The organism is Mogibacterium pumilum (assembly GCF_002243385.1).
In the GTDB taxonomy this organism is placed as follows: Bacteria; Bacillota; Clostridia; order Peptostreptococcales; family Anaerovoracaceae; genus Mogibacterium; species Mogibacterium pumilum.
Genome location: NZ_CP016199.1, coordinates 1,691,113 through 1,748,783, shown reverse-complemented (window position 1 = coordinate 1,748,783; position 57,671 = coordinate 1,691,113). Strand labels below are relative to the sequence as shown.

Annotated in this window: 54 protein-coding genes and 3 pseudogenes; 53 read left to right on the top strand and 4 right to left on the bottom strand. The window is 38.5% G+C overall.

Features of this window, described 5'->3' with window-relative positions; translation table 11 throughout:
- Nucleotides 1-16: 16 nt before the first annotated feature.
- The 14 genes and pseudogenes from lysS (at nt 17) to AXF17_RS08285 (ending at nt 11,129) form a co-directional block, all read left to right on the top strand.
- Nucleotides 17-1,990: a lysine--tRNA ligase gene (lysS, locus tag AXF17_RS08360; RefSeq protein ID WP_094234780.1), complete on the top strand. Its 1,974-nt coding sequence runs from the start codon at nt 17-19 to the stop codon at nt 1,988-1,990.
- A gap of 63 nt (nt 1,991-2,053) precedes the next feature.
- On the top strand, nt 2,054-2,335 hold the full coding sequence (locus AXF17_RS09630) for a CD1845 family protein (RefSeq protein WP_039880650.1): 282 nt from the start codon (nt 2,054-2,056) through the stop codon (nt 2,333-2,335).
- A gap of 204 nt (nt 2,336-2,539) precedes the next feature.
- Nucleotides 2,540-3,404, top strand: a pseudogene (locus tag AXF17_RS09625) (IS1249 family transposase); the annotation flags it as partial.
- 25 nt (nt 3,405-3,429) lie between these two features.
- Entirely contained in the window at nt 3,430-3,831 is a 402-nt protein-coding gene (locus tag AXF17_RS08340) for an ATP-binding protein (protein ID WP_456299086.1), read from the top strand.
- 254 nt (nt 3,832-4,085) lie between these two features.
- Nucleotides 4,086-4,343: an AbrB/MazE/SpoVT family DNA-binding domain-containing protein gene (locus tag AXF17_RS08335; protein ID WP_044567017.1), complete on the top strand. Its 258-nt coding sequence runs from the start codon at nt 4,086-4,088 to the stop codon at nt 4,341-4,343.
- Complete coding sequence (locus AXF17_RS08330) at nt 4,340-5,467, top strand: alpha/beta fold hydrolase (protein ID WP_207651557.1); 1,128 nt, start codon at nt 4,340-4,342, stop codon at nt 5,465-5,467. Before AXF17_RS08335 ends, AXF17_RS08330 begins: the two co-directional genes overlap by 4 nt.
- A gap of 405 nt (nt 5,468-5,872) precedes the next feature.
- Nucleotides 5,873-6,340: a flavodoxin gene (locus AXF17_RS08325; protein ID WP_094234612.1), complete on the top strand. Its 468-nt coding sequence runs from the start codon at nt 5,873-5,875 to the stop codon at nt 6,338-6,340.
- Nucleotides 6,341-6,352: 12 nt separating this feature from the next.
- A pseudogene (locus AXF17_RS08320) lies at nt 6,353-6,613 on the top strand (lysine--tRNA ligase); the annotation flags it as partial.
- Between the two features lie 397 nt (nt 6,614-7,010).
- A complete protein-coding gene (locus tag AXF17_RS08310; protein ID WP_094234610.1) occupies nt 7,011-7,913 on the top strand; it encodes a DUF6017 domain-containing protein in 903 nt (300 codons plus the stop codon).
- A gap of 12 nt (nt 7,914-7,925) precedes the next feature.
- On the top strand, nt 7,926-8,138 hold the full coding sequence (locus AXF17_RS08305; RefSeq protein WP_094234609.1) for a DUF5348 domain-containing protein: 213 nt from the start codon (nt 7,926-7,928) through the stop codon (nt 8,136-8,138).
- 40 nt (nt 8,139-8,178) lie between these two features.
- Nucleotides 8,179-8,661 (top strand): PcfB family protein, encoded by a 483-nt coding sequence (locus tag AXF17_RS08300; RefSeq protein ID WP_094234608.1) that lies wholly within the window; start codon nt 8,179-8,181, stop codon nt 8,659-8,661.
- A 164-nt stretch (nt 8,662-8,825) separates the two neighbouring features.
- Nucleotides 8,826-10,433, top strand: a pseudogene (locus AXF17_RS08295) (VirD4-like conjugal transfer protein, CD1115 family); the annotation flags it as partial.
- 151 nt (nt 10,434-10,584) lie between these two features.
- A complete protein-coding gene (locus tag AXF17_RS08290; RefSeq protein ID WP_005962738.1) occupies nt 10,585-10,800 on the top strand; it encodes a Maff2 family mobile element protein in 216 nt (71 codons plus the stop codon).
- An 11-nt stretch (nt 10,801-10,811) separates the two neighbouring features.
- The gene (locus AXF17_RS08285; protein WP_169711347.1) at nt 10,812-11,129 is read left to right on the top strand and encodes a VirB6/TrbL-like conjugal transfer protein, CD1112 family; all 318 of its coding nucleotides are present in this window, start codon (nt 10,812-10,814) and stop codon (nt 11,127-11,129) included.
- A 75-nt stretch (nt 11,130-11,204) separates the two neighbouring features.
- Here AXF17_RS08285 and AXF17_RS08280 read toward each other — a convergent pair whose 3' ends face one another.
- Nucleotides 11,205-12,014, bottom strand: coding sequence for a helix-turn-helix domain-containing protein (locus AXF17_RS08280; protein ID WP_094234606.1), 810 nt, complete (start codon nt 12,012-12,014; stop codon nt 11,205-11,207).
- A 390-nt stretch (nt 12,015-12,404) separates the two neighbouring features.
- Here AXF17_RS08280 and AXF17_RS08275 point away from each other — a divergent pair, with 390 nt between their 5' ends.
- From AXF17_RS08275 to AXF17_RS08160, 24 genes are all read left to right on the top strand, one after another.
- Nucleotides 12,405-12,596, top strand: coding sequence for a helix-turn-helix transcriptional regulator (locus AXF17_RS08275; RefSeq protein WP_036380210.1), 192 nt, complete (start codon nt 12,405-12,407; stop codon nt 12,594-12,596).
- A gap of 80 nt (nt 12,597-12,676) precedes the next feature.
- Nucleotides 12,677-13,621 carry a radical SAM/SPASM domain-containing protein gene (locus AXF17_RS08270; RefSeq protein ID WP_169711346.1) on the top strand — a complete coding sequence of 315 codons (945 nt, stop codon included), beginning with the start codon at nt 12,677-12,679 and terminating at the stop codon, nt 13,619-13,621.
- Entirely contained in the window at nt 13,618-14,391 is a 774-nt protein-coding gene (locus AXF17_RS08265; RefSeq protein ID WP_094234604.1) for a zinc metalloprotease, read from the top strand. The genes AXF17_RS08270 and AXF17_RS08265 overlap by 4 nt, the downstream gene beginning before the upstream one ends.
- A gap of 297 nt (nt 14,392-14,688) precedes the next feature.
- Nucleotides 14,689-15,423, top strand: coding sequence for an ABC transporter ATP-binding protein (locus AXF17_RS08260; RefSeq protein WP_051426903.1), 735 nt, complete (start codon nt 14,689-14,691; stop codon nt 15,421-15,423).
- The gene (locus tag AXF17_RS08255; protein WP_036380126.1) at nt 15,416-16,267 is read left to right on the top strand and encodes a hypothetical protein; all 852 of its coding nucleotides are present in this window, start codon (nt 15,416-15,418) and stop codon (nt 16,265-16,267) included. Before AXF17_RS08260 ends, AXF17_RS08255 begins: the two co-directional genes overlap by 8 nt.
- Nucleotides 16,268-16,419: 152 nt before the next feature.
- Complete coding sequence (locus AXF17_RS08250; RefSeq protein WP_094234603.1) at nt 16,420-16,830, top strand: hypothetical protein; 411 nt, start codon at nt 16,420-16,422, stop codon at nt 16,828-16,830.
- Nucleotides 16,831-17,242: 412 nt separating this feature from the next.
- Nucleotides 17,243-18,943, top strand: a complete 1,701-nt coding sequence (gene mobQ / locus AXF17_RS08245; protein WP_094234602.1) for a MobQ family relaxase — start codon at nt 17,243-17,245, stop codon at nt 18,941-18,943.
- 146 nt (nt 18,944-19,089) lie between these two features.
- A complete protein-coding gene (locus tag AXF17_RS08240) occupies nt 19,090-20,076 on the top strand; it encodes an ORF6N domain-containing protein (RefSeq protein ID WP_094234601.1) in 987 nt (328 codons plus the stop codon).
- 88 nt (nt 20,077-20,164) lie between these two features.
- Nucleotides 20,165-20,917, top strand: a complete 753-nt coding sequence (locus AXF17_RS08235; protein WP_094234600.1) for a phage replisome organizer N-terminal domain-containing protein — start codon at nt 20,165-20,167, stop codon at nt 20,915-20,917.
- Between the two features lie 131 nt (nt 20,918-21,048).
- A complete protein-coding gene (locus AXF17_RS08230; RefSeq protein ID WP_094234599.1) occupies nt 21,049-21,900 on the top strand; it encodes an ATP-binding protein in 852 nt (283 codons plus the stop codon).
- Between the two features lie 58 nt (nt 21,901-21,958).
- A complete protein-coding gene (locus AXF17_RS09070) occupies nt 21,959-22,132 on the top strand; it encodes a hypothetical protein (RefSeq protein ID WP_153297310.1) in 174 nt (57 codons plus the stop codon).
- A gap of 14 nt (nt 22,133-22,146) precedes the next feature.
- A complete protein-coding gene (locus AXF17_RS08225) occupies nt 22,147-24,153 on the top strand; it encodes a recombinase family protein (RefSeq protein WP_157682606.1) in 2,007 nt (668 codons plus the stop codon).
- 110 nt (nt 24,154-24,263) lie between these two features.
- Nucleotides 24,264-24,842 (top strand): VirB6/TrbL-like conjugal transfer protein, CD1112 family, encoded by a 579-nt coding sequence (locus AXF17_RS08220; protein WP_456299083.1) that lies wholly within the window; start codon nt 24,264-24,266, stop codon nt 24,840-24,842.
- A 19-nt stretch (nt 24,843-24,861) separates the two neighbouring features.
- Nucleotides 24,862-25,407 carry an MT-A70 family methyltransferase gene (locus tag AXF17_RS08215; protein ID WP_456299091.1) on the top strand — a complete coding sequence of 182 codons (546 nt, stop codon included), beginning with the start codon at nt 24,862-24,864 and terminating at the stop codon, nt 25,405-25,407.
- Between the two features lie 16 nt (nt 25,408-25,423).
- Nucleotides 25,424-25,819 (top strand): PrgI family protein, encoded by a 396-nt coding sequence (locus tag AXF17_RS08210; RefSeq protein ID WP_094234596.1) that lies wholly within the window; start codon nt 25,424-25,426, stop codon nt 25,817-25,819.
- Nucleotides 25,776-28,181 carry a VirB4-like conjugal transfer ATPase, CD1110 family gene (locus tag AXF17_RS08205; RefSeq protein WP_094234595.1) on the top strand — a complete coding sequence of 802 codons (2,406 nt, stop codon included), beginning with the start codon at nt 25,776-25,778 and terminating at the stop codon, nt 28,179-28,181. The genes AXF17_RS08210 and AXF17_RS08205 overlap by 44 nt, the downstream gene beginning before the upstream one ends.
- On the top strand, nt 28,178-29,095 hold the full coding sequence (locus AXF17_RS08200; RefSeq protein ID WP_094234594.1) for a DNA cytosine methyltransferase: 918 nt from the start codon (nt 28,178-28,180) through the stop codon (nt 29,093-29,095). Before AXF17_RS08205 ends, AXF17_RS08200 begins: the two co-directional genes overlap by 4 nt.
- The gene (locus tag AXF17_RS08195; RefSeq protein WP_094234593.1) at nt 29,092-30,996 is read left to right on the top strand and encodes a CHAP domain-containing protein; all 1,905 of its coding nucleotides are present in this window, start codon (nt 29,092-29,094) and stop codon (nt 30,994-30,996) included. The genes AXF17_RS08200 and AXF17_RS08195 overlap by 4 nt, the downstream gene beginning before the upstream one ends.
- Nucleotides 30,997-31,018: 22 nt before the next feature.
- Nucleotides 31,019-31,273, top strand: coding sequence for a DUF4315 family protein (locus tag AXF17_RS08190; RefSeq protein WP_094234592.1), 255 nt, complete (start codon nt 31,019-31,021; stop codon nt 31,271-31,273).
- Nucleotides 31,263-31,931: a DUF4366 domain-containing protein gene (locus AXF17_RS08185; RefSeq protein WP_094234591.1), complete on the top strand. Its 669-nt coding sequence runs from the start codon at nt 31,263-31,265 to the stop codon at nt 31,929-31,931. Before AXF17_RS08190 ends, AXF17_RS08185 begins: the two co-directional genes overlap by 11 nt.
- A 194-nt stretch (nt 31,932-32,125) precedes the next feature.
- Nucleotides 32,126-34,207, top strand: coding sequence for a DNA topoisomerase 3 (locus AXF17_RS08175; protein ID WP_094234589.1), 2,082 nt, complete (start codon nt 32,126-32,128; stop codon nt 34,205-34,207).
- Nucleotides 34,208-34,765: 558 nt separating this feature from the next.
- Nucleotides 34,766-37,834 (top strand): YodL domain-containing protein, encoded by a 3,069-nt coding sequence (locus AXF17_RS08170; protein ID WP_094234778.1) that lies wholly within the window; start codon nt 34,766-34,768, stop codon nt 37,832-37,834.
- A 1-nt stretch (nt 37,835) separates the two neighbouring features.
- Nucleotides 37,836-38,042 (top strand): transposon-transfer assisting family protein, encoded by a 207-nt coding sequence (locus tag AXF17_RS08165; RefSeq protein WP_094234588.1) that lies wholly within the window; start codon nt 37,836-37,838, stop codon nt 38,040-38,042.
- Entirely contained in the window at nt 38,039-38,404 is a 366-nt protein-coding gene (locus AXF17_RS08160) for a cysteine-rich VLP domain-containing protein (RefSeq protein ID WP_094234587.1), read from the top strand. Before AXF17_RS08165 ends, AXF17_RS08160 begins: the two co-directional genes overlap by 4 nt.
- A 188-nt stretch (nt 38,405-38,592) precedes the next feature.
- On the opposite strand, the gene AXF17_RS08155 is transcribed toward AXF17_RS08160, so the two are convergent.
- From AXF17_RS08155 to AXF17_RS08145, 3 genes are all read right to left on the bottom strand, one after another.
- Nucleotides 38,593-38,925: a DUF6050 family protein gene (locus AXF17_RS08155; RefSeq protein ID WP_094234586.1), complete on the bottom strand. Its 333-nt coding sequence runs from the start codon at nt 38,923-38,925 to the stop codon at nt 38,593-38,595.
- Between the two features lie 114 nt (nt 38,926-39,039).
- Nucleotides 39,040-40,383 carry a relaxase/mobilization nuclease domain-containing protein gene (locus tag AXF17_RS08150; protein ID WP_094234585.1) on the bottom strand — a complete coding sequence of 448 codons (1,344 nt, stop codon included), beginning with the start codon at nt 40,381-40,383 and terminating at the stop codon, nt 39,040-39,042.
- Nucleotides 40,344-40,673, bottom strand: a complete 330-nt coding sequence (locus tag AXF17_RS08145) for a plasmid mobilization protein (protein ID WP_094234584.1) — start codon at nt 40,671-40,673, stop codon at nt 40,344-40,346. Before AXF17_RS08145 ends, AXF17_RS08150 begins: the two co-directional genes overlap by 40 nt.
- Before the next feature lie 354 nt (nt 40,674-41,027).
- Between AXF17_RS08145 and AXF17_RS08140 the strand changes: the two genes are divergently transcribed.
- From AXF17_RS08140 to AXF17_RS08065, 15 genes are all read left to right on the top strand, one after another.
- A complete protein-coding gene (locus tag AXF17_RS08140; RefSeq protein WP_094234583.1) occupies nt 41,028-41,609 on the top strand; it encodes an MptD family putative ECF transporter S component in 582 nt (193 codons plus the stop codon).
- Nucleotides 41,609-42,325: an energy-coupling factor transporter transmembrane component T gene (locus tag AXF17_RS08135; RefSeq protein ID WP_094234582.1), complete on the top strand. Its 717-nt coding sequence runs from the start codon at nt 41,609-41,611 to the stop codon at nt 42,323-42,325. The genes AXF17_RS08140 and AXF17_RS08135 overlap by 1 nt, the downstream gene beginning before the upstream one ends.
- Nucleotides 42,326-42,342: 17 nt before the next feature.
- Nucleotides 42,343-43,818: an ABC transporter ATP-binding protein gene (locus AXF17_RS08130; RefSeq protein WP_094234581.1), complete on the top strand. Its 1,476-nt coding sequence runs from the start codon at nt 42,343-42,345 to the stop codon at nt 43,816-43,818.
- Entirely contained in the window at nt 43,811-44,770 is a 960-nt protein-coding gene (locus AXF17_RS08125) for a helix-turn-helix domain-containing protein (protein WP_094234580.1), read from the top strand. Before AXF17_RS08130 ends, AXF17_RS08125 begins: the two co-directional genes overlap by 8 nt.
- A gap of 111 nt (nt 44,771-44,881) precedes the next feature.
- Nucleotides 44,882-46,666, top strand: a complete 1,785-nt coding sequence (locus AXF17_RS08120; RefSeq protein ID WP_094234579.1) for an ABC transporter ATP-binding protein — start codon at nt 44,882-44,884, stop codon at nt 46,664-46,666.
- A complete protein-coding gene (locus AXF17_RS08115) occupies nt 46,651-48,399 on the top strand; it encodes an ABC transporter ATP-binding protein (protein WP_094234578.1) in 1,749 nt (582 codons plus the stop codon). The genes AXF17_RS08120 and AXF17_RS08115 overlap by 16 nt, the downstream gene beginning before the upstream one ends.
- Before the next feature lie 433 nt (nt 48,400-48,832).
- Nucleotides 48,833-49,156, top strand: a complete 324-nt coding sequence (locus AXF17_RS08110) for a hypothetical protein (protein WP_330398491.1) — start codon at nt 48,833-48,835, stop codon at nt 49,154-49,156.
- A 105-nt stretch (nt 49,157-49,261) separates the two neighbouring features.
- The gene (locus AXF17_RS08105; protein ID WP_036381777.1) at nt 49,262-49,513 is read left to right on the top strand and encodes a helix-turn-helix domain-containing protein; all 252 of its coding nucleotides are present in this window, start codon (nt 49,262-49,264) and stop codon (nt 49,511-49,513) included.
- 429 nt (nt 49,514-49,942) lie between these two features.
- The gene (locus AXF17_RS08095; protein ID WP_005962948.1) at nt 49,943-50,146 is read left to right on the top strand and encodes an excisionase; all 204 of its coding nucleotides are present in this window, start codon (nt 49,943-49,945) and stop codon (nt 50,144-50,146) included.
- Nucleotides 50,147-50,221: 75 nt separating this feature from the next.
- Nucleotides 50,222-51,412: a site-specific integrase gene (locus tag AXF17_RS08090; protein ID WP_094234577.1), complete on the top strand. Its 1,191-nt coding sequence runs from the start codon at nt 50,222-50,224 to the stop codon at nt 51,410-51,412.
- A 357-nt stretch (nt 51,413-51,769) separates the two neighbouring features.
- Nucleotides 51,770-52,570 carry a V-type ATP synthase subunit I domain-containing protein gene (locus tag AXF17_RS08085; RefSeq protein ID WP_094234576.1) on the top strand — a complete coding sequence of 267 codons (801 nt, stop codon included), beginning with the start codon at nt 51,770-51,772 and terminating at the stop codon, nt 52,568-52,570.
- Nucleotides 52,571-52,793: 223 nt separating this feature from the next.
- Complete coding sequence (gene msrA, locus AXF17_RS08080; protein ID WP_094234575.1) at nt 52,794-53,777, top strand: peptide-methionine (S)-S-oxide reductase MsrA; 984 nt, start codon at nt 52,794-52,796, stop codon at nt 53,775-53,777.
- A gap of 14 nt (nt 53,778-53,791) precedes the next feature.
- The gene (locus AXF17_RS08075; RefSeq protein ID WP_094234574.1) at nt 53,792-54,151 is read left to right on the top strand and encodes an arsenate reductase family protein; all 360 of its coding nucleotides are present in this window, start codon (nt 53,792-53,794) and stop codon (nt 54,149-54,151) included.
- Nucleotides 54,152-54,431: 280 nt separating this feature from the next.
- A complete protein-coding gene (ade, locus tag AXF17_RS08070) occupies nt 54,432-56,156 on the top strand; it encodes an adenine deaminase (protein WP_094234573.1) in 1,725 nt (574 codons plus the stop codon).
- A gap of 11 nt (nt 56,157-56,167) precedes the next feature.
- Complete coding sequence (locus AXF17_RS08065; protein WP_094234572.1) at nt 56,168-57,580, top strand: CCA tRNA nucleotidyltransferase; 1,413 nt, start codon at nt 56,168-56,170, stop codon at nt 57,578-57,580.
- Nucleotides 57,581-57,671 lie beyond the last annotated feature (91 nt).

The window sequence follows — 57,671 nt, the reverse complement described above, 5'->3', positions numbered from 1 at the left end:
GGATTACGGAATCATAATGAGTAATGACAATGTAAAGACTCCTGAGCAGGAACAGCCGGAGCTTACAGCAGAAGATATAAGTGAACAGCGACAGATTAGAAGAGATAAGCTGCAGGAACTTCGTGCTATGGGTAGAGACCCATTCGTGCAGGAGACATATGATGTAACTGCTCACAGCAAAGATATCAAGGACAACTACGACGCTATGGAAGATCAGGAAGTAGCAGTTGCTGGACGTATCATGAGCAAGAGAATCATGGGCAAAGCTGCATTCTTCGATATCCAGGATAAGCAGGGTAGAATCCAGTGCTACGTTAAGCGTGAAGATATCGGAACTGAAGAATACACAGTTTTCAAGACATACGATATCGGTGACCTCGTAGGTCTAAAGGGCATCGTGTTCAAGACTAAGACAGATGAAATTTCAATTCACGTGCAGGAGCTAACACTTCAGGCTAAATCCCTACAGGTGCTTCCTGACAAGTGGAGTGGTCTCGTAGATACAGATCTTAGATATAGACAGCGTTACGTTGACCTTATCGTAAATTCTGACGTAAGAGACACATTCCTAAAGCGTGCAAAGGTAGTGAGCACCATTCGTAGAGTGCTCGAGGATGACTATGGCTTCCTTGAGGTTGAAACTCCAGTGCTACAGACCATCGCTGGTGGTGCTAATGCTAGACCGTTCAACACACACCACAATGCGCTCGACTTTGATCTTCACCTCAGAATCTCTCTCGAGCTTCCGCTCAAGAGACTAATTGTCGGTGGACTCGATAGAGTGTATGAGCTCGGCAAGGTATTCCGTAACGAGGGTATGGACAAGAATCACAGCCCTGAGTTCACTTCTATGGAATGCTATATGGCGTACGGAAACCAGGAGAGCATGATGGATCTCATGGAGCAGATCGTCTACAAGTGTGCGATGGAGGTAAATGGATCACCGATTATCTCTTATGAAGGCAAGACTTTTGACGTTACACCGCCATGGAACAAGATAGATATGACGGAATCTGTAATCAAGGTTACAGGAATTCCTTTCGATAAGATTGAGGATGATAGAGAGGCGCGTGAGCGTGCAATCGCATACGGAATGGAAACTGAAGAGGTTAATAAGTGGACTCGCGGCAAAATCATCGCTGAGATGTTTGATGAGTACTGCGAAGACATTCCAGGACTTCTCGATGGACCAGTGTTCCTGACAGGACATCCGGTAGAGGTATCACCTCTAGCAAAGAAGGATCCAAAAGACCCACGCATCACTCGTAGATTTGAAGCATATATCAATGGCTGGGAGCTATCCAATGCATTCTCAGAGCTTAACGACCCAATCGATCAGTACGAGAGATTTGTCGAGCAGCAGCGTGAGCTAGACCTCGGACTTGACGATGAAGCTCATCCGATGGATATGGATTTCGTAAATGCTCTCGAGGTTGGAATGCCTCCAACTGGTGGACTTGGAATCGGAGTTGATAGACTGGTTATGCTTCTCACTGATTCTTCAACTATCAGAGACGTGCAGCTATTCCCAGTAATGAAGCCAATAGGCTTAGAAAAGGCAGAAAATGGGGATTTGTCAAAAGAAACTTACGACAAACTTACGACAGAAAAAATTGACTTTTCAAAAGTGAAAGTAGAACCAATATTTGAAGATATGGTTGATTTTGATACATTCTCAAAATCTGATTTTAGAGTTGTAAAAGTTAAGAACTGCGAAGAAGTTCCAAAGTCAAAAAAACTATTGAAATTTACATTAGATGATGGTTCTGAAAAAGAAAGAGTTATTTTATCTGGTATTAAGGAATATTACAGCGCAGAGAGCTTAATTGGAAAGACACTGCTTGCGATTTGTAATCTTCCTCCTCGTAAGATGATGGGAATCAACTCAGAAGGTATGATTATATCTGCAATTTGTGAGTACGACGGAGAAGAAAAACTTAATTTAATAATGTTGGATGATAATATTCCAGCAGGATCAAAATTATATTAAAGGACACGCTAATTATGAAACTGGGGTTTGTTATGAATCCCAGTTTAATTTTTAGGGGTATGTATGAGATGGATAATTAGAATAATTTTATTACCGATAAGATTAGTGTTGAGTTTGCTCATAGCTTTTTTAACCTTCATATTAAGTTTGAGTACTGCGTTGTTAAGCGTAGTTTCTACTTTGATTTTTATAATTGGATTAGCTAGCATTTTTCAAGGAGACAAGCAAATTGTAATTGAAGCACTAATATTAGCATTTTTATTTAGTCCATTTGGATTACCTAAATTAGGTATATATGTTATTGGATTATTAGAATTATTAAACTATACAATAAAATCAATTTAAAGAAAAATAGGGTTATAGGACAAAACGTGTTGGTAAAAACCGCTGTAGTCGTTGAAATTTCAACGACTACAGCGGTTATATCTTTTTTGAAAGAAGATACAGAGTGGACAAAACGTGTTGGTAAAATTGTCTGAAACCCTTGAAATCTCAAGGTGAATTAGGGTTATATCTTCCTTAGAAATAGTATTCTAGGAGGATAGTAAAATGAAACGTGTTATTTGCCCTGTTTGTAATAGTTGTTGCTCGAAATATGGTAAGACAAATGCAGGAACACAGAGGTGGTTTTGTGGTAATTGCAAGATGGCGTTTTCCCCTAAAATAGATAATCTAACTAAGCAGCTTAATATATTTCTTAAGTGGCTTTTTAGCAAAGATATTCAAAAAGATATGCCTGGAGGCGGTCGTACATTTAGGCGAAAAACCTCCAAATTTTGGGATATATGGACATTACCGCCAGTTGTAGAAGAACAGCATTCAGTAGTGTTCGTAGATGGAATTTACCTGTGCCGTAATGCTTGTGTTTTAATTTGCTGTGACAGAAGGCATGTGCTTGGTTGGTACTTATGCCGCTATGAGCATGCAAATGCATGGACCTCATTAATGTCCAGGATTACTGAGCCTGCACTTGTAGTTTCAGATGGAGGAAAAGGATTTAATAAAGCCCTGAAAAAGGTATGGCCTCATGCAAAGCACCAGAGATGCCTTTTTCATGTGTTTTCTCAAGTAAGAAGATTATACTACAACAAAACCTAAAACCCTTGCAGGGGCTGAATTATATGCTCTTACTAAAAGACTGCTACACCTAGAAACTAGAGCTGAAGCAGATAAATGGGTAGATAAATTCTTAGATTGGATGAGAAGACACAACAAGTTTCTGAGTCAAAGGTCACTAGATGAAAACGGCAACTGGAGAGCAACGCATGAAAGACTTTTAAAGGCACAGAGATCTCTTTCTAGATTGGTAAAAGAAGGCACTTTGTTCACTTACTTGGATGAAGATTTAATAGCTGAGATAGATAAGGTCCCATCTACAAATAACCAGATAGAGGGTGGCATAAATGCAATGCTATAATTATGCCAAAAGCTTTGAACAAATGAAGAAAGACAATGTTGGACTTTTATTTTATGGAGATGTTGGTAGTGGAAAGACTTATCTTGCTTGTTCAATTGCAAATGAATTAATCGAAAGAAAACAAGTTAAAGTTAAAATTATGAATTTATCTCAGGTTATAAATCAAATACAAAAATCAGCATTTAAGCTAGATTCAAATGAAATTATCAATAACTTATCTAATATTCCTTTGTTAATCCTAGATGATCTTGGAATTGAAAGGGATACATCTTATGCAAGAGAACAGGTATATAACATTATAAACTCAAGATACTTAAAAGGTAGGCCGACAATTTTTACTACAAACTTATCATTGGAAATTATTCAAAATCCTAATATAGACAGATCAGATATGAATATGATAAAAGATTACGGTTTACGATGAGAAATAGGCTGTGGAATTCAAATCAGGCCTTGCGATAAAAGGAGATGAATGAAAAGAATATATTAAAATAGGGCACCTCGTCAGGAAATGGCGGGGTGATTTTTTGTAGGAATACTTTAAACATAAAAAGCATATGAAATTGCTACGGCATTGTCGAGTGGTATTAACATATTTTTACTTGACAAGGCAATAATTTATGATATAAATAGTATGAAATGTATAACAAAGAATACTAATCCTCAAGGAGATAAAATATGAAAAAAAGCAAGCAATATCATAGTAACTTGGAATATGAGAATAAAACTGAGAAAAACGAACAGGGGCTTTATGCTTGGACTGCAAAAGTTGGCTCAAAAGGACAGATTGTAATTCCAAAAGAGGCAAGAAATTTGTTCCATATAGAAAGTGGTGACACAATTCTCCTGCTGGGTGACCAAAATCAGGGAATAGCATTGATAAGTGGTGATAAAATGGCTGAGATGCTACAGGCAATTAAAGGAAAGATATTATGAAACGTATGAAACGATTAAAAATTATTATGGTTATTTTGATTGTAATAGTTGTGATTCTAGTGGGTTTTGCATATCGAACGCTTCACTTTGATTATGGAAATGATCGGTTTATGAAGAAAAAGGGGAAGCAATTAGGATTTACAGAAAAAGTGTACAAGACGACTGATGGCAGTGAAATAGCATACTTAGAAGGACCTGATAATGGGGAGCCGCTTTTACTAATTCACGGTCAGATGGTATCAAAAGAAGATTATGCGAAGGTTTTACCGAAACTATCGAATCATTTTCACATCTTTGCAATAGACTGCTACGGACATGGAAAATCGTCTAAACATCCTGATAAGTATCAGCTAATTCCTATTCGTGATGATTTGATCGACTTCATGCGTGATGTGATTGGTGAGAAAACATATCTTTCAGGCCATTCCTCAGGTGCTTTGATATCAGCGGCAATAGCTGCAAAGGAAAAGGAACAGGTAAAAGGGCTTCTCCTTGAAGATGGACCTTTCTTCTCTACAGAGCCTGCTAGAGCAGAAAATACTTTTTCTTATCTTGAGTTCAAGACAATCCATGATTTTCTGTCGCAGCAAGCGGAGAAGAATTATACGAGATATTATCTTGATCATACTTACATGAAATCACTTTTTAATAAAGATGGAAAAGATAATTGGGACTTTATAGTTAAAAATCCTTTTTCCAAGAGAATCAGAGAAAATAGTAGCAAAATGCCAATTGTTTGGTATTATCCTCCTGAAATCGGTTTGAATGGAATGATATTCTTAACGAATAATATGCAGGACGGAACAGGGAACTATGATCTTCGATTCGGGGAGGCTTTTTACGATTTTTCCTGGTTTTATGGAGTTGACCAGAAAAAGATGTTGAGCGAAATAGAATGTCCGACAATCATTCTTCATGTTGCGCCTTCAAAGGAAACCGCACCGAGCTATTATGATCATAATGGAATACTGCTATCTGCCATGGACGAAAAAGATGCAGAAGAAGTGCATGCGTTAATTAAAAACAGTACTCTTAAATCAGGTTATGAATCAAGCCACAATATTCATGCTGACTTACCGGAACAGTTTGTTCATGAAATGATGGAGATGAAGCAGCAGAAGTAGTGTATATTCTAATTGAACGGGCTTTGATATGTACCCGAATATATCATTTCTTTTGCAACTTCCACCGTGCAACGAGTGTGAAGGCTCTCTTCCTGATGTATTGCTATCGTCAGAGTGGTCTTGATACATGTTATGACTAATTATAGTATTGATGTCAAGAAATTAGGATAATGGTAAATAAAACTCTTGAAACAGTTGGCTTTTAAGATCTCTAGAAGAAATCTTAAAAGCCATTTTTCTATTTGGAAAACACCTTTTGGAAACAGTTCAAGTGTAGATTATTTCAGGGTGTGTAGACACTATGGATATTTTAGGTGGAGTGAACAGGATGGATAAGTTTAGGATACTCATTATATAATAAAAATGATATAATAATAATTGGGTTGAATTAAGGAGATAATTATAATGAGTCCTTTAGTTGTATATTATTCATATTCAGGAATAACAAGAAGATTAGCAGAAGATATTGCGTTGATTACTGATGGAGATTTGAGAGAGCTGAAGCCACAAAAGCCTTATTCATTCTCATATAATACAGCTGTAAAAGAAGCGAGAGAAGAAATGGAAAAAGGATATTGCCCACCTCTTATTCAAGGGGCGGAAACTATTGAAAATGCAGAGGTGGTTTTCATTGGTTCTCCTAATTGGTTTAAAACTTTTGCCCCACCCGTGCTATCGTTTTTAAGAACGGTTGATTTAAGTGGAAAGACAATTATTCCGTTTTGCACGCATGGCGGAGGTGGTTTTGGGAGAATGATTGAAGATTACAAAAAGGAATGTAAGAATTCAATTATTAAAGATGGAATAGCGTTAAAAGGAGATTACAGTTTTGATGAACTAAAAACATGGTTAGATAAGGTTCTAGCTTGTTAGGAAGTTCCAAAGAGCAAGAAGCTACTCAACTTCACTCTCAATGATGGCTCAGGTGAAACTAGAACAATCCTATCTGGCATCAAGGAGACATACTCTGCAGAGGAGCTAGTTGGAAAGACTCTAGTAGCAATCACTAATCTTCCACCACGCAAGATGATGGGAATAGAATCATGTGGCATGCTTCTATCTGCTATCTGTGACTATGATGGTGAGGAAATCCTCAACCTAGTTATGCTTGATGATTCGATTCCGGCAGGAGCGAAGCTTTACTAATATAATAAACTTTAATAACTAACCCTCAAATCGTTTGAAATACAAGGGTATTTGCAAGAGAACAGATTGAATTTACTACCAATTTACTACTTTTGAGGAAAAAGCCTTGATGTGCTGTAAAAACTCTTGCGAATAAAGGTATTTTACCACAGATGCCGTAAGGTATGTTGCAGGGATCAAAATTAAATAGGAAATCGTAAAAGCGGTGATCTTTCGCTTCTGTAAAGGAAGTATAAGAACACCGCTTTTTTATGCCCATGTTACGAAGTAGAAGCCAATCAGGGCTTGAAATACAAGGCTTTCAGAGGACGGTTTTGACAAAGTAAAGGGAATATACCTTTTCCCTCAAAATCGACCTTTAACTGCGTAACAAATAAAAATAAAAGGAGCAGAGATTATGGCAGTTTTCAGAGTAGAGAAAAACAAGGGCTATACCGTCATGAGCAATCACCACCTGCGAAATAAGGAACTGACCCTAAAGGCGAAAGGCTTGCTTTCTCAAATGCTTTCACTTCCGGAAAACTGGGACTACACCCTTGCGGGACTATCCCATATCAACAAGGAAAGCATCGATGCCATTCGTACAGCCGTCTTGGAGCTTGAAAAGGCAGGATATATCGAAAGAGTGCAAGGCAGAGATGAGAAAGGAAAAATGACAGCCATTACCTACACCATTTATGAGCAGCCGATTAGTCCGGTACCCAAAAATCCAACATCGGATAAGCCGATATTGGAAAAACCGAAAGCGGATAATCCGACATCGGAAAATCCAATGCAATTAAATAAAGATATACAAAATACTGATCTATCAAAAAAAGAAGAAATAAATAAAGATGGATTAAATACCGATTCCATTCCTATCCTTTCCCCTGACCCCTCTCCTTTGAGTGAGCAGAACACCTTACCTGAAAAGAACGGAAAGGAACAGAAAGACGCATACAAAATCTATGAAGAAATTATCAAGGACAATATCGAGTATGAACACCTCATAAACGCAAAACGCCTTGACCGTGATCGTATTGATGAAATCCTTGACCTCATTCTTGAAACCGTATGCAGCAAAAGAAAGAAAATCATAATTGCAGGCGATGAATACCCTGCGGAGCTTGTAAAGGCAAAATTCATGAAGCTTGACAGCAGCCATATTGAGTTTGTCCTTGATTGTATGCAGGAAAATACCACAAAGGTACGAAACATCAAGCAGTATCTAAAGGCGGTGCTTTTTAATGCCCCGTCCACCATCGGAAACTATTACACCGCACTTGTCAATCACGATATGTACGGAAGAAATGACTTCTAAAGGAGAAAATGTATGAAACAGGGAACCCTTATCTTTGATGAATACCGCGATCGCTACGACATCCGTTTTGACTTATCCGAATATTACGGAGGGCTACACTGCGGGGACTGTCTTGAGGTATTTACCCGCGGCAAGTGGAAGCACGCACGAATGGAGTACGGCAATAACTGGTACCTTACGGGCATACGCACCGAGGACTTAAACGGGCTTTTGGTACGAATTTAATTGATATAACCGCGTAGGAAGCGGAGAAAGGAGGAGAAAATTGCAGGAAGAAATAAACGAAAAAGTAATTGCCCTGTATATCAAGGGCGGAAAAATCACGGCAAGGCTATTACAAAAGGCAATGAAGATATTTCTTGCTGAAATAAAAAAGCAGGCGGAAAAGCAAAGGCTTCCGCACGGAAAGCAAAGCCTAAAGCAGCTTATGAAGCAGAACGCCGGCGTTTCCAATATTGAAATCACAGATGAGAATATCAAAGCCTTTGAAGCGACCGCAAAGAAATACGGGATCGACTTTGCCTTAAAAAAAGACAGAAGCACTTTGCCGCCACGCCACCTTGTATTTTTCAAGGGACGGGATGCGGATGTTCTAAAGGCGGCCTTTGACGAGTTTTCAAAAAAGAAGCTCACAAAAGAAAAGCTCCCCTCTGTAAGAAAAGTGCTTTCCGCCTTTAAGGAGCAGGCAAAGGCAATCAATAAAGGACGGGAGGTCGTGAAAAATAAAGACAGGGGGATTGAGAGATGACGGAAGAAACAAAGAAACAAATTTTACTGCATCTGCCTTATTTGGTCTTTGTCTATCTCTTTGACAAGATAGCGCAGGGCTTTCGCTTATCCTACGGGATGGATTTTGGAACAAAGCTTCTACATTTTCCAAAAGGAATGACGGAAGCCTTTTCTTCTCCCCTTATCAGCTTTCACTTATCCGATCTTTTTATCGGAATCATAGCTGCGGCACTCATTCGCCTTGCCGTCTATGTAAAAGGGAAAAATGCAAAGAAGTACAGGAAAGGAACAGAGTACGGATCCGCCCGTTTTGGAAATAAAAAGGATATTAAACCATACATCGATCCGGTCTTTAGAAATAACATTCCCCTTACAAAAACGGAGTGCATTACCATGAGCAGCCGTCCGAAAAATCCGAAATACGCAAGAAATAAAAATATCCTTGTGGTCGGAGGATCAGGCAGCGGAAAGACGCGGTTTTTTGTAAAGCCGTCCCTTATGCAGATGCACAGCTCTTATGTGGTTACCGATCCGAAAGGCGAGCTGCTTCTCTCCTGCGGGAAGCTTCTGCAGCGAGGCGGATATAGAATTAAGGTTCTGAATACCATCAATTTCAAAAAATCCATGCGGTATAACCCTTTCTCATATATCCGAAGCGAAAAGGATATTTTGAAGCTGGTAAATACAATCATTATGAACACCAAAGGCGACGGTGAAAAATCCGGAGAGGACTTCTGGACAAAATCGGAACGCCTTTTCTACTCTGCCCTGATCGGATATATCTTCTATGAAGCAACAGAGGAAGAAAAGAATTTCACCACGCTTCTTGAAATGATAAACGCATCGGAGGCAAGGGAGGACGATCCGGAATTTCAAAGCCCGGTTGACCTAATGTTTCAGAGATTAGAGGAAAAAGACCCGGAGCATTTTGCGGTAAGGCAGTATAAGAAGTTTCTGCTTTCCGCAGGAAAAACAAGATCCTCAATCTTAATTTCCTGCGGCGCCCGTCTTGCTCCATTTGACATCAGAGAGCTTAGAGAGCTACTTGAAAAGGACGAAATGGAGCTTGATACCATAGGAGATCGAAAAACCGCACTCTTTGTTATCATAAGCGATACCGATGATACTTTTAACTTTGTTGTAAGTATTCTATACACCCAGCTATTTAATCTTCTCTGCGACAAAGCCGATGATGTGTACGGCGGAAGGCTGCCTGTTCATGTGCGCTGCCTACTGGATGAGTTTGCAAATATCGGGCAGATTCCAAAGTTTGAAAAGCTCATTGCCACCATCCGAAGCCGTGAAATATCGGCTTCTATTATTTTGCAGTCCCAATCCCAGCTTAAAGCCATATATAAGGAAAATGCGGACACCATCACAGGAAATTGCGACAGCTTCCTCTTTCTTGGAGGAAAGGAAAAGACAACGCTAAAGGATGTATCTGAAATACTCGGCAAGGAAACCATCGACAGCTTTAATACCTCTGAAACAAGAGGACGGGAATTATCTCACGGACTGAACTATCAAAAGCTCGGTAAGGAGCTTATGACGCAGGATGAGATTGCAGTAATGGATGGCGGAAAATGCATCCTGCAAATAAGAGGGGTAAGACCGTTCTTTTCGGATAAGTACGATATTACAGCACACCCCAATTACAAATACCTTTCCGACTATGACAAGAAAAACTCTTTTGATGCGGAAAGGTATATCAAACGCCGCCCCGCTGTCGTAAGGCAAAATGAAGTCTTTGACTACTATGAAATCGATGCGGAGAAATTAACGGAAGAATAAAAGAAGGAGGAAAAACTTGATCTATAAGACAGCAGTATATAGAGCGCGGGCGCCTGATGCCTGAATGCTTATCCGCCAATCCGGCGGTTTTTTTATGAGGAAAACAGCAAAATTTATGTTTAGCCGAGGTATCGGCAGAAAGGATGAATCTATGGGATTTTTTAATTCAGCAGTCGGAGTATTACAGACACTTGTTATCGCACTTGGCGCAGGTCTTGGAATCTGGGGCATCGTAAACCTGTTGGAAGGATATGGAAACGACAATCCCGGCGCGAAGAGTCAGGGCATCAAGCAGCTTATGGCAGGAGGAGGCGTTGCCCTTATCGGTACAACCCTTGTTCCGCTTCTTCGCGGATTATTCGGATAAGGAGGTAAAAGGTGCAGAGCATACTTGATGCAATCAATGAATGGATCAAGGAAATTTTAATCGGCTCCATTCAGGGAAATCTTGAAGCTCTGCTTGGCGATGTCAACGAAAAGGTAGGAACCATAGCGGCAGAGGTAGGCAAGACCCCGCAGGGCTGGAACGGCAGCGTATTTTCCATGATAAAAACCTTGTCGGAAAATGTGATCGTTCCCATCGCGGGACTTGTCATTACCTATGTTCTTTGCTATGAGCTTATAAGCATGATTATTGATAAAAATAATCTGCATGATGTTGTATTCTATAAGAGAAGTTATTCCAATATAGAATAACCTCAAATATAAAATACAAATTATCAAGCCTACTTACGATTATTAAAACTTAATGGATTAAAGAGTTTTTGCAAACTATTTTTTTCTTTTTCTAAAATTGATACCGGAGTTTTTAATGATAGGAGATTTTTTGAATAATTTTCTTAATAACTCCTTTTCATCTTCAGATAACCTTTTATATTTTAGCTGAAAGGAATTACAGAAAATCTCAATGAATTTGTCCATGTTATTTCCGGAAGAAATCATAATCTGACGAATTTTCTGTAATGATAAGGCAGTATCATCTTCAGGAATACTGTCAATATCCTGTTCATGATTTTTACGAATATCTTTTATAATACTATCCCATGTTTTATGGGTAATATGACAAAAGAAGTCCTCTTCACCGACTTGAGCAGCCGATAGAGTTCTTAAAGTATGGTCATTAGATACATTAGGATTTTGGTTTATGATTTCAGCCCTTACAGTTTCAAGAGAAGAATTTAAGTCATTAAATCGTTTAGTAGCAACACCGTCAACAAAAATCTCCGTATCAGCCATAAGCTCCTTAAACTTATCATGTGTAGCAATTTCACAAAGTAAACGGTTATTGATAGAACCACTTAGTAATAAATCAATCATATTATCACTCAAGTGTAGATTAGTTAAATCTGTATTTGAGTGATTTTTGTTTTCTGTAAGACAAAGCAAGTAATCAGTGGATACCTTATAAAATTGTGCAAGTGTAACTAAATTCCCATGATTTATTTCTTTATAATCATCATTTTCATAGTTACCTAAAGCAGATTTTGAAATGCCTGTTAGTTTAGCCAATTCCTCTAAATTTAGATTATGTGCAACTCTTAAATCTTTTAAGCGTTCCTGTAAGGTTATTTTACACTTCATAATAGATAACCTCCTTGATACAAAATATTCTTATAAATATTATACCATACCATTTCCACAATTATGGAAAAGTGGGAACAAAATGAAATATTCCAAGATTTAGGACATACGGGAAGAATAGCAAAAATACAATATCATACAGACACAAAGAAAATTGTTCTTTGACAATTGAATGAGCGGTCTGTAAGGATATGTATCTATGGGGAAGTAGGCGATGACTTTCTAAACTTTAGAAGAGAGCCTGCCAATTAGAAGAAAACGTCGCTATGAGATTCGGGGATAGGAACTATATCAGGTGTAACCGACAATTATTTAATGTTATACAAGTATTACTTGTATATTGTCAAACTATATGGTATAATTCAAATAAAAAAAGGGGTTTTAATTATAATGGCAAATAGAATTGCAGAATTAAGGATAGCTAAAGGTATAAGTCAAAAATGTTTGGCGGAGATGATTGGGGTATCTCAACAATTCATTAGTAGTGTAGAGAGAGGGGGAGCAACACCCTCCTTGAAGTTAGCGTGTAAAATAAAGAAACTTTTAGAAGTTAGTTTGGATGATCTTTTTATATGCGAATAACTTAAATGACTTCTGAATAGTTATTATTGCTTGCATTATTTATATAAGAGTTTGGTAATTACACCATGGGAGGGTTTATTATGTATGACACACTTGCATTTGCATTAACAAAGAGATGTACTGCTGCATGTGAAATTTGTTGTTTTTCTTCATGTCCAACAGATAAAGAAACTTTAAATTTAGATAGGGTTAAACAATATATAGAAGAGTCTAAAGACATAGAAGAAGTAAAAACGATAGCATTTACTGGTGGAGAACCATTTTTGTTGTATGATGATTTGCTTGAACTTGTATCAAAAGCAAGAAATGCGGGCAAAAGGGTAAATGCAATAACTAATGCATTTTGGGCAAACACAGAGAGTGTTGCATTGGAGAAATTAGGTGCATTGAAATCACAGGGATTGAATTTTTTGAGTTTAAGCTTCGATTCATACCATGAAAAATATGTTGATGTTAACAATGTTCGTAATGTCTTACGTGCGGCAACTGATTTGAATATACCAACGGCAATTTCAATAGTAAAAGTGAAAAATGAGAATATTGGTCATATTGTTGATAGGCTTGGAGATGCTATATATACATCGGATATTAAAGTAGCTCCTTGCTTGCCTTCAGGTAGGGCTGCCGTTAACTTTTCGATTGACGATTTTGATAGAACAATTAATGTAGATACGTGCAAGTGTGAATATGGTGGTAATCTGGTTGTTTTATATGACGGTAAAGTCTACCCATGTTGCTCGCAAGCAGTTGTAGATATGGATTTGTCTGTTGGTAATTTTAATGAACTTAATTTACACGAAGTTATGAAACTATTAAAAAATAATGCTTTATTGTACTTTTTAAGAAATGCAAATTTCTCTTTCTATGTAGACTATGCAAGAGAAAAATTAAAAATGGATGTTCCAAATAAAGTTGTTAGTCCTTGTGAGTTATGTTCAATATTATTTAAAGATAATAAGGTTGATTTATACTATGAGCATGTAGAAGGAATGATAAGAGAGTTGAAGGAAACTGTTGCGAAATGAGAAAATTACCGTTATATATGAGTAGTGAGTATTATGAGGTAATTGAGGAAAGTAATGGGGACTGTTTCATAAAAGATATAGAGCAAAATCGGTATTATTTTAAGAAGAATTTCTATGCTTCGCAAAATATAAACTTTAGGAAAATTGAAGAAATAAAATGGAATTTATGGGATTCTATTTTTGTTATATTGATATTAGCATCTATTTTCTTAGGAATATACGTGGCGTTGAATTATTCGAACATATATCGTGCTGAAAGTTTTAATACTAGTATGTATGTATACTCTGCTATGTATGTTGTTATGAGCATAGTTACGCACGAATTAGGTCATGCGATGACAATGAAAATTTATAAAAGAAAATACGGAAAGATACGATTAAAAATATATTATTATCTTTTCCCCGCTATTGTAACAGATACCACAGATTCATATATATTGCCACGATATAGAAGAGCTTTTGTGTATTATGCGGGGGTGATGGTTAATCTAATAACATTTGGATTAACCTTGCTATTAGTACCAAATTCTGAATATCTTCTGCGTATAGTTATATGGGGCCCGGTATACAATCTAATACCATTTGGCGGAATGAAGACGGATGGATACCATATCTTTATAAATACTTTAATGAATGTGAAAGACTTTAAATTAAAACACAATTTGATTTCAGATATTGCCAAGTATATATTCTTCATATTTATGGGAATTACGATACTAGACTCCATATTGCGTTGCATGGGATATGAGGGAGTTTTTGCGATTTTGTAACTGTTGGCGACTTCTTATTATATAACTAAAAATTTTAAGGAAAGGAGGATAGATATCATGAAAAAGTTTTTTATGGATTTAAGCGATCTTGAAGAAATGGAAACATTAGAAAGCCCTACTTGTATTATAGGACGTTGGTTCTTTGTTCACAAATAGTATATTCAAGTAAACACTGAATAAATTTAATGCATCCGGCACATTTGTTTTGCTAGTCGCCAACAGTGTTAAATTAAAATGTGCCGGATGTTATTTGTAAAATGAAATGAATCAAAAATCTATGAGAGGGGCGACTTGAAAATGAGTGAATATATATTACGTACTGAGGGATTATCAAAAGAATATGATGGGCATTTAGCCGTTAATGATTTAGATTTAAATTTATGTAAAGGAGATATTTACGGTCTAATAGGTAAAAATGGAGCGGGGAAAAGCACCTTGCTTAAAATGATTTCCGGGTTATCGAAACCAACTTGTGGGACGATTACTTTAAATGGCGATTTATTGCAGGGAAATAATATCAATGCTCGAATTGGAACTTTAATAGAAAGACCGGGTTTAATCTCTAATATGAGTGCCTATGACAATTTAAAAATGAAAAAAATTTTTGTAAATGAAAAAAATTTTAATGATATAAATGAATTACTTAAATTGGTTGGTTTATATAGTGAAAGAAATAAATTGGTAAAGTCTTTTTCAGTTGGAATGAAACAACGTTTAGGAATAGCAATGGCATTGGTTGGAAAGCCAAATTTAATGATATTAGATGAACCTATAAATGGGTTAGATCCTCAAGGAATTGTTGACATAAGAAATTTAATTATCAAACTCAATGTTGAAATGGGAATAAGTATGATTATTTCTAGTCATATGCTGAGTGAGTTATCAAAAGTGGCTACGAAATATGGAATAATAAACAGTGGAAAACTTATTAAAGAATTTACAAATGAAGAATTGCAAAATGAGTGTAAGAGATTAGATGTAGATATTGAGAGTTATTTTTTGAAGATTACAGGAGGACAGGATAATGTTTAATTTTATAAAAATGGATTTTTATAGAATGACTAAAAACCGTATGTTTTGGGTATGTCTTCTTGCGACTATAGTTATAATGTTCTCCTCTGTGTTATTAACTAAATCTGATATAAATTACTATGAACAGAATCCAAAATTATTAGAAGCTGTTGAGGAACAAATGTCAGGTACTGAGGATTGGGGTGTTTATATCGGTAGCACATTGCCAGAATGGTGTAAAGGGGAACGTGTTGCTACAGATATTTTAATAGTTAATAATATACAGAGCAAGTTGCTATTGATATTTTTGGTTGTTTTCTTGGTAGGTTATATAACTGCTGAGACTAAGTCGGGATTTTTGCAGCATATTGCAACAACGAAAGAAAATCGTAGAAAAATAATGCTTTCAAGTATGATTATGGCTTTGATTTTTACAGTTTTACAGTTTATATGTGCAGTAGCAAGTATAGTAATCACATCGAATTTTGCATTTGGATATTTAAATATTATTAATTTTGATAAGCTAATTGCATTTTTAGTCATGGAAATTTTATTGCAAGTTTCATTTGCAAGTTTTATCCTTATGTTGATAATTGTAACAAGAAATAGAATAGTCAGTGTTGTAATAGGGCTTTTATCTAGTGCAGGTTTGTTACAAGTTATAGACCCTCTTGTTCAGACTATTATAAGCAGAACAAGAGACTTCAGCATTATGCCATATTCAATTGTTGGAAATATAGGGACAGTTTCTATAAACAGCACAACGGAAGTTTTTATTAGGGCTATAGTTATTATGTTAATGTCATTATGCATCTATTTGTTGATTAGTGTCTATTGGTTTGAAAAGAAGGATATTGAAACGTAGAAGTGAAAATTATAAATTTTAGTTAGCGATACTTATAATTTTCATCAGAATATTATATAAAAGAATAAGAGTGGTAAGAAAGTAACGGGGACGAAGGTTGTCTCCGTTTTTATATATTATATTTGAATGATGAAAGAAAGGAGACTTTAAAAGTGAAGAAATTAGAAAAAGTAATGGAACAAATAGAGAAAGAAGCAGATAGAATTGAAAAAGCACAAAACAGAAAGAAACTTCTTACTCAAAAGAAAAACCAATTAAAAAGAAAAGCTGAGACGCAAAGAAAAATTCAAAAGGGTGGAGTATTTGAAGCCTTTGAAAGAGAAATTACGGGTAGGCAAGAAGATACAAATAATGATTTAATCTATGCCTTTTTAGACTATGTTTTATCAGATAACAGAAACAGAGAAAAGTTAAAGAAACTTACGGAAATTCATCTTAAAGATAAAGAGATTGATGTAGAAGAAATTAATAATTCTGATGATAAAAATGACAGTGTAGATAATCTAAAAGAAGAAAACTTAAATGAAGATATGGAAGCTGATTTTTTAGAAAGTGAAGATTAAAAATAAGGATTAGACAGGCGGCTTTTATGAAAAGCAAATATGAGAATTGATGGTGCAAAGTGGAGAGAAATTTTAACACTTTGCATTTTTGTTGATTATCATAATCTACAAAAAACAAAGTCCACAGGGGTTTAAGGGGGAGTAGCCCCCTTGAATAACAAAAATGCTTTAGCGTTTTCGTTTCCTTAGCGGAGCGTATAGCTTTCTGCAAGAACGCAAAGCACCGAATGTAGTCGGTGTATCTTTGCGCCCTTTGAAAAAGGGAGCGAAGATACCTATCATCATAAAGATACTAAAATATGAAAATTAAATATTAAATAAAGAAAAGCAGATAGAAAAATTTTAAGAAAAATCTATCTGCTTTTCTTATGCCTAAAAATATAAAAATCATAAATGGAAAGGAGCGAAAAGAATGGAAATCAAAAGTTTACATACCCATGTAGATATAGTTTCAAGGTCAAAAGGGCATAGCGTAATTGCAAAGGCTGCATATAATGCAAGAGATAAATTAAGAGATGAATACTATGTAAAAGTCCATGATTACTCTAAAAAAGATGACCTTTTTTTTAAAAAAATATTCTTGCCGGAACATATCCCAAAAGAGTTTTCCAATAGAGAGTATCTATGGAATAGCGTGGAGAAAATAGAAAAAAGTAAAAACTCACAGCTTGCAAGAAACTTACTCTTTGCACTTCCAAGAGAATTAAACGAAGAAGATAGGATAAAACTCATCAGTGAGTTCATAGAAGAAAACTTTACCTCTAAAGGGATGATAGCAGATTGTAATATTCATAATCCTACAGCCAGTGATAATGAAGAACAGCCACACGCCCATATCCTACTTACCCTTAGAGAAATTGACGAACAAGGAAAATGGAAACCTAAAAGCAGAAAAGAATATATCCTTGATGAAAATGGAGAAAAGATAAAGCTAAAAAGTGGAAACTATAAATCAAGAAAAGTAAATCTAAATGATTGGAACGAACCTGACAAAGCAAAAGAATGGAGAGAGAATTTTTCAAAGAAAGCAAATGAGTATTTAGAAAAAAATAACATAGATAAAAGAATAGATCCACGCACCTTTGAAGAACAAGGAAGAGAAGAACTACCACAAATTCATTTAGGAACAAAGAGCTTTCAGATGGAGAAAAAAGGCATACAGACAGAAAGAGGAAATCATAACCGAAAAATCATAGCCTTAAATACTGAGTTCAAAAAATTAAAAGAAGAAATTGCAGAAATAGGCAGTTGGATTTTAAGTTTGGTAAATATGGTAAAGGGACTGTTGAAAGGATTTTCTAAAGAAAAACAAGAAGAATATAACCTGACTCCGGACCTTTTTGATGTCTATTCCTATCTTGAAACCTACTATAAAATTCAAAAAGAACTGTCTAAAAATCTAAGTTATGACAGCAGAATGAGAAAGGAACATTTTGACTCTAAAAAGTATGTCAATGCCCTATCCTATATGAGCAGTAACAACTTAAAAACAATCATAGATATACAGTGTAAAAAAGATGAAGTATTGACAAAGTTAAAAGAAAATAAAGAAAGAATAGCAGACTATAATAAGCAAATTAAGAACATAGAAACCTTAATCAAACAAGCTGAAATAATGAGAGAACATAAAACTGTCTATGATAGATACAAAGGAGCTGATAATTCTATCTTCAGTAAAATAGCCGGAGCAAGCAAAGAAGAATATTACAACTCCCATAAAGAAGAAATTGATAAATATATTAGAGCAAAATCTATTCTAAAAAAATTAAGTGGAAGTGAAAAGATAGAAACAAAAAAATGGGAGAAAGAAAAAAGAGAGTTACAGACTGATATAAATCATCTCACTTTCAACCAAAAATTTATAAAAGAGGAAATCTCTCAAATAAACCATATCAAATATGTAGTAGGTGAAGTAAATAAAGACTTTGGAATAGATATAAATATTGAGATAGAAATAGCCTATAAAAAAGCTATTGCAAGAGGAGAAAAACCAAGCGTAAAAATGGCACTTGAGGAATTTCAAAGACAGATTAAAAAAGAGGATAGGCAAAAAGCATGGGCTAAGGAGCATTATAAAAAGAAAGACCATATCCATAAGGAAACTGAGAGATAGAAAATAAGTGATATTTTTGGTATAATTATATCAATTAAACTAAATTTGTAATGATAAAATGGGTTTATAGGCTGTAAGCTGAAGATAATGATAAATACATGATCAACGGGCTGTTGACTTAAAAGAATATATTGGAGGTGCATTTTGTGGCAGAACAAAATAAAGAAATTGTAGTTATAGATGAAACTACAATTAAAAGTAAGATTTACTATATAAGAAATCAAAAGGTTATGCTCGATTTTGAACTTGCTGAAATTTATGGGTATACGACGACAAGATTTAACGAACAAGTAAAAAATAATTCGGAGAAATTTGATGATGATTTTATGTTTCAGTTGACGAAGTCAGAGTTTGAAAACTTGATATCGAAAAAATCGACATCAAGTTGGGGCGGGCGTAGAAAACTACCTTATGCTTTTACAGAACAGGGAATATATATGCTTATGACTGTATTAAGGGGAGAGCTTGCAGTTAAACAGAGCAAGGCTTTAATACGAATGTTTAAGCAGATGAAAGACTTTATTATTGAAAATCAGGATTTTATCGGTTCAAAGGAATTAGTACAAATTGCTATTCAAACCAACCAAAACACAAATGATATTGCAGAAATAAAATCTCAAATGGCTACCAAAGAAGATTTGAAAAAGGTAATGGATAATTTTATAGACCCGGAAACATATAAACATTTCCTTTTGATGAACGGAGATAAGATAGAAGCTGATGTTGCCCATACGAAAATATATAAATCAGCAAAGAAAAGTATTTATGTTATAGATAACTATATAGGGCTTAAAACACTTGAACTTTTAAGAGCTGCAAGAGATAAAACTCAAATTATAGTCTTTAGTGATAATGTTAAAAATAAGGATATGCTTACAAAAAATATTTTAGATGATTTTAGAAAAGATTATCCTAATATAGACCTGAAGCTAAAGATAGCCGGTAAAAAGTATCACGATAGATACATTGCCATAGACTATGGAACAGAAAATGAAGCCTTTTATCTTTGCGGAGCTTCATCAAAGGATGCGGGAAATAAGGTATCAAGCATTACCAAGATAGAAGAATCTTCTAAAGATATGTACCATGATATGTTTAGCAAGATGTTGAATAATAAAGACTTAAAAATTTAATATATAATTATGAAAAAATCATAACAATATGCAAGGCGGTAGAAGTGAAAATCTATCGTCTTTTTTAATTGAAGAAAGGTAGGAATAAATGGCAGAAAACCGAAGATATTATTGGTTAAAATTGAAAGAAGATTTTTTTACAGATAAGAGGATAAAAAGATTAAGGAGAATATCCGGAGGAGATACTTATACAATTATCTATCTTAAATTATTGTTATTAAGCCTAAAAGATAGTGGAAAGCTATATTATGACGGAGTGGAAACAGACTTTATAAAGGAACTTGCCTTAACCATTGATGAAAAGGAAGATGATGTAATGGTTACAGTAAATTACCTTATAGCACAGAATTTAATGGAAATAATTGTAGAAAATGATGAATATTTTCTAACAGAAATTCCAAGTCTTATAGGTTCAGAAACAGCTTCTACAAGGCGTTCAAGAAAATCAAGGGAACAAAAAATGTTGCAATGCAACACTACTGCAACGCTTATGCAACAAAACTGCAACACAGAGATAGAGAAAGAGATAGATATAGAGTTAGAGAAAGAGGGAGAGAGGAAAAAGCGACCCCTACCCCATAGTTTTTATGGAGAATATAAAAATATCCGATTAACCGATGAAGAATATAAAAAGCTACAAGATAAGCTGCAAGCTCATACCGATATAATGATTGAAAAACTGTCAAGGTATATCAAGAGTAAAGGGACAGACTATAAAGACCATTATGTAACAATCCTTAATTGGTATGAACAGGATAAGGAGAAACTAACACAGAAAAATATTCAAAATGGTAGTTCTAAAACCTATTCATCCAACTATGAGGATAGCGACAGCCTGTAAATATCATATAACAAGGTGGAAAGGTGTTTTTAGAGCGTTAAAACTAAAAGAGATATCAGAATATACCTAAGCCAAAAACAAGCCTTAAAACGCATTCCACCACTTAACAGGAAAAAAGGAGAATAAAAGTTATGAATAACAAAGAAACTCAAAATATGGTAACTATAAAAATTCAAGGTACGGATTTTACCTACAATAAAGTTACTTACTATGAAAAAGGCGGACATATCTATTGCAAGACTTGTAATGAAAGGATAGACGGCAAAGCAATTCCAATGTTAGATAAGCCTATGATTATTAGAACAGCTTGTAAATGTGATAGAGACAGACAGGAGCAAGAAAAACAAAGAGAAAAGCGGATAGAACAGGATAGGTTAAGACAAAACTGCTTTATATCCAAAAATCAAAAAGCATATACCTTTGAAAATGCTGATGAAGATACCGATAAAGAAATCATCAAAAAAGCTAAAAACTATGTAAAGCATTTTGAAGAAATGAGAAAAGATAATGTAGGCTTACTTTTATATGGGAATGTAGGAAGTGGCAAGACATATATAGCTTGTAGTATTGCCAATGCCATAATTACAGAGTATTCCTATACGGTTAAAATGAGAAACTTTGCTCAGATACTAAACGACCTACAAAAAGGTGGCTTTAACCTTGATAGAAACGAATATATAGAGCAGATAACAAACGCTACTCTACTAATCCTTGATGATTTTGGAATAGAGAGAAATACAGAATATGCCTTAGAGCAGATTTACAATGTAATCAATGCAAGATACCTAAAGGCAAGACCGACCATTATAACGACAAACCTTAATTTTAAGGATATAGAGAAAGAACAGGAAGACATAATGCTTGGCAGGATTTATTCAAGGATAATAGAGATGTGTTTACCCCTTAGAGTAACAGGATTTGATAGAAGAAAAATACAAAGCAAAGAAAAGCTGAAGAAAGCACAAAACTTAATAGATGAGTAAAGGCGATTGGAAAAGTAAAAATTCTAATCGCTTTTTTATTACAAGGAAAGGAGAATTTATGAATACTATACAGACAGAAAGCACAGATAATAAAAAGACTAAAGTAATTCAGAAAGAAATTGGAAACACAAAATACACCGTTAATATCTTCTGTAAGAAAAATGGAAAAGAGCTGAAAGATAAGATGAAATCAATCATCAAGCAGGAAGTTATAAAAAATAACGACAATTAGCGGTGGAAAAAATCATGAAAAAGGAGTATAATACAAGTATCGTAGGTAGGCTTGATAGACAGGAGGAAAATATGTCTATTCAAGCTAACAGAAAAACAGCTCTTTATTGTCGTTTATCAAGAGATGACGAACTTCAAGGAGAAAGCAATTCCATTACAAACCAAAAGAAGATTTTAAGCCAGTTTGCTAAGCAGAGTGGCTTTTTTCGGTGTGAATTTTTTATTGATGACGGATATTCCGGAACAAATTTTGATAGACCTGAGTTTCAAAATATGATAACAAGGGTTGCAAACGGAGAAATAGGAACAGTAATTGTAAAAGATTTATCCAGATTTGGAAGAAATCATCTTCATGTAGGTATATATACAACGGAATTTTTTCCGAAGCATAATGTAAGATTTATTGCCATAAATGATAATGTAGATACCTTTACTACCGACATGGAAACAGATATAAGTATTCCAATTAAAAATATTATCAATGAAATCTATGCAGTAGATACCAGTAGGAAGATTAAGGCGGTATATAGGACGAAAGGACTTGAGGGAAAGCATACAGGAAGCCATGCCATTTACGGATATAAAAAAGATCCGGACAACAAAGACAAGTGGATTATTGATGAAGAAGCTGCAAAGGTTGTAAAGAGAATTTACTCTTTAGTAGTAAGCGGACTTGGACCTTATCAGATAGCAGATTTATTGTATAAAGAAAAGGTGTATTCTCCGTCATACTATATGGCTATGAACGGTTATGGGAATCGTATAAATAAGGAATTTGACACTCCTTATCGTTGGTGGGGAACTAGCATACAATGTATTGTAAGGCGTGAAGAATACTTAGGTCATACTGTAAATTTTAAGACCATAAAGCCAAGTTTTAAGGATAAGAGAAGATATACCAATAAAAAAGAGAATTGGGCTATTTTTGAGAATACTCATGAAGCCATTATAGATAAAGAAACATGGGATATTGCCAATTCCCTTTTGAAAACGACAAGAAGGCAGTCAAGAGAGGGGACGGTAAATCCACTCACAGGTAAGCTGTTTTGTGGAGATTGTGGAGAAAAATTATACAATTCAAGAGGGATAAATCGCAAGGGGACAGGACATTACAAAGAAGATGTCAGGTATGATAATTATATATGCTCAACCTATCAGAAACATAGAAATGAATGCTCTGCACATTACATCAGAACAAAAGTCGTCAGGGAGCTTATTTTAGAAGCCTTAAAAGATATTAGTAAATATATTGAAAACAATGAGGAAGAATTCAAAAATATCGTTATATCAGCAAGACTTGAAGAAAGGGAGAAAAGTCAGAAGGAAAATATAAAGAAATTAAAGGCGGATAAAAATAGGCTTGCTGTGATAGACAGGCTGTTTGTAAAACTGTATGAAGATAATGCAAGTGGGAGAATAAACGATGAAACCTTTAATAAGATAGCTGTTCAATATACAAAGGAGCAAAAGACACTAAATACTGAAATAGTTGAACTTGAGGAAGTAACGGAGAAACTACAGTATGTTAGTGATAACACAGAACAGTTTATTAAAACCATTAAGAGTTTTACTGATTTTTCCATACTCACAACCTCGATGATAAATCAACTGATAGATAAAATAATAATCTACCAAAAGCAAAAACTTAAAAGATATAAGTTTACCCAAAGAATAGATATTTACTTTAACTTTATCGGTAAGTTTGAAATAGAAAAAGATGATGAAATAAAGGAAGATACTTATATAGAAAAAACAGATGATAAAAAGTATATTCATAAAGACAGCAGATTTTTACCAATAACAGAATATCTGAAAGGGCAAGATAGAGAAATAGAGCTTGATTTTTCAAAGGTGGAAGAACTTATAGGCAGAAAACTTTGTAAATCAGCAAGGAAATATCCAAGCTATTGGTATGCAAGTGAAGATAGACCTATGGGAAATTCTATTTATAATGCGGGATATGATATTGTAAAGGTAGATGTAAAAAAAGAAACAATAAGGCTGATAAACTATGATAAATAAAATATAGATGAGATTAGAGGTAACTACTACAAAATGGTGGTTATCTCTTTTTTTATTTGTAAATATTTGAAAAACTTTGTTGACAAATATCAACCGAGCTGGACACCTTTATGTTTTTTAAGTGGTTTTTCAAGGCATGGGTAGCGGTATTTATCGTTACCCATACCTTTGATATTACTATGGCGGTATTCGATGTGGCGCAGCATGTCGTATCCGGTGCCGCCGGTGTAATCAGTTCAGACACCAGCATGGATATTTCTTCAACTATAAGCTCTATGGGAGATAAATTAAAGGATATGGAGATACCGGAGCTTCTGCTCCTGTCCATAGAAACCGGACTTGTGAGCATTTCTATGAAAATCATGTCCATTTTTATTACCGTTGTCATCTACGGCAGAATGATAGAGATCTATTTAGTCTGCTCCGTCGCCCCGATTCCTTTTGCCACCATGACAAATAAGGAATGGGGATCGATCGGAAACAATTACCTTAAAAGTTTATTCGCACTTGGTTTTCAGGGCTTTTTAATCATGGTATGCGTCGGAATTTATGCCGTCTTGGTAAAGGGCATGACTATATCGGATAACCTGCATACCGCGATATTTTCCCTTGCGGCATATACCGTGCTGCTTTGCTTTATGCTTCTAAAATCAAGTGCTATTTCAAAATCAATTTTCGGGGCACATTAGCCCTTAATGGAAAGGAGGAATCAGAACAATCAGTAAAAAATACAGCATTATCTATGCCGATCCGCCGTGGAAGTACGAAAGAAGTAAGGTACAGGGCGCAGCAGAAAATCACTACCCCACCATGAGCATAGAGGAACTTTGTGTGCTTCCCGTTTCTGAAATTGCGGAAAAGGACTGCGTACTTTTTTTATGGGCTACTTTCCCGCAGCTAAAAGAAGCCCTGCAGCTTATCAAGGCATGGGGCTTTCAGTATAAGACGGTTGCTTTCGTATGGCTGAAAACGAACAGGAAAGCAGGCACATGGTTTTACGGGCTTGGCTTTTGGACAAGAGGAAACGCGGAAATCTGCCTGCTTGCAACGAAAGGTCATCCCAAAAGGAAGGCTGCAAATATCCACCAGCTTATCATAAGCCCCGTTGAAGCACACAGCAAAAAGCCGGATGCGGCAAGAGAAAAAATCACAGCCCTTATGGGAGATCTTCCTAAAATAGAGCTTTTTGCAAGGAAAGAAAGTCCCGGCTGGGATATATGGGGAAATGAAGTAAAAAGCAGTATAACGCTTTAGCGGAAAGGAGGTTTTTATGGCGTATGTACCCGTACCGAAGGACTTAACAAAGGTTAAGACAAAGGTTGCCTTTAACCTGACAAAAAGGCAGATCATTTGCTTTACGGCAGCCTTAATTTTAGGGCTGCCTGTTTTCTTTCTCCTAAAGGGAAGCACAGGAACAAGCCTTGCGGCTTTTTTCATGATTTTAGTGATGCTTCCCTTTTTTCTATTTGCCATGTACGAAAAGCACGGACAGCCCCTTGAGGTCATCCTGAAACACATCGTGCAGACAAAGTTTATCAGAAAGAAAGAGCGTCCATACAGGACGAGAAACTATTATGCCCTGTTAATAAAGCAGAGAAAACTTGAAAAGGAGGTATTTCATATTGTTAAAGGACAAAACAAAGGGAAAAAACAGCGTAAAAAATGAAAGAAAGCTCACAAGAAGCGAGAAAAAGCAGATTGCGGAGCTTATCCGAAAGACAAAGCCGGATAAAAAGGCATCTTCTGCGCAGGAGAGTATACCCTACCTTTCCATGCATCCGGACGGGATATGCAGAGTAACGGAAAACCGCTACAGCAAGTGCATTTCCTTTTCCGACATCAATTACCAGCTTGCAGGAGCAGACGATAAAACCGCTATCTTTGAAAACTGGTGCGATTTTCTAAACTATTTTGATTCCTCTGTGGATGTGCAGCTTTCCTTTATCAATCAGGGAAGCCGCGGCGAAGCAAAGGCCGCAATCGAAATTCCAATGCGTGAGGATGGCTTTCAGTCCATAAGAAGCGAGTATCAGGCCATGCTTTCTAATCAGCTTTCCAAAGGAAACAACGGTCTTGTAAAGCTGAAATTCGTAACATTCAGCGTGGAAGCGGAAAATATGAACGCGGCAAAGGCAAGGCTTAACCGCATTGAAACGGATATGTTAAACAATTTTAAGGTGCTTGGAGTAAGTGCTCATTCCATGAACGGATATGAAAGGCTGAAAACCATGCACGGCATCTTTCACCCGGAGGGAGAACCCTTTTTCTTCTCTTGGAACTATCTTGTGCCGTCAGGACTATCGACAAAGGACTTTATCGCACCGTCCTCTTTTTACTTCGGAGAAGGCAGAACCTTTCGCATAGGAAAAAAGCTTGGCGCGGTAAGCTTTCTTGAAATCTTAGCCCCGGAATTAAACGACCGCATCCTGTCCGACCTTTTGGATTTGGAAACGGGAATGATTGTAAACCTGCATATCAAAAGCATCGATCAGGCGGAGGCGATTAAAACCATAAAGAGAAAAATCACCGACCTTGACAAGATGAAGATTGACGAGCAGAAAAAGGCGGTACGCTCCGGCTATGACATGGACATCATCCCGTCCGACCTTGCCACCTACGGAGGCGAAGCAAAAAATCTCTTGCAGGATTTACAGAGCAGAAACGAAAGAATGTTTCTTGTTACTTTTCTTGTGGTGAATATGGCGGGCAGCAAAAGAAAGCTGGATAACGATATTTTTGCCGCCGCAGGAATCGCACAGAAATATAACTGTGCTTTAACCCGCCTTGACTTTCAGCAGGAGGAAGGCCTGATGTCAAGCATCCCTCTTGGAAGAAATGAAATTGAAATTCAAAGAGGACTTACCACCTCAAGCACCGCAGTATTCATTCCCTTTATCACGCAGGAGCTTTTTCAGGGCGGCGAAGCCCTTTACTACGGGCTTAACGCTCTTAGTAACAACATGATTTTATGCGACAGAAAGCAACTGAAAAATCCGAACGGCTTGATACTGGGAACGCCCGGTTCCGGTAAATCCTTTGCGGCAAAGCGTGAAATTACAAACGCCTTTTTAATCACGGACGATGACATCTATATATCCGATCCCGAAGCCGAGTACGCCCCTTTGGTAAACAGCCTTTTGGGTCAGGTTATCCGTATTTCTCCCACAAGCAAAGAATATATCAATCCGATGGATATAAACCTTAATTACAGTGATGATGATAATCCCCTTGCGCTAAAATCGGATTTTATCCTTTCCCTTTGCGAGCTTGTAGTCGGAGGAAAGGAAGGACTTGCGCCGGTGGAAAAAACGGTCATCGATCGTGCTGTCAGAAATATTTACAGGGAGTTTCTTGCAGACCCTGTGCCTGAAAGGATGCCGATTTTAGGAAATCTTTATGAGGAGCTTTTAAGACAGCCGGAACCGGAAGCGGAAAGAGTTGCGGCAGCCCTTGAGCTTTATGTAACGGGTTCTCTTAATGTATTTAATCACCAAACCAATGTAGAGCTTAATAACCGCCTTGTGTGCTTTGATATAAAGAGCCTTGGAAAGCAGTTAAAAAAGCTTGGAATGTTAATCGTGCAGGATCAGATATGGAACCGCGTTACCATAAACAGAGCAAAAAAGAAAGCAACCCGCTACTACATGGACGAATTTCACCTTTTGCTTCGTGAGGAACAGACAGCGGCATACAGCGTTGAAATCTGGAAGCGTTTCAGAAAATGGTCGGGAATCCCCACAGGTATTACTCAAAATATAAAGGATCTTTTATCCAGCAGAGAGGTGGAAAACATCTTTGAAAACAGCGACTTTGTACTGATGCTGAATCAAGCGGTAAGCGACAGAAATATCCTTGCAAAGCAGCTTAATATTTCTCCACAGCAGATGAAATATGTAACCCATACGGAATCCGGCGAAGGACTTCTCTTTTACGGAAATGTGATTCTGCCCTTTGTAGATCACTTCCCGAAAGATACGAAGCTTTACAAGGTCATGACGACAAAGCCGGAGGAAGTGAGTATTGAATGAAGAAACTGACCCATTTCAGCCTGTTTACCGGAATCGGAGGAATCGATCTTGCGGCGGAAGCCGCAGGCTTTTCCACCCTTTGTCAATGCGAATGGGCGGACTTTCCGACTGCCGTACTGAAAAAGCATTGGCCGGATGTGCCGCGTTTTCAGGATATTACCACAGTTACAAAGGAGGCATTTATTGAAAAAACAGGACAAGACAGCGTCACCCTCATATCGGGAGGCTTCCCGTGCCAGCCCTTTTCCGCCATCGGAGCAAAAAAGGGCTTTACAGACCCCCGTTATCTCTGGCCGGAAATGTGCAGAGTTATTAAAGAGCTGCACCCTCGTTTCGTGCTTGGCGAAAATGTTGCTAACTTCATCAATATGGGGCTCAACAAAACGATCATTGACTTGGAGAAGGCGGGATATGCCGTTTGGACATTCGTACTTCCTGCTTGCAGCGTCGGCGCATGGCATGAACGCAAGCGAACTTTTATCGTGGGGGCAGATGTTTCCTACGCCCCTTGCTTCCGACACCGGAACGCGTCCGAGAGTGCCGCAGGTAATCCTATCTCCTGCGGGCTCCTTTCGCAGAAAGAAGAAAATGGGGCACTGGTCGGCGAATCTTTCAGAAGCAATCTATTATCTGGAAAAGGATGCAGCTCCCAATCTTCGCTTCAATCCGGAGTGGGCGGAGTGGCTGATGGGATTCCCGCGAGCATGGACGGAAATCTCCTCTGGATAACAGAGCCTACGGATATTCCGAGGCTTACAGAAGATAAGAAAGACAGGGTAAAGCGCTTAAAGGCACTGGGTAATGCCGTCGTTCCCGCGCAGGTTTACCCGATACTTAAATACATTGCGGATATTGAGCTTGGATGCTGCAAGAGCGCTTGCGTCTTTTCAGGAAAGGAAGGTGATGCACTTTGAAAGAACCGCTAAAGCCACGTGACAAATTCAGGCAAAAGATGAGCCAGGACGGGCTTATAAGAGAAAATATGACAACCGGAGAAACAGAAAATATATCAAAAAGGATGCAGGAAAATCCCAAAAATGATATTCCCAAAAGTCCTATATCGGATAAGGAAATCCTGAAAAGAAAATCCTCAAGGCTTACCTTTACCGAGGAAGAAAGAGCTATCCCGGAGCTTCAAAGATATATCAAAAAATCCGATCAGGCGGCGGACCGTCTTGATAAAGCAAGAGATAAAATCCCAAAGAAAAAGAGCCTTTCCTTTGAGCGTGAGTTTGATGAAAGATCCGGCAAAGGAAAAACGAGGCTTCACTTTGAAGAAAAGGAAAAGCCCATAGGCTCCGGTAAGTCTGCAAATCCTCTTTCTCCTGCCCTTGATGAAGCAGGCGCCTTTGTGCATAAGAAAATTCATGAAACGGAGCATGACAATGCAGGAATTGAAGCAGCCCACAAAACCGAAAAAGCCGCAGAAACACTTGGTCGTTACAGCGTAAGAAAGGCAAGAGAAAATTACAGAAATCAGAAGCTAAAGCCCTACCGCAAGGCAAGAAAAGCAAAGAAAGCCGCAGAGAAAGCAAATGCAAAATACTTTTACAAAAAAGCCATGTATGAAAATCCAAATCTGTCATCTGCAAATCCTATCAACCGTATGCTGCAAAAGAAAAGATTAAAAAAGCAGTATGCCGCAGAGCTTCGTAAAAAAGGACAGAAAGCGGCAAAGGCGGCAAGGAAATCCGCAGAGAAAACAAAACAGGCAGGTTCCTTTCTCATACGCCACAGACGAGGGCTTGCCCTTATTATTTCCCTGCTTTTAATCTTCATTCTGATTTTTACCGGCTTATCGTCCTGCTCCTCTCTTTTATCGGGTGGCTTAAACGGAATTTTAGGCACAAGCTATACATCCGAGGACAGCGATCTTGTGGCGGTGGAAAATGCCTATGCCGCTATGGAAAGTGAGCTTCAGGGGAAAATAGATAGTGTAGAAAAAGATCATCCCGGCTATGACGAGTACAAATATGAGCTTGACGGCATCGGGCACAATCCCCATGAGCTTGCGTCTATCCTTACAGCAAAACACCAAAGCTACACTCTTTCCAAAGTGCAGGCGGACTTACAGCAAATTTTCGGAAAGCAGTATTCTTTGACCCTGCAGGAAGAAATAGAGGTACGCTACCGAACGGAAACCCATACCGATCCTGACACCGGAGAAACCACAAAGGAAGAAGTCCCGTATAACTATTACATTCTTCATGTAAAGCTGAAAACGACACCGCTTTCTGATATTGCAAGAGAAATCTTAAATGAAGAACAGCTTAAAATGTACCGCGTCTATCTTGAAACCAGCGGAAACAAACCCCTTGTATTCGGCGGAGGCTCCCCTGACGGCAGCGCGTCGGAGGATTTAAGCGGCGTTCACTTTGTAAACGGCACACGTCCCGGAAATCCGGAGCTTGTAAATCTTGCAAAGAAGCAGGTCGGAAATGTGGGCGGCTATCCTTACTGGAGTTGGTACGGCTTTAACGGACGCGTGGAATGGTGCGCCTGCTTTGTATCTTGGTGCTATAACAAGGCTGGAAAAAGCGAGCCACGTTTTGCAGGCTGTCAGTCGCAAGGCGTTCCTTGGTTTACCTCACGCGGACAATGGGGAGCAAGAGGCTATAAAAATATTGCACCGGGTGATGCCATCTTCTTTGACTGGGACGGTGACGGCGGAGCCGATCACGTGGGAATCGTTATCGGAACGGACGGCAGTCGCGTCTATACCGTTGAGGGAAATTCAGGCGATGCCTGCAAGATAAAAAGCTATGACTTAAATTCCGGCTACATTAAGGGCTACGGTCTGATGAACTGGGATTAAAAAACGAAAGGAGAACACATTTATGGCAAATAAAAAAATCCTGAAAATCGAAAAGGAAATTCAAAAGACCCGTGAGAAAATCACGGAGCAGCAAGGCAGGCTAAAAGAGCTTGAAATGCAGAAAACGGAGGCGGAAAATCTTGAGATCGTGCAGATGGTAAGATCGCTTCACATGACTCCTGCCGAGCTTTCCGTATTTTTAGCAAAGGGCGTAATCCCTGACAATGAATCTGTTACAAAAAATGAGTATATGGAGGATATGGAAAATGAAGAATAAAATCATGATGAGAATAACGACAACTCTCTTTGCCGCACTGATCTTTATGTGCGGCTTTTCAATTCCCGCTTATGCAAACGGCGGCGGCGAAGCTACCGATGACAGCAATGTAAAGACGGAGGAAAAGAAAGAAGAAAAAACGCCCCTTACCCCTGACGGCAATATGAGCCTTGTGGATAATGTCAAGGGCGATGCTGCAAAGGATAAGGAATTTATCATTGTAAAAAGCAAGGGCGGAAATTACTTCTATATCGTGATCGACCATGCGGCGCAGGGAGAAAATACGGTTCATTTCTTAAATCAGGTGGATGAAAAAGACTTGCTCTCCATCATTGATGAAAAAGATAAGCTGACCGCAAAGCCGGAGCTTCCAAAAGAGGAGGAAAAGAAAGAGCCGGAGGCGGAAAAACCGAAGGCAGAGGAAAAGCAGGAAAAAAAGAACCCTGCCGGAATGATTGCCTTATCCCTCATCTTAATTCTCGGACTTGCAGGCGGCGCTTTCTACTATTTCAAAATATTAAAACCGAAGCAGGATGTAAAGGGTACAACCGATCTTGACGAGTTCGACTTTGAGGATTACGAGGACGATTTTACAGAGGAAGATAGCGAGGACGGCGAGGAAGCTTTAGAAGAAACAGAGCCGGATGGAACAGTATGACGTGGTTTACAGACAGTATCTATGAACGACTGATGACGGAAAAACCGAAATGCGGGCGGTCCGAAAAAGAGCCGCCTGCTTCTTTTTCCTCAAAATGTGAGGGCTGCCCTTACAGGGGAAAGTCCCCCTGCATCGGTTACTGTATCAGGAAAATAAAAGAAAAAAGCGAACCGGAGCTTTAGAAAGGATCAGATATGAAGCTAATTATATGCGAGAAACCGAGTGTCGGAATGACAATCGCATCCGCACTTGGAATAGAAACGAAAAAGGACGGATATATGGAAGGTACAGACTTTCTTGTATCTTGGTGCATCGGACACCTTGCAGAGCTTTCCGAACCGGCCTGCTATGGAAAGTGCTATGAAAAGTGGAGCCTTGAAGCCTTACCTGTCCTGCCTGAAACATGGCAGCTTACCGTATCAAAGGATAAGGAAAAGCAGTTTTCCGTATTAAAGGCACTTCTTTTTAGAAATGATGTTACCGAGGTTATAAACGCCTGCGACAGCGGGCGCGAGGGGGAACTCATTTTCCGCTTTGTTATGGAAAAAGCGGGATGTAAAAAGCCTGTAAAAAGACTTTGGATTTCCTCAATGGAAGAAAGTGCCATCCGAAAAGGCTTTGAAAGCCTGAAGGACGGAAAAGAGTATGACAGCCTTTATCAGTCCGCCCTGTGCAGAGCAAAGGCGGACTGGCTTATCGGAATCAATGCAACCCGCCTCTTTTCCCTTTTATATAATCATACCTTAAATGTGGGACGCGTGCAGAGCCCGACCCTAAAAATGCTTGCGGATCGAAGCGAGGCGATTACCAATTTCAAGAAAGAAAAGTATTACCATGTCCGCCTTGCTTTAGACGGTACGGAAGCTATAAGCGATAGATTTTCAAGTAAGGAAGAAGCGGAAAAAATCGCAGCAGCCTGCAAAGGAAAAAGTACAGTCTGCACTTCTGTTACCTCTGAAAAAAAGGAAGTACTGCCGCCGAAACTCTTTGACCTTACCGCACTTCAAAAGGAAGCAAACCACATTTTCGGGTATACCGCAAAGCAGACACTTGACCTTGCGCAGAGCCTTTATGAAAAGAAGCTTCTGACCTATCCGAGAACGGACAGCAATTACCTGACGGACGATATGAAAGAAACAGCGGATAAGGTTATTCTAATGCTCTTTTCAAAGCTTTCCTTTATGCAAAGCATAGAATTTACACCGGAGATTGACGGACTTCTTAACAGCAAAAAGGTATCGGATCACCATGCCGTGATTCCTACAATGGAGCTTGAAAAAACGGAACTTTCCCTGCTTCCCGAAAGTGAGCGAAACATTCTCTTTCTTGCATCCGCAAGACTTCTTATGGCTTGTGCTTCTTCCCATATCTATGAAACGGTTACGGCTACATTTAACTGCGAGGAGCACACCTTTACGGCAAAGGGAAAGACTGTGTTATCTTTCGGCTGGAAAGATATAGAAAGACGCTTTCTTATGAGCGTAAAAGAAAAACAGGAAAAAGAAAACGAAAAAGAGCTTCCGGCATTTTGTGAGGGAGAACGCTTTGACAGCTTCCCAATAAAAGTTACGGAGCATGATACACTTCCGCCGAAGGCATACACGGAAAGCACGCTTCTATCTTCTATGGAGCGTGCAGGAAACAAGGAAACAACAGAGGATGCGGAGCGGAAAGGCTTAGGTACTCCTGCAACCCGTGCAGGCGTAATTGAAAAAATCATTAAGGCAGGCTTTGTTACAAGAAAAGGAAAACAGCTTATCCCGACCAAAGACGGAATGAATCTTATCTCCGTACTTCCCGAAGCCCTGACCTCTCCGCTTCTTACAGCCCAGTGGGAAAACGAGCTTTCAAGGATTGCAAAAGGCGAAGCGGATGCAGACAGCTTTATGGAAAAGATTGAAGCTCTCACAAAGGAGCTTATAGAAAATGAGGACGCTGAAAAAGCAAAACCGGAACTTTTCAAACAGGAAAAAACCGTGATCGGCTTATGCCCGCGCTGTCAAAATCCCGTTTATGAGGGAAAGAAGAACTACTATTGCAGTGATAAGGATTGCCGCTTTTCCATGTGGAAGAATGACCGCTTCTTTACAGACAGGAAAATTACCTTTACGCCAAAGATAGCAAAAGAGCTTCTGAAAGATAAGACGGCAAAGGTAAAAAACATCTACTCTTACAAAACAGGCAAAACCTATTACGGAAATGTGGTTCTTTGTGATACCGGGGATAAATATGTGAACTATCGTATTGAGATTGAGAGAAAGAAAAAAGAAGAATAGCAAGCATAGGAAAGGGGTACCCTTTCCGTAAAAAACCTCCGTTTTCCGCGTTTGTGGCGGCGGAGGTTTTTGCTTGCTGGGATAGTCCCAGACCCTTAACCATTTGGACAAAGGAGGCTTGCCGATTTAATGCAAAAAATTACATTTGAAAATCACTTGTGCATGATTGATACAAAGACAAATTCCTTTGATATGCAGGAGATTGAAAATCGTCGCTTTATGTATTCTCCCGATTCCTGCGAGCTTATTATAGGGAAACAGTACAAAGGGAATCAGCTTATCGCAAGCCACGCAGAAGAACATGGAAAAGCCGGTGTAAAAGCACCCTTTGACAGCTTCATTAGAGGCTGGATAGGTACAGGAAAAGGCTACAAGGATGGCGTAATACATTTTGCACCGCCTATCAATACGCACAATATCGATCACTTTAATCGCGGATTTTCCACGCTGGAAATGTTCGCTGCAAACGGAGCAAACAGCCGGACAATAATTCGAGGTTTCGGTGATCGGTGGGAACAACCACTATCTGATTTAATTTCACAGAAAGGAGAAAAATTTATGCCATATATGGAAAAAGCAGAAGAAATAAAAGAAGTTTCGCCCATTGTCCTGACCTCTGAAAATCAAAAGGACAGACTAAAGGAAATCACGGATCGTTTGGAGCAAGGTATTTTAGAAGTTTTTGAAAGCGAAAGGTACAAGGAGTATCTTCGCGTTATGTCAAGGTTTCATCATTACAGCTTTAACAATACCATGCTGATTACCCTACAAAAGCCCGATGCTTCTCTGATTGCAGGCTTTAGTGCATGGAAAAACAGCCACGGAAGAACGGTCAAAAAAGGAGAAAAAGGAATCCGTATTATCGCCCCTGCACCCTTTAAGGTAAGGCAGGAAATGGAAAAGCTTGATCCGAAAACAAATATGCCCCTTGTCGGAGCAGACGGAAAGGCAGTTACCGAAGAAAAGGAAATTACCATTCCTGCCTACAAGGTGGTATCCGTCTTTGATGTATCGCAGACGGAAGGAAAAGAGCTTCCCTCTATCGGAGTAAATGAGCTGACCGGCGATGTGTCGCAGTATGAGGACTTTTTTACGGCACTGAAAAAGGCTTCTCCCGTTCCGATTGCCCTTGAGCATATCGAGGGAAGTGTCCACGGCTACTATCACCTTGCAGAAAAAAGAATCGCCGTTGACGATAACATGAGTGAGCTGCAAACACTAAAGACCGCCATTCACGAAATCGCCCATGCAAAGCTGCATGACATTGACCTGAACGCACCGAAAGAGGAAAAAGAAAATCGTCCGAACCAGCGTACCCGCGAGGTTGAGGCGGAAAGCGTTGCCTATACCGTATGCCAGCATTACGGACTTGATACTTCCGACTATTCTTTCGGATATGTTGCAGGCTGGAGTAGCGGCAAGGAATTATCCGAATTAAAAGGCTCTCTTGAAACCATCCGCCTTGCCGCATCAGAGCTGATTGACAGCATAGACGGGCATTTCAAGGAGCTTCAAAGGGCAAAAGAAAATGAGCTTTCGGAAAAAGAAACGGAACCAGCTTTACAGAAAGAAAAACAGGAAGCGGCTTACCTGCTTGAAAGCGGAAATTATCTCTATATTCAGACCTGCGAAACAGGCTATGATTATACTCTGTATCAGCCGGACTTTACAGACCTTGACGGCGGACAGCTTGATAATCCGGAAATCTCTATTGAAAAAGCCCGTGATGAAATCCTAAAAATGCACGAGCTTTCAGGGCAAGACTTAAAGGAAATCTCCATAGATGATTTTGAAAAGATGCAGGAAGAAGCTTCACAGGAAAAGGAAGCCGGAATACAGGTAAGGTATTATCCCATCAATGAAGCTGCGGCAAAAAGGGCAAAGGAAATGAACAGCTTTTCGGACTATACGCCGGGAAGTGCAACTCATGAATACAAAAGCCTTGTGGATCAGGCGGCGGAAATTGCTGAAAATCAAAAAAAGAGAGTGGATCCGTCCTTTCATACCAAAATCGACGCCCTGCTTGATACCTACTCTAAAAAACTTGCGGCAAATATGAATAACGGTTTTGCGATTGATTCACGTGTTCCCTCTGTACTGATTGCAGGAGGCTCTAATTTCCCCACGCGAAAAAAGGAAAAGCAAAACGCCGCCCGTGATAAAAACTACGGAGAATGGAAAGAGATTCAGGGACTTCTTGAAAAAATCAGAAGCACCGGAATGGGCGGAATCAGCGCAGATGATCCGGATGCCGTAAAGAAATTAAATGCAAAACTTGAGAAGCTGATAAGGGCGCAGGAAACCATGAAAGCGGTTAATGCCTACTACCGAAAGCATAAAAGCCTTGAGGGCTGTCCGGAGCTTGACAGTGAGGCAATCGAAAAGCTAAAGGCGAGAATGGAAATCAGAGGCATGCAGGACAAACCCTATCCGTCATGGGCACTTTCCAATAACAATGCGGAAATCAGAAGAATTAAAGAGCGTATTCAAAGCCTTTCCGTAAATAAGGAAGAGCTTTACACCGGCTGGGAGTTTGCCGGAGGCAGAGCCGAAATCAATGTAAAGGATAACCGCCTGCAGCTTTTCTTTGATGATAAACCGGACGGCAAAATCAGAGATGAATTAAAGGCAAACGGCTTTCGCTGGTCGCCGAAAGCTTTAGCGTGGCAAAGGCAGCTTAATTCCAATGCAATCTATGCGGCGGATGCCATCAGCAGCATAAAGCCCCTTACGGGAGAACGCGTAATAGAGCTTCAAAGAAAATTCAGAAAGAAAGGCAGCATTGAAGCTGCCCCGGAATATATCTACAAGATACTTGAAGAACCCTCTGAAAAAGTCAGCATAAAAAACTTTCGCCTTGAAGCCTATCTTGTCAAAGAAAACGGCAAGGCACAGTCCGAGCTTTTATATACCGGGACAAAAGAGCAATGCAAGAAGATTTTAGATAAGGTGCAGTCCGGGAAGCTCACAAACGGACAGATTAAAGAGCTTTATGCGAAAGCGGAAAATACCGGACTTGAAAAAGATACCTTTCAGATTTATCAGCTAAAGCGAGGCGAAAAAACAAGAGAGCTTCAATTTGAATCCTATGACCGCTTAAAAGCATCGGGACAGACACTTAACCCGGATCATTATGTAAAGGTATATGAGGCGGAGCTTACAGAGGGGCTTTCCCTTGAAGATATTTACACCCGCTTTAATATCGATCATCCAAAGGATTTTTACGGGCACAGCCTGTCCGTTTCCGATGTGGTTGTACTTCATAAGGACGGAAAGGACAGTGCCCACTATGTTGATCGCTTCGGTTATAAGGAAGCACCGGAATTTCTGAAACCGCAAAATTACTTAAAGCACGTGGAAGATATAGTAGAGCAAAACGACAATAACTTTGACGGGATTATCAACAATACCCCGAATACACCTACTGTAAGCGAGCTTGAGCAGAAAGTAAAGGCGGGAGAAGCTATTTCTCTTACCGAGCTTGCAAAGGCGGTTAAGGCGGAAAACTGCAGCAGCAAAGAACCGGAGAAAAAGCCGTCTATTATGGAGCAGCTAAAGGAAGCAAAGAAACAGTCTGAACAGAAAAAACATAACACGAAAACAAAACATCATGAATTGGAGGTATAGCATGAATCCTTTTACAGTTGAAGAAATGAATTTGTTAAGCATTTACAAGGGCAAAAGCAAGGAGGAAGTAACGGAGAAGATTGCATTTGCACTTTCCTTTATGGATAGTGATATGCGGGAGCTTGCAAAGCGTACGGTAAAAAAGGTAAACAGCCTGTCAGATGAGGAATTTGCCGCGCTTTCCATTGATCCCGCCGATGAAATATGAGGAAAGCAAAGCCGCTTTCACCGAAACAGGTAAAGCGTGTCAATCGCCTTGTAAAAAAAGAATGCTGCAACTTTGATAGTGGAAACTGCATTTTACTTGATGATGGGGAGCCTTGTCATTGCCCGCAGCTTATTTCCTGTTCGCTTCTTTGCCGTTGGTTTTCAGATGCGGTGCTTCCTCTTGACAAAGAGCTTTTTGCAGAGCTTTACGCACTGGAGGAAAAACGACGCTGCACCGTATGCGGAGCGCCCTTTGCGTCAAAATCCAACAATGCGAAATATTGCCCCGATTGCAGAAAGAAAATCACAAGAAAGCAAGCGGCAGAGCGTATGAGAAAAAAGCGAAGCCTTGTTACGAAATAGAGGGTGCAAATGCCTTGTATAACCTTACTTTTTAGAAGCATTTCAGCTTATGACAGGGATTCATACCTAAATCCTTAAAAACGAGGTTTAACTGCGTAACACAAGGAAAACTCTCAAGAGAAAAACGGACGCGGCAGCCATGAATTTGTGGCCGCTGCGTCCGTTGTTTTTTTGTGTCTGAAATTCCGTTATTCCTTGACAAGCTTGTATATTGTAAGCGGAATGTACCATGCCGCAACGAGAAGCTGCCAGATAATCACAATGCAGCCGATCAGTCCGCCGGCTATGATATTTACGGCAAATATTCCCACCGTTGCGGTAAAGTCGTGATTTATCGGAATCAGCCACAGGAACATTCTTCGGATACCGAAAGGAACTCCGCAAAACAGCCATACATAGAAATAGTTGGTTTCTCCGTTTTGCGTAAATATTTTCGTTCCCCAGTAAAAGAGAAATCCCGTCAGTAAAACAGGGATAATTACTTTCTTAAAAAAATCTTTCCATATTTCTTTGCGCGTCATTCTATCAGCTCCTTTTCTTCCGGGAACTGTTTTCTGCCCTTAATATTGTGTATTTCCCGTTTCTTTAGTTAGCCATATCATACCATGAATTTTAGTCATCATCCACAAGAGGAATTATTCAAGGTTTTTTGTATGCTCCCTGCCTGTGTTTTTTCTTTGTAAAATCATATCAACATTCTGTTTGATTTTTTGATATTCCTTGACTTTCTTTTTTAATTTTCCATAGTCGGAATATATGGCATCTTTCTTCTTTTGCAGATCAGAATATTCTTTCTGCAAAGTGGTAAGATTCGGAAGCTTTTTAATGCCTGCATCCTTTAACGCCTTTGTCGCAGCTTCATAAAGAATCAGGCTGCTTTCATGCTTATGCTTGTATGCTTCCTTATTCTTTGCCTTGATATATCCTCTGTAAATATCCTTTGTCTTTTGATAGGTTGAGATATTTTTTATCAGAACAGCCATATCGGACAGCTTCTTTTCCGCCTGCTTCAAGTTAGTTGCCGTCTGTTCGCTGTCGAGGACGATTTCATCTATTCGACTGATTAAATCCTCATACTGCTTAATGTTATTTTCCGTAAGGAAATTCATTGTCTTTGCAGCCTGTTTCAGATTATGGATTTTTGCCCAATGCTCATAGCTTGCCGATTGCTGTGCCTTGATATTATTTTCAATATCAATCAGTAGAGATATTCCTTGTTCCTGCTTCAGTGTCTTGACATTATGGCTTCTTATTCCTGCAATGCGTTTTTTGATTGCTTCTTCCGTATAATCAATACCGAGAGTTTTCAGCCTTGTAAATCGCTCCTGTCCGGGTGCACAGCAGGATGTATATTTCCCGCGTTTGATTTCATAACCGGAAGCTTGAAGCTTCTCTAAAAGCTCTTCAAAATCCTTTACCTGAGGAATCAGAAGATCAACCGTTTCTTTCAGTTTTCCTTTCCAGCTTGTACCTTTCTTTGCTGTCTGATACTCAATATAGCTTTTTCCTTTTCGTCCTTTTTCCGGAGTGATAACCGACAATCCGTTTTCATAGCATAAACGGTCGCTGACATTTCTAATCCCGTAATAACTTCTTTTGTTGGAATTATATTTGTGATAATCTACGAAATTGACAGCACAAAAAATAATGTGATTATGGACGTGCCCTTTATCAATATGGGTAGTTAGGACATATTCATACTGTCCTTTTGTTACGGCGTCCGCAAGCTGCTTTCCAATTTCATGGGCTTTTTCAAAACTGACCTCTCCCGGCTCAAAGGACTGTATGAGGTGATGGGCTAAATTGTTTCCTTTATCAAGTGCCTGTGAAAGTGTGAAGGCAAACTCTATATCTGCGGTTTCATAGCTGCATCCGAAAGAGGAAACGAGCATTTTGTCATCGGTTTTATCGGGATTTTGGATATATTCAAGAGCTTTTTTCAGTGTGCTTTTAATAGGCTTAATCTTTGTAACCGCCATATCTCTTTTAATGCTCCTTTGATTTCTTCTATATCTTCCTGATACACATTTCCTGTCGCGTTCGCTCTTTTTGCAATCTGATTGATGTTGACTCCGATTTTTTGAAGCTCTGCCGTCATTTTCTTTATATCGCTGTGATCGACCTGAATGATATATCCGTCTATCGCCATTTTCCGAAGGTACGCTTCCATATTTCTTGTAGGCACCTGTTTCATTTTTTCTTCAATCAAGCTGCGTTCTTCTTCCGTAACACGAAATTTAATCTGCACATTTCTTTTTCTGTTATTCATAGGTGAATTTCCTTTCTGTTTTCATAGAGGGTTTGGGACACTTCCCAACAAGCAATTTTCAGCCTATAGCGTAAGCATACATAGGTTGAAATACGGAAAGGGTACCCCTTTCCTATGCTTGCTATTCTTCTTATCCCTTAATCTCTACAACAACGGAAATTCACTTTTTGCCAATAAATACATCTGATAAAAAATATATAGAAAGGATTTTACTCTGACAATAGTCGTCAATATCTTAAATAAAAATAAACTAATTGGAGCTTTTTTACCTATATAGAGTAGTTAGCTTTTTTAGAGCATGGTATAGTAAAATATATGTGTTAGATAGCACTAACTGATACAGGAGGTAATATTATGAACAACAAATTACAAGCAAAAGATTTAATTAACATTGGTATCTTTACAACCATCTATTTTGTCATTTATTTTGCGACAATGATGCTGGGATATATTCCTATTCTTGATGTATTGTTAGGACTGATATGCCCTATTACATGTGGAATTCCGTTTATGCTTTATGTTACAAAAGTACGGAGCTTTGGGATGATTTCAATAACAGGAATAATTTTAGCAATACTCTTTACAGTTATGGGTAGTGGGCTATTAGTAGCATCCTTTTGTGTTGCCTGCGGTTTTTTAGCGGACGTAATTATGAAAATGGGCAAATACCAGAGCATGAAGTATACAATAATTGGATATGCCGTTTTTTCTATTCTGACAATGGGCTTTTTTAGCAGGCTGTTTTTTATGAGAAATGAGTTCTTTATGACTATGGAAAAGGGTTATGGAAAGGAATACGCAGATGCACTTGCATCACTTACACCAAATTGGATGTATCCTGTTCTTGTTTTATCTTGTCTTATTGGTGGAATTTTAGGTGCGATGTTGGGCAAAACTGTTCTAAAAAAACATTTCAAAAAAGCAGGTATTGCTTAATGGAAAATCTCAAGCAATTACCATTTGAACAAAAATCCATTTTTCATATTGACCCACGCACTAAAATTTTCTTAACTATTACAGTAACTACTATTATGTGTGCAGGAAAATTTGATGGGGCGATGATTTATATTCGCCCTATAGCCGCTGTATTTCCCATTCTTATGTTGCTTTTTTCTATGCGATTAAAAGCAGCATTAAAGTTTTTTTTATTTTACACGATACTTTTTTGTTTAAGTATATTTCTGTTTCCAACATTAAAAGGTGCATTTAGCTTTATGTTAGGTGCGATATTAGGAATATATACTCAAATATTACCGGGAATAGTGATGGGATATTATCTTATTGATACAACAACAGTTAGTGAATTTATCGCCTCAATGGAAAAGATGCATATCCCGGAAAAAATAATCATTCCAATGTCTGTGGTATTTCGATTTTTCCCAACAGTAAAAGAAGAATATAGAGCTATTCAGGATGCTATGAAAATGCGAGGTATTACAACTTTTAGAAGCCCTATCAAGATGTTGGAATATCGCATTGTTCCACTAATGATTTCTATTACGAAAATCGGTGAAGAACTATCAGCAGCTGCACTTACGCGTGGATTAGGGAGTCCAACAAAACGAACAAATATATGCAAAATAGGATTTAATATGATTGATGCTATTTTTATTATAGCAGCACTCATATGTTGGATTGGTTTTCTGGTTTGATGAAATAGGGTGAAAAAATGATAGAGTTAAAAAATGTCAACTTCCGATATAATATGGAAGGAGCGTCTGGAGGTTTGCATGAAATAAATCTTGTAATTCCAAACGGAGAAGTTGTCCTATTATGTGGAAAATCAGGGTGTGGAAAAACCACATTAACAAGGTTGATAAATGGGCTTATTCCAAATTATTATAATGGCCGTTTATCAGGTGATGTAATTATTGATAGCCATAATCTTAGTAAACTTTCACTTTATGAAATTCCAAAATTTGTTGGAAGCGTGTTCCAAAATCCAAGAACTCAATTCTTCAATGTGGATTCAACAAGTGAATTGGCTTTTGCGTGTGAAAATCAAGGATTACCTGAAAATAAAATCGTCAGCAGTATATTTGAAACAGCTGCCATGTTCAATATAAATCATCTCCTTGGTAAAAATATTTTTAATTTATCTGGAGGGGAAAAACAGAAAATAGCATGTGCTTCAGTATCAGTCAGTTCCCCTTCCATTATTGTATTAGACGAACCTTCTTCCAATTTAGATACACATTCAACCGATGATCTTCGGAAAATGATTTCAATATGGAAAAATCAAGGCAAAACCATTGTGATAGCTGAACATCGTCTTTATTATTTGAGAGGTCTCTTTGATCGTGTAATATATATGGAGGATGGGCAAATACAAAAAGAATATACCAGTGCCGATATTGAAAAATTATCTATATCCGAGCAAATAGATATGGGGCTTCGTCCTTTTGAACTAAATTTATTTCCATTGTCTGTAAAGAACATGAAGAGAGAGGATGAAATATTTTTTTCAAATTTTTTCTTTTCATACACAAAGAAAGATAGAGCTTTACAAGTGCCCTCTCTCACTTTACCAGCAGCAAATGTAATTGCAATAATAGGAAATAACGGTGCTGGAAAATCAACTTTTGCAAGATGCATTTGTGGACTTGAAAAAAGATGTAAGGGTATAATAACAATAAATAATAAAGCATTAAATAGAAAGCAGCGTCTTTCCTATTGTTATATGGTAATGCAGGATGTGAATCATCAACTTTTTGCCGAAAGCATATATGAAGAATTGATATTAAGCATGAAAAACCCGAATGAACCGGAGATTGACTTGATATTAAAAAAACTTGAATTACTTCAATTTAAGGAAAAGCATCCCGCTTCACTTTCAGGAGGTCAAAAACAAAGAGTAGCAATAGCAAGTGCTTTGGCATCTCAACGTGAAATTATGATTTTTGATGAACCCACAAGTGGACTGGATCTTCTTCACATGCGAGATGTTGCAAAAGAACTTACCGATTTATCACAGATAGGAAAAACTGTACTTGTTGTTACTCATGATTATGAGCTTATAGCAAGTTGTTGCACTTATATACTTCATTTAGAAAATGGAATGGTGAAAGAACAATATCCTTTAGATTTAAGTGGAACGGAACGCTTAAAGAAATTTTTCTTACAGCGAGGTGATAGTAGTGTTTGATATTGATAAAATTTTCAAAGAGCAAAAATTTGAATTGCTCTGTAAAGATGATTTATGTTCTGTATATCAGCTTAACGGTGGAAATGCAGATGGTACGGTTATATATTACCCTCTTTATCCGGGAATATCATTGATGTATAACAGTTTTCATTCCGAAGAAGGAACAGGAAGAAAAATAGACCCCGGTCATTATATTAGTATTCATCATTGCAGTGAAGGGAGAATGGAATCAGAAACTTCCTCAAATGAATATTTGTATTTAGAACCGGGAGATATTTTAATTGAAAATTTGCATGTTGCAGAATACCGTTATTGTAGTTTCCCCTTGAGCCATTATCATGGTATTACAATCAATTTGTCTGTTACAGATATTATGGAAAGCAGCGTTAAGGAGCAATTACAACTTTTTTCCATAGATTTATTTGATTTGGAGAAAAAATTTTCTTTGAATGAGAAACCTTGCATTATACATGGGGATTCTTTAACAGATCATATTTTTTCCGAGATTTATAATGTGCCAGATTCAATTAAATCAGAATATCTTAAAATCAAAATTTTGGAACTTCTTGTTTCATTAAAAATTGCGGATGTTTCTGCCATTCGTAAAGAACGACCATATTTTTATAAAACTAAAGTTGAAAAAGTAAAAGCTATAAAAAACTTTATAACGGCTGCTCCGGAACACCATTACACGATTGAAGAACTTGCAAGGCAATTTGATATTTCAGAATCATCCTTAAAAGAATGTTTCAAAGGAATCTATGGATCAGCAATATACTCATACATGAAAAAATACAGAATAAACATGGCTGCAACACTCCTTACAGAAACCGATAAAACTGTTTCAACCATTGCAGGAGAAGTGGGATATTCAAACAGTAGTAAATTTGCAGAGGCGTTTAAGAACATAAAAGGTGTAACCCCATTAGAATATAGGAAAATTAAAATCTAAATGGAGTTAAGCATACCTATGTAGAGTAGATGAAAAATTTAATATTGGTAGAATAGAGAGTGTCGAATAATATACGATACTCTCTATTTTTTATTGAAGGAGGAACAAATAATGAAAAAGAGAAGCTGGATTTCCATTGTCTTCTCCTTTGCATCACAATGTAAAGGCAAAATTATATTATCTGTTATATGTGCTTTGGTTAGTGTAGCCTCAGGTCTTATACCTTATTGGAGTGTGTATCATATTATTACTTCATTTATAAACGGTTCGGCTACAATTCCTAATGTTTGGGTATGGGGTTTGATCGCTGTATGCGGATATACTTTTAGGTATATTTTTCATGGTATTTCTACAAGTCTGTCCCATGCATCTGCGTATAGTATTTTGGAGAACATACGACTTGCTCTTGCCGAGCGGCTGATGAGGGCTCCTCTTGGAACAGTAGTTGAAGAATCTGTTGGAAAATTAAAAAGCGTAATTGTAGATAGAGTTGAAACCATCGAATTACCTTTAGCACATATGATTCCTGAAGGAATTTCTAATTTATGCCTACCGATTGCTGTTTTTATATATTTAATAAGCATAGATTGGCGTATGGCTCTTGCGATGTTAATAACTGTGCCGATTGCTTCTGTTGCATATTTTAGTATGATGAAAAATTTTAATAAACAGTATGCAGATTATATGGAATCCAGCAATTATGTAAATGGAGTGATTGTTGAATATGTTGAAGGAATAGAAGTAATCAAAGCTTTCAATCAATCTTCTACATCCTATGAAAAATTTTCAAAAGCTGTAAAATCATTTAAGGATTACACTTTGAACTGGTATAAAAGTGTGTGGAAACTAATGAACTTTGGAAATTCGGTGCTTCCATCCACCTTTTTAGGAACTTTACCTGTAGGAATGATTTTATATGCCACCGGTACATTATCGCCTGAAAACATGGTAATGTGCTTTATTCTGTCAATGGGCATCGTTGATCCTTTAATGAATTACACATTACACGTCAGTAATGTTAAGGCGGTAGAATATGCAATTCATGATGTAGATAAGCTACTACATGTAACAGAGCTTCCTGATTCTAAAAATTCACTTTCCATAGAGAACCACAATATAGAGCTTAAAAATGTTTCTTTTGCATATAGCAAAAATAAAGATAATAAAGTTCTTTCTAATATTACATTTTCGGTTCCTGAGGATTCTTTTACAGCTCTGGTAGGGCCTTCAGGAAGTGGCAAATCTACGATTGCACGACTTATAGCCCGGTTTTGGGATGTAGACGAAGGCTCTATATCTATTGGTGGTATAGATATACGTCAGATTCCTATATCACAGTTATCTGACATAATAAGTTTTGTTACTCAAGATAACTTTCTCTTCCACTGCTCCATAAAAGAAAATATCCGAATGGGCAAACCGTCTGCTACTGATGAAGAAGTTTATGCTGCTGCAAAGGCTGCTTGCTGTGATGACTTTATACAAAAGCTTGAGCATGGATATGATACGCAAGCAGGTGATGCTGGAAATAGATTGTCCGGCGGTGAAAAACAAAGGATTTCTATTGCAAGAATGATATTAAAAAATGCTCCTATAGTTATTCTTGATGAAGCTACTGCTTTTGCAGATCAAGAAAATGAAGAAAAAATGCAACGATCAATATCGGCTTTAACCAAAGGAAAAATACTTTTTGTTATTGCACACAGACTATCCACTATAACAAACGCTAATCAAATTATTGTCTTAAAAAATGGAGAAATTCATTCGATCGGTACACATAAATTGCTATTAGATTCCGATTCCCTCTATCGTAATATGTGGGAAGCTCATATAGGAGCAAGAAATTGGTCTGCAAATTCTAAACAGGAGGTGGAAAGCATATGTTCAGAACTGTAAAAAGGTTGATTGATTGGACTGGAAACTATAAAAAACGAGTATATATAGGGTTTATTTTTGCTTTTTTGAATGGAATATTTACTGCTTTGCCGATTATGTTGGCATCTTATGGATTAAATGCCATTTTGAATGACTTTAGCGGAAAAGAACCATTAGATCATACAATGATATGGAAACTCCTTTTTTCTGTTATTGTATGTGTATTATTACGATTTATTTCATCATATCTGCGTGCAATTACTCAAGAAAGTGTGGGATATGAGGCGACAGCAGAGCAACGTATCAAATTGGGAAACCTTTTTAAGAAAGTATCACTTGGATTCTTCAATCACAATAATATAGGAGAATTATCTTCTGCTGCTACAACTGATCTTTCATTTATAGAAATGTACTGCATGCATATGATAGATATTGTCGTTAATGGTCATATAACAGTTGTTGTGATGATAATATCTTTGACAATATTCTGTCCGATAGCAGGAGTTATATCCTTAACAGGGCTACTTGTTTCTACATGCATTATGTATGCACTTGAAAAAATATCACACCGTAACGCAGTATTACATCAAAAAGCCCAAGATGAAATTGTAGAAAACACAATAGAATATTTGAGAGGAATGCAAGTTGTAAAAGCCTTCAAACAGGAAGGTGCAGCCGTAGAAGGAATAAGGAACGCATTTCAAAACCATAAAAAAGTAAACGTAAAATTAGAGTTGGAATATTGTCCATATAATTGCCTGCATCAGTTAATTCTTAAAACTACTTCCATTGGCGTAGTCATTGCTTCAGCATATCTCACCTTGAATGGAAGTATGCCTATTTTCGTCATGCTTATGCTTGATATGTTTTCGTTTGTTTTGTTCAATCATTTGGAAAAAGTGAATAGTGCTATCCATGTAATTGAGGTTATCAATGCGACATTGGACAAACTTGATTCTATTCAGAAAGCAGAAGAAATTGACAAGAATGGAAAAGATATATCTTTAGATGCATATAATATAGAATTTCAAAATGTTTCTTTTGCTTATGACAAAAAAACAGTTTTATCAGATGTTAGCTTCATATTGCCACAAGGTGCTACAACAGCGATTGTAGGTCCATCCGGAAGCGGAAAAACAACTATATGTAATTTAATTGCAAGATTTTATGATGTGAACAAGGGAACTATACGAATAGATGGACACAATATAAAAGATATGACATGTGAAAGTATTCTTCGCAATATTTCTATGGTATTTCAAAAAGTTTATCTATTCAATGATACAATCGCAAACAATATAAAATTTGGTAATCCTAATGCAACCTATGAAGATATTGTAGCAGCAGCGAAAAAAGCAAGGTGTCATGAGTTTATTACATCATTTCCAAATGGATATGAAACGATTGTTGAAGAAGGCGGAGCAAATTTATCAGGTGGTGAAAAGCAAAGAATTTCTATTGCACGTGCTATTCTAAAAAATTCTCCTATTATAATTCTTGACGAAGCAACTGCAAGTATTGATCCGGAAAATGAACATATGATTCAACAAGCTATTACGGAATTAACGAAAGGAAAAACGGTAATTGTTATTGCACATAGGTTAGCGACCATAGAAAACGCAGATCAAATACTTGTAATTGATAACGGAAAAGTTGTTCAAAAAGGAACTCATCAAGAGCTGATAAAACAAGAGGGCCTTTATCAACGTTTCATAAGTATAAGAGAAAAAGCAGAAGGATGGTCTTTCGCTTAAAGTGTTCTTAAAAATAAAATCGAAAGGTTTGTGATAAGGAGATAAATTTTATGCAAGTAATAACATCACATCCAAAATAAGGCCGCTGTAAATAACGGAGAAGGTTGAATTTAATAATATCATACGAAAATGCGGCGGTATCAAAGGAGGTATCGTCGTGTTTATTTTTCGCTATATTAAAATCTTGTTAAAGGGGATATATTCTATTTCCGGGTTTCCGTGCCTTTACGGATAACCTGTTACATCCTATCCATATAGCTATCTTTTCATGTCCGATCCCGGCTGCCCTGTGCAGTCGGGATTTTTTGTGTTCACAAAAACTTTTTTCTAAAAATATTCGCTTTTCTTTGGCAGTTTTCATCTCTCCGTTGTTGAGGGTTTACGAAAGGGGAAATTCTACCCGCTTTCGCGGCTGCGAAAGGAGGTGAATACCATGAATGAACCTGAGCGGACCGAATGGCAGATACGCTGCGCATTTAACGGCTTCTGCAAGCGGACATTGAAAAACGAAAGTATCAATGCCCATAAGGCACTTCGGAAGCGGCAGGCACACGAAATCAGTTTTTCCGACCTGACACCGAAAGAGGAAAACCAGCTTTATACCTGTGAAGATTTCTTTGCAGAAGATAAAGAAGAACAAACCTTTTTCGCAGGCGGAAAAGAATTGAGCGCAAAGCTTATCGCTGACGCAATCCACAGCTTGCCGGAAGAAAAAAGAAGAGCCGTTCTACTCTACTCTACTACTTCTTTGATATGAGCGATGCGGAAATTGCAGCACTCTATCAGATTCCGAGAAGCACAGTGCAGTATCGGAGAACCAGCTCATTTGAGCTGCTAAAACGCTATTTGGAGGAACACGCTTATGACTACCCAGACTGGTAAAACAACCGACGATGAACGCGGCTTGTTGCCTTATCCGGTAATCATAGCCGCAACCAAGGGAGAGCCGCAGGCAATGAATATTGTCTGCCAGCATTACGCAGGCTATATCGCACACCTTTCTATGAGAAAACTCCGTGATGAACGGGGAAACACCTATTACGGCATAGACGAGGATATACGAGATCGCCTTCGTTCAAAGCTGATGCAGGCTGTCCTGATGTTCAAGGTTTAAGACTGTAACAATCTGCGTTCCCCTTTCCGCAGATAAGGCAGTAAATCTTGAACCTGTTCTTTGACAAATATACCCGCAAGATAACGGCGGCGTATCATAGGGCAAACCGGATACTTTCCTTTTGTGCTTTAGCTATGCGGAAAATGCGCCATGACACTTCCCTACCCGGAAGCCGAGCGAGAAACATTTTGCCGTAAAGCAAGCGTAGCTGCTTGCGAGCCATGACGGCGCAAAATATATAATGATACTCCCCTATAGCCACAGTCCGAGCGTTCAAAGCGTCGCAGGCAATGGGTAGGGCTGGATGAGATCCATGCAGGAGTGAAATTCCCGTGAGGCTAATGCTTAAAGCCGTCCGGTAGTGCCTTTCTTAAAACATACAAATATCAGAACTTTTACTATACCTATTTTGAGAAAGGGGGCGATGAGATGAATCATACTGATGTGCCTATCTGGGAAAAATATACCCTTACAATAGAAGAAGCGGCAAAGTATTTTCGCATTGGAGAAAATAAGCTGCGAAAGCTGGCAGAAGAAAATCCTAACGCAAATTGGGTGATATTAAACGGCAACCGTATTCAGATCAAGCGCAAGCAGTTTGAAAAAATGATCGATACGGTTGACACAATCTAATGGAGATCGAGCCTTGACGATGTTATAATAGATATAGCATATCAAGGCTCTTTCCGTCTTGGAAAGGAGCATAACATGTCAGAAAAAAGACGGGACAGCAAAAACCGAGTTTTGCGGTCAGGAGAGAGCCAGAGAAAAGACGGGAGATATGCTTACAAATATATAGACACCTTTGGAAAGACGCAGTTTGTGTACGCATGGAAATTAGTTCCAACGGATAAGACCCCGAAAGGAAAACGCGAGGATAAATCCCTGCGGGAAAAGGTCAAGGAGATACAAAAAGACCTTGATGACGGGATTGACCCGGTGGGAAAGAAAATGACCGTCTGCCAGCTTTACGCAAAGCAGATACGAAACCATGCAAATGTAAGACACAGTACAAAGCAAGGCAGAAAACAGCTTATGAGAATCCTTGAGGAAGATACTATAGGCACTTGCAGCATCGAGAATGTAAAAATGTCTGATGCAAAGGAATGGGCTTTACGAATGAAAGAAAAAGGCTATTCTTTCAAAACCATCAGCAATTACAAGCGTTCTCTAAAGGCAGCCTTTTATACCGCCATTCAGGATGACTGTATCAGGAAAAATCCCTTTGACTTTCATATCAACACAGTTATTGAGGATGACACCGAGCCGAAGGTTCCTCTTTCGCCTGCACAAGAAGAAAGTTTACTTTCCTTTGTGAAAAGCGATAAGGTCTATCATAAGTATTATGACGAGCTTATCATTCTGCTTGGAACAGGACTTCGTATTTCAGAGTTTTGCGGATTGACGGAGAGCGATATTGATTTTGAGAATCGGACAATCAATGTGGATCATCAACTTCAATACTCCGGTAAAAAATCGTACCGCATTGAAACACCGAAAACGGAAAACGGTATTCGGAAAATTCCAATGAGCGACCGAGTTCTTGAGGCCTTGCAGAGAGTTGTGCAAAGCCGAAGAAAAAGTAGTTTCGAGGTTGACGGCTACACAGGCTTTCTTTTTCTCACAAGGAACAGAACACCACAGGCTTGTATCAACTATGATGCTATGTTTCGCAGACTTGTAGAAAAGTATAACAAAAATCATGAGGAAGCTTTGCCGGCGGTAACAACGCCCCATACCCTGCGACACACGTTCTGCACTAACATGGCAAATGCGGGAATGAATCCGAAAGCCTTACAGTATCTTATGGGACACGCCAACATTACCATGACACTGAACTATTACGCACACGCCACATTTGACAGCGCACAGGCGGAATTTTTCAGACTGGTGGCTTAAAGGAAAAGAGATGTTTTACTACTTCTTTACTACCTTTCAAAGCGAAAACACAAGCGGATTTAAGAAAATATGTGAGCATCTCCCGATAGATAAAATGCCGGAAATACCTGAAACAACAGGCTATATCGGCATATAAGAACTTTTGAAAAGATAGTTAAAAATCGTATTAGAGTTTGAGTCAAAAACTATGCATAATGTAGGACTCCAGATGGAGTCCTGTTTTTATCTATATATCTAGAATCATCTTCATAAACAAATAGACGATTTGAATAAATAACGTCAGTTTGGTAAACTTTAGCTAACTATCAATAGAAATAGGCAATGTGTGATTCATAATTATTGAAAGGTGGAATTTTGATGAAAAACAAATTAATAGTTTTTCCTGAGATTGCAAAGCTCAAAGAAGAAGTAGATTGGGCTCGTACTGAGCTATCCATGGCACTGCTCGAGTATGATGAGTTACGTTTCGTTGTTTGCAAAAATCTAGAGGCGAATTACTTTGCCGAATTTGGAGCCATTGAGTACAAGCTCTACGAAGCTCAGTGTTTAGAGGCTAGATTGAGAAGAAAAATCGAGCTCATCCAGGCTAAAAAGAATAGACAAGAAAAGATTGATTTTAGCGAAATAGAAGCACTCCTTGATGAAGAGTTTGAAGACTACAAGAGAGAGCTTGAAGAACAGCTGGAGAAGATAAACGAAGCGATTGAACGAAAGAATCTAGAACGCTTATATAAAGAAGAATCCAAGGAGCTCAAGACTCTATATAGGCAGATTGTAAAGGCTCTTCATCCTGATCTTAATCCAGACTTATCTGAAGTAAAGCTTGAATTGTTCAATAATGCTGTGCAGGCATATAAAAAAGGGGATTTAGAGACGATTAAGACAATTAGTATCATAGCCAATGATGAAATTCCGGCTTACGAACATGAAGATGTAAGAGTGCACCTTTTGAAGGAGAAAGAACGAATTCTACAGAAGAGTGCCAGGGTAAGGGCTGCTATTGAAGTTGTAAGGGAAGAGTTTCCTTATAACATACAAGAAATTCTAGAAAGCGAAGAGGCTATAGAAGCGAAGAAGAAAGAGTTAGAAAAGGGACTTGTGGAATTTAAAGAAATTATTGATAGACACAAGATCAAGATACTGCATATAACGAGGTAACATAGTGGGGTAACATTATTAAAGATGAGGATTCTGGCCTCATACCAGCGATGTATGGTAAAGGTGGTCTGGTTATTCCGAAGCCTTTTGAACGAGATATATTCCTAAAATAAAGCATTGAAAAAACGGTTAGAATGTATATAATTAAATTGTACACAAGCTATACGGACGGAGACAGTTATGCTTATTAATTTAGATGTTTGTGTCGATAAGGAGAGAAACAATGAGTAAGAATATATATTTTGCCGGTGGTTGCTTCTGGGGCACAGAGAGGGTGTTCAAGGAGATACCGGGGGTTATAGAGACAACTGTTGGATATGCAAATGGAAGTACTGAGAACCCTACATATGAGCAGGTTTGTAGAGGCAATACTGGTCATAGAGAGGCTGTTAAAATCGTGTATAATCCCGAGAGATTATCGCTTGAGAAGCTTACCCATGCGTTCTTTATGGTTATCGATCCAACTGTTCAGAATAAACAAGGAGCTGATATCGGAACACAGTATCAGACGGGCGTGTATTACGAGGATGAGAAGGATCTGCCGACACTAGAGAAAGTATTTGCCCAACAGGAGGAAATCCATGAGGAAATCTACGTAGAGCTTGAACCGCTGTATTCATTCTATGATGCTGAAGATTATCATCAGGACTATCTCGATAAGAATCCAGGCGGATACTGCCACATTACAAACTATGAAATTGAAGAAGTTAGAGCTCTGTTCGCAGCAGAAACTGCAGAGGCTGGTCAGGAGGTAAAGGACGACCTCTATCCGTCAGATGAGACTGAGGAGGAGCTATTCTACCGCATCGGACCACAGGCTTATAACGTCGTTAGAAAGTCAGGAACTGAAAGAGCATTCTCTGGAGAATACGACGACTTCTTTGAAAAGGGAATTTACGTAGATGTCGTGAGTGGTGAACCGCTGTTCGTATCGACGGACAAGTTCAATTCTGGCTGCGGATGGCCTGCATTTACGAAACCTATAAGCGAGGAGCATGTGACATATCTACGCGATACTACCTTCGGCATGGAACGAGTAGAGGTAAGAAGCAAGGGTGCAAATTCTCATCTGGGACACGTATTTCAGGATGGACCAGCAGAAGATGGCGGCATGAGATATTGCATCAATTCTGCAGCTCTAAAATTTATTCCAGTAGAAGACATGCTAGAGGCAGATTATGGTGACCTGATTGAACTTGTAAAGTAAGAGGGAGGATGACTATGAAAGTTCTATTTAATGAATATCCTAAGTGCAGCACATGCAAGAAGGCTAAAAAGTGGCTCGATGACAACGGTGTTGATTACGATGACAGACATATAGTTGAAAACAATCCGACTAAGGAGGAGCTAAGGGACTGGCTTTCGAGAAGTGACAAGCCGGTTAGAAAGTTCTTTAACACAAGCGGAATGCTCTATAGAGAAATGGAGCTCAAGGATAAGTTAGGTGCGATGAGCGAAGATGAGCAACTCGAGGTTCTAGCATCTAATGGAATGCTTGTAAAGAGACCGCTGGTCGTTGGTGATGACTTTGTGCTCGGTGGCTTCAGAGAGAAGGACTGGGAAGAGAAGTTGTTAGGTTAATAAGAGAAAATTTGAGAACACATATACGTTTAGAGAAAAGAACCCGACTGGGCTCCTTTTGTATGTGCGAAATGTAAAATTTAGTTGACTAATTGTAAATAAAACCTCATAAGAAAAGTTAATTTCAATAAGTCGTCATATAGAAATATGAATTTAAGCGAGTTGTAAAAGTAGCACTATTGCAACTCGTATTATATTTATATCTCTTCTTGCAGTAGAGCTTCATTAAAATATGATACAATATATTAATTTATAGTGGTGCAGGTAAAGGGGTTCTCAAATGTCTGAAAGCTACACAGGTAAAATCAATCGCAAATTGCAGCGTAAACAGAAAGTTATAAGAGCAGCTGCAGGAAAATGTAAAGCGGATTTAGTTCTTAAGAATGCAACATATGTGAGTGTATTCTCAGGTGAACTACGAAATGCTGACATTGCAGTTACGAATGGATTAATTGTTGGAATAGGCGAATATGATGGAGAAAAGGAAGTGGATGTGACGGGTAAGATAGTATGCCCGGGATTTCTCGATGCCCATATCCATCTCGAGAGCTCTCTGGTTACACCTGCTGAATTTGTGAGAGCAGTACTCCCACATGGTACGACTACTGTGGTTACTGACCCGCATGAGATTGCAAATGTAATGGGTACAGACGGAGTCGAATACATGCTCCAGTCTACCGAAGGGCTGCCGATTGATGTACGTTTTATGCTCCCGTCATGCGTTCCTGCGACTCCTCTTGACGAGTCTGGTGCAATGCTCGATTACAGGGCGATTGATAGTTTCTACGAACATCCTAGAGTGCAGGGGCTCGCAGAGATGATGAATTACGTCGGTACAGTCTCTGCAGATGAACAGGTTGTGGAGAAAATCGTTGCGGCACAGGCACACCATAAGAAGATAGATGGACATGCACCAGGGGTGAAGGGGAAGGCGCTAAATGCATACGTCGCTGCTGGAGTTTATTCCGACCATGAGTGTGCTACGGCTTGTGAGGCTATAGATAAGCTCGAGCTTGGACAGGTGATTATGATTAGAGAGGGTACAGCAGCTCATAATCTGGAGGCTCTGATGCCGCTTTTGACAGATAAATATGCAGATAGATGTATGTTCTGCACGGATGATAAGCATCCGTCTGACCTACTGGAGAAAGGACACATAGACTATATAATTAAGAAAGCTATTTCGATGGGAGCAGATCCGATACTGACAATTAAGGTTGCAAGCACCAACGCAGCCAGGTATTTCAGATTGAATAATCGTGGCGCGATTGCACTCGGATATCTTGCTGATTTCGTAATAATTAATAATTTTGAGGAGTTTACAATTGAACAAGTTTATAAAAAGGGAAAGCTGATGTTCAGCGGCGGAAAGCTCAAGGACTTCAAAGCTCCTCCTGTAGATGAGTTCCTGACAGAGAGGGCACATAGCACATTTAAGGTTGATAGGCTCACACCTGAAGCATTCAAGATAGACAGACCAAGGGGTGTACTTGGCATGGTTGCAGGTGAACTGATGACTACAGATGAGGGATATGCAACTGGTGTGAATGTTGCCGCAGATATCCTCAAAATCGCTGTAGTAGAGAGACATAACTATACGGGACATATCGGAATCGGATATATAAAAGGATACGGGCTGAAAAGCGGTGCAGTTGCTACTAGTATATCGCACGATTCACATAACATAATTGTTGTCGGAACCAATGATTGGGATATGGCTGCCGCAGTTAATCATATTGCGGAGAATGGCGGAGGAATCACGGTATTTGACGGCGGTAAATGTATCGGAGACGTAAAGCTGGAAATTGCCGGTCTCATGAGTGATGCTACGTTAGTTGATGTGAATACGAATCTTGAAGATGCAAAGGCAAAGGCTTTTGAACTAGGTGTTAGTAAGTTGATAGATCCTTTCATGACGCTATCCTTCATGAGCCTACCCGTTATTCCGAAGCTGAGACTCACGACGCGCGGCGTGTTCGACGTTGAGAGTCAGAGCTACATATAAGAAATTGACAGATGAACAAGATAGATAAAGAAATAATTGAAAAGTTAGCCGTCAGGGTAGCAGAACTGGGAGGACGTGCATATTTAGTAGGTGGAGCAGTTCGTGACGAGGTTATGAGGCGTCCGATTAAGGACGTAGATATTGAAGTGCATGGAATCTCTGAGACAGTTTTGGAAGAGGTGCTAAAGGAACTTGGAAAACCGTTACGCTTTGGTTCAGCTTTTGGTGTATACTCGCTTGCTGGTCATCAGATAGATGTTGCTCTTCCACGCTCAGAACGAAAGTCTGGAGCTGGTCATCGTGACTTTGAGATTGAAATCAATCCGTTTATCGGAATCAAAGAGGCAGCACGGAGGCGTGATTTTACAATGAATGCGTTACTGAAGGACATCCTGAGCGGTGAAATCACTGACCCTTATGGTGGAGTGGAGGATATCAGAAACCGAATTATCCGCCATATAGATTATAAGACATTCGGTGAGGATCCACTCCGCGCCCTCCGTGCTGCCCAATTCAGATCCAGATTCGGATTCCAGGTCGCGCCTTCCACGATTTCAATCTGCAGGACGCTCGACCTCAGAGAGCTGTCGGCCGAGCGAGTCGAGATAGAGATGAAGAAGGCGTTATTGGAATCCCACCGTCCATCCGAATTTTTTGAATGCCTGCGGGAAATGGGCCAGCTCGGATACTGGTTCCAGGAACTCGAGCAGCTGATTGGACTCGCGCAGAATCCGAAATTCCATCCCGAAGGTGATGTCTGGACTCACTCTATGATGGTGCTGGATAGAGCGGCCCATTTCCGATCTTGCGTGAGTGACCCATACGCGTTTATGCTGCTGGCTCTCACTCATGATTTCGGTAAGATTACGACGACTGAATTCGTAAATGGCGCAATTCACGCGTATGGTCACGAACTACAAGGAGCAGAAATCGCGGAGCGATTTCTGGATCGTATTAGTCATAATAATTATATAAAAAGGTACATTAGGAACATGATTCCAAATCATATGCGACCTAATATAGTAGCTGAAGCAAGGTCGTCTATAAAGAAAACAAATCACATGTTTGATGATGTTTTGGCTCCAGTCGATCTTATTTACTTTGCTATTTGTGATAAAACAAAAAAATTGTATATGGTGGAGTCACAGAAATATAATAGATGTTCTTCAGTGCCATATATAGATTCTAAAAATGCTGAGGAAAAAGAATGCGTAAAATTTTTGTTTAACAGATTTAATGTATATAAGGAGATAATGGCTAAACCATATGTCACTGGAAAGGATTTAATTGATAATGGAATAGAGCCAGGAGAAAATTTCAAAGAAATTCTCGACTATGCACATAAACTAAGACTTGCAGGGATAGCAAAAGACATTGCGCTTAAACAGATACTTTCGTTTGCAAACAAAATATCTAATAAATAGTTGAAACTAAAACTTCTATAGTATGTTACAATAAAAACATATAATAAAGATGTACTTTCAATTTATGTTTGGGAGTGGAGTAGTATCATTT

Coding starts and splice junctions, on each gene's coding strand:
- AXF17_RS08210 (WP_094234596.1), top strand. CDS start 25,424: ATGGCGTATGTACCCGTACCGAAGGACTTAACAAAGGTTAAGACAAAG.
- AXF17_RS08185 (WP_094234591.1), top strand. CDS start 31,263: ATGAAGAATAAAATCATGATGAGAATAACGACAACTCTCTTTGCCGCA.
- AXF17_RS08270 (WP_169711346.1), top strand. CDS start 12,677: ATGTATGACACACTTGCATTTGCATTAACAAAGAGATGTACTGCTGCA.
- AXF17_RS08155 (WP_094234586.1), bottom strand. CDS start 38,925: ATGACGCGCAAAGAAATATGGAAAGATTTTTTTAAGAAAGTAATTATC.
- AXF17_RS08265 (WP_094234604.1), top strand. CDS start 13,618: ATGAGAAAATTACCGTTATATATGAGTAGTGAGTATTATGAGGTAATT.
- AXF17_RS08085 (WP_094234576.1), top strand. CDS start 51,770: ATGAAAAACAAATTAATAGTTTTTCCTGAGATTGCAAAGCTCAAAGAA.
- AXF17_RS08095 (WP_005962948.1), top strand. CDS start 49,943: ATGAATCATACTGATGTGCCTATCTGGGAAAAATATACCCTTACAATA.
- AXF17_RS08170 (WP_094234778.1), top strand. CDS start 34,766: ATGCCATATATGGAAAAAGCAGAAGAAATAAAAGAAGTTTCGCCCATT.
- AXF17_RS08325 (WP_094234612.1), top strand. CDS start 5,873: ATGAGTCCTTTAGTTGTATATTATTCATATTCAGGAATAACAAGAAGA.
- AXF17_RS08305 (WP_094234609.1), top strand. CDS start 7,926: ATGAAACAGGGAACCCTTATCTTTGATGAATACCGCGATCGCTACGAC.
- ade (WP_094234573.1), top strand. CDS start 54,432: ATGTCTGAAAGCTACACAGGTAAAATCAATCGCAAATTGCAGCGTAAA.
- AXF17_RS08280 (WP_094234606.1), bottom strand. CDS start 12,014: ATGAAGTGTAAAATAACCTTACAGGAACGCTTAAAAGATTTAAGAGTT.
- AXF17_RS08335 (WP_044567017.1), top strand. CDS start 4,086: ATGAAAAAAAGCAAGCAATATCATAGTAACTTGGAATATGAGAATAAA.
- AXF17_RS08140 (WP_094234583.1), top strand. CDS start 41,028: ATGAACAACAAATTACAAGCAAAAGATTTAATTAACATTGGTATCTTT.
- AXF17_RS08105 (WP_036381777.1), top strand. CDS start 49,262: ATGACTACCCAGACTGGTAAAACAACCGACGATGAACGCGGCTTGTTG.
- AXF17_RS08115 (WP_094234578.1), top strand. CDS start 46,651: ATGTTCAGAACTGTAAAAAGGTTGATTGATTGGACTGGAAACTATAAA.
- AXF17_RS08235 (WP_094234600.1), top strand. CDS start 20,165: ATGGCAGAAAACCGAAGATATTATTGGTTAAAATTGAAAGAAGATTTT.
- AXF17_RS08290 (WP_005962738.1), top strand. CDS start 10,585: ATGGGATTTTTTAATTCAGCAGTCGGAGTATTACAGACACTTGTTATC.
- AXF17_RS08275 (WP_036380210.1), top strand. CDS start 12,405: ATGGCAAATAGAATTGCAGAATTAAGGATAGCTAAAGGTATAAGTCAA.
- AXF17_RS08165 (WP_094234588.1), top strand. CDS start 37,836: ATGAATCCTTTTACAGTTGAAGAAATGAATTTGTTAAGCATTTACAAG.
- AXF17_RS08130 (WP_094234581.1), top strand. CDS start 42,343: ATGATAGAGTTAAAAAATGTCAACTTCCGATATAATATGGAAGGAGCG.
- AXF17_RS08150 (WP_094234585.1), bottom strand. CDS start 40,383: ATGGCGGTTACAAAGATTAAGCCTATTAAAAGCACACTGAAAAAAGCT.
- AXF17_RS08260 (WP_051426903.1), top strand. CDS start 14,689: ATGAGTGAATATATATTACGTACTGAGGGATTATCAAAAGAATATGAT.
- AXF17_RS09070 (WP_153297310.1), top strand. CDS start 21,959: ATGAATACTATACAGACAGAAAGCACAGATAATAAAAAGACTAAAGTA.
- AXF17_RS08225 (WP_157682606.1), top strand. CDS start 22,147: ATGAAAAAGGAGTATAATACAAGTATCGTAGGTAGGCTTGATAGACAG.
- AXF17_RS08120 (WP_094234579.1), top strand. CDS start 44,882: ATGAAAAAGAGAAGCTGGATTTCCATTGTCTTCTCCTTTGCATCACAA.
- AXF17_RS08145 (WP_094234584.1), bottom strand. CDS start 40,673: ATGAATAACAGAAAAAGAAATGTGCAGATTAAATTTCGTGTTACGGAA.
- msrA (WP_094234575.1), top strand. CDS start 52,794: ATGAGTAAGAATATATATTTTGCCGGTGGTTGCTTCTGGGGCACAGAG.
- AXF17_RS08075 (WP_094234574.1), top strand. CDS start 53,792: ATGAAAGTTCTATTTAATGAATATCCTAAGTGCAGCACATGCAAGAAG.
- lysS (WP_094234780.1), top strand. CDS start 17: ATGAGTAATGACAATGTAAAGACTCCTGAGCAGGAACAGCCGGAGCTT.
- mobQ (WP_094234602.1), top strand. CDS start 17,243: ATGGAAATCAAAAGTTTACATACCCATGTAGATATAGTTTCAAGGTCA.
- AXF17_RS08135 (WP_094234582.1), top strand. CDS start 41,609: ATGGAAAATCTCAAGCAATTACCATTTGAACAAAAATCCATTTTTCAT.
- AXF17_RS08220 (WP_456299083.1), top strand. CDS start 24,264: ATGTTTTTTAAGTGGTTTTTCAAGGCATGGGTAGCGGTATTTATCGTT.
- AXF17_RS08230 (WP_094234599.1), top strand. CDS start 21,049: ATGAATAACAAAGAAACTCAAAATATGGTAACTATAAAAATTCAAGGT.
- AXF17_RS08330 (WP_207651557.1), top strand. CDS start 4,340: ATGAAACGTATGAAACGATTAAAAATTATTATGGTTATTTTGATTGTA.
- AXF17_RS08190 (WP_094234592.1), top strand. CDS start 31,019: ATGGCAAATAAAAAAATCCTGAAAATCGAAAAGGAAATTCAAAAGACC.
- AXF17_RS08340 (WP_456299086.1), top strand. CDS start 3,430: ATGAAGAAAGACAATGTTGGACTTTTATTTTATGGAGATGTTGGTAGT.
- AXF17_RS08255 (WP_036380126.1), top strand. CDS start 15,416: ATGTTTAATTTTATAAAAATGGATTTTTATAGAATGACTAAAAACCGT.
- AXF17_RS08160 (WP_094234587.1), top strand. CDS start 38,039: ATGAGGAAAGCAAAGCCGCTTTCACCGAAACAGGTAAAGCGTGTCAAT.
- AXF17_RS08200 (WP_094234594.1), top strand. CDS start 28,178: ATGAAGAAACTGACCCATTTCAGCCTGTTTACCGGAATCGGAGGAATC.
- AXF17_RS08065 (WP_094234572.1), top strand. CDS start 56,168: ATGAACAAGATAGATAAAGAAATAATTGAAAAGTTAGCCGTCAGGGTA.
- AXF17_RS09630 (WP_039880650.1), top strand. CDS start 2,054: ATGAGATGGATAATTAGAATAATTTTATTACCGATAAGATTAGTGTTG.
- AXF17_RS08110 (WP_330398491.1), top strand. CDS start 48,833: ATGAATGAACCTGAGCGGACCGAATGGCAGATACGCTGCGCATTTAAC.
- AXF17_RS08090 (WP_094234577.1), top strand. CDS start 50,222: ATGTCAGAAAAAAGACGGGACAGCAAAAACCGAGTTTTGCGGTCAGGA.
- AXF17_RS08310 (WP_094234610.1), top strand. CDS start 7,011: ATGGCAGTTTTCAGAGTAGAGAAAAACAAGGGCTATACCGTCATGAGC.
- AXF17_RS08175 (WP_094234589.1), top strand. CDS start 32,126: ATGAAGCTAATTATATGCGAGAAACCGAGTGTCGGAATGACAATCGCA.